51 protein-coding genes and 1 tRNA gene (1 of these 52 running past the window's edge) are annotated in these 56,726 nt (G+C 70.6%); 30 read left to right on the forward strand and 22 right to left on the reverse strand.

The window, feature by feature from the left end; translation table 11 throughout:
• Window positions 1–171: 171 nt before the first annotated feature.
• Complete coding sequence (locus MK786_RS13750) at window positions 172–801, forward strand: ClpP family protease (protein WP_241112804.1); 630 nt, start codon at window positions 172–174, stop codon at window positions 799–801.
• Window positions 798–1,403: a ClpP family protease gene (locus MK786_RS13755; RefSeq protein ID WP_241112805.1), complete on the forward strand. Its 606-nt coding sequence runs from the start codon at window positions 798–800 to the stop codon at window positions 1,401–1,403. Before MK786_RS13750 ends, MK786_RS13755 begins: the two co-directional genes overlap by 4 nt.
• Window positions 1,404–1,488: 85 nt before the next feature.
• Here the strand turns inward: MK786_RS13755 and MK786_RS13760 are convergent, their stop codons facing one another.
• Window positions 1,489–2,199 carry an MBL fold metallo-hydrolase gene (locus MK786_RS13760; RefSeq protein ID WP_241112806.1) on the reverse strand — a complete coding sequence of 237 codons (711 nt, stop codon included), beginning with the start codon at window positions 2,197–2,199 and terminating at the stop codon, window positions 1,489–1,491.
• 76 nt (window positions 2,200–2,275) lie between these two features.
• On the opposite strand from MK786_RS13760, the gene MK786_RS13765 reads away from it, so the two are divergent.
• Window positions 2,276–2,800: a TetR/AcrR family transcriptional regulator gene (locus MK786_RS13765; protein WP_241112807.1), complete on the forward strand. Its 525-nt coding sequence runs from the start codon at window positions 2,276–2,278 to the stop codon at window positions 2,798–2,800.
• Here the strand turns inward: MK786_RS13765 and ligD (MK786_RS13770) are convergent.
• The 3 genes from ligD (MK786_RS13770) to MK786_RS13780 form a co-directional block, all read right to left on the reverse strand.
• Window positions 2,797–4,041, reverse strand: a complete 1,245-nt coding sequence (ligD, locus tag MK786_RS13770; protein ID WP_241112808.1) for a non-homologous end-joining DNA ligase — start codon at window positions 4,039–4,041, stop codon at window positions 2,797–2,799. The genes MK786_RS13765 and ligD (MK786_RS13770) overlap by 4 nt on opposite strands.
• A gap of 63 nt (window positions 4,042–4,104) precedes the next feature.
• Complete coding sequence (locus MK786_RS13775; RefSeq protein WP_241112809.1) at window positions 4,105–4,455, reverse strand: helix-turn-helix domain-containing protein; 351 nt, start codon at window positions 4,453–4,455, stop codon at window positions 4,105–4,107.
• A gap of 243 nt (window positions 4,456–4,698) precedes the next feature.
• A complete protein-coding gene (locus MK786_RS13780) occupies window positions 4,699–5,607 on the reverse strand; it encodes a Bax inhibitor-1/YccA family protein (protein ID WP_241112872.1) in 909 nt (302 codons plus the stop codon).
• A 144-nt stretch (window positions 5,608–5,751) separates the two neighbouring features.
• Between MK786_RS13780 and MK786_RS13785 the strand changes: the two genes are divergently transcribed.
• The 4 genes from MK786_RS13785 to MK786_RS13800 all read left to right on the forward strand — a co-directional run bounded on the left by MK786_RS13785 (window position 5,752) and on the right by MK786_RS13800 (window position 9,463).
• Window positions 5,752–6,762: a glycerophosphodiester phosphodiesterase family protein gene (locus tag MK786_RS13785; RefSeq protein ID WP_241112810.1), complete on the forward strand. Its 1,011-nt coding sequence runs from the start codon at window positions 5,752–5,754 to the stop codon at window positions 6,760–6,762.
• Window positions 6,763–6,796: 34 nt separating this feature from the next.
• Window positions 6,797–7,813, forward strand: coding sequence for an ABC transporter ATP-binding protein (locus tag MK786_RS13790; RefSeq protein WP_241112811.1), 1,017 nt, complete (start codon window positions 6,797–6,799; stop codon window positions 7,811–7,813).
• Window positions 7,810–8,910 (forward strand): ABC transporter permease, encoded by a 1,101-nt coding sequence (locus tag MK786_RS13795; protein WP_241112812.1) that lies wholly within the window; start codon window positions 7,810–7,812, stop codon window positions 8,908–8,910. The genes MK786_RS13790 and MK786_RS13795 overlap by 4 nt, the downstream gene beginning before the upstream one ends.
• 205 nt (window positions 8,911–9,115) lie before the next feature.
• Window positions 9,116–9,463 carry a sugar ABC transporter ATPase gene (locus MK786_RS13800; protein ID WP_241112813.1) on the forward strand — a complete coding sequence of 116 codons (348 nt, stop codon included), beginning with the start codon at window positions 9,116–9,118 and terminating at the stop codon, window positions 9,461–9,463.
• Between the two features lie 5 nt (window positions 9,464–9,468).
• Here MK786_RS13800 and MK786_RS13805 read toward each other — a convergent pair whose 3' ends face one another.
• A complete protein-coding gene (locus tag MK786_RS13805) occupies window positions 9,469–10,770 on the reverse strand; it encodes a sensor domain-containing diguanylate cyclase (RefSeq protein ID WP_241112814.1) in 1,302 nt (433 codons plus the stop codon).
• A gap of 204 nt (window positions 10,771–10,974) precedes the next feature.
• On the opposite strand from MK786_RS13805, the gene MK786_RS13810 reads away from it, so the two are divergent.
• The 3 genes from MK786_RS13810 (at window position 10,975) to MK786_RS13820 (ending at window position 13,877) form a co-directional block, all read left to right on the forward strand.
• The gene (locus tag MK786_RS13810; RefSeq protein WP_241112815.1) at window positions 10,975–11,787 is read left to right on the forward strand and encodes an alpha/beta fold hydrolase; all 813 of its coding nucleotides are present in this window, start codon (window positions 10,975–10,977) and stop codon (window positions 11,785–11,787) included.
• Window positions 11,784–13,148, forward strand: a complete 1,365-nt coding sequence (locus MK786_RS13815; RefSeq protein WP_241112816.1) for a diguanylate cyclase — start codon at window positions 11,784–11,786, stop codon at window positions 13,146–13,148. Before MK786_RS13810 ends, MK786_RS13815 begins: the two co-directional genes overlap by 4 nt.
• 153 nt (window positions 13,149–13,301) lie before the next feature.
• Window positions 13,302–13,877 (forward strand): pyridoxamine 5'-phosphate oxidase family protein, encoded by a 576-nt coding sequence (locus MK786_RS13820; RefSeq protein WP_241112817.1) that lies wholly within the window; start codon window positions 13,302–13,304, stop codon window positions 13,875–13,877.
• Window positions 13,878–13,886: 9 nt separating this feature from the next.
• Here the strand turns inward: MK786_RS13820 and MK786_RS13825 are convergent, their stop codons facing one another.
• The gene (locus MK786_RS13825) at window positions 13,887–14,117 is read right to left on the reverse strand and encodes a DUF1232 domain-containing protein (RefSeq protein ID WP_241112818.1); all 231 of its coding nucleotides are present in this window, start codon (window positions 14,115–14,117) and stop codon (window positions 13,887–13,889) included.
• 86 nt (window positions 14,118–14,203) lie between these two features.
• Window positions 14,204–15,070 carry an O-acetyl-ADP-ribose deacetylase gene (locus tag MK786_RS13830; RefSeq protein WP_241112819.1) on the reverse strand — a complete coding sequence of 289 codons (867 nt, stop codon included), beginning with the start codon at window positions 15,068–15,070 and terminating at the stop codon, window positions 14,204–14,206.
• A gap of 106 nt (window positions 15,071–15,176) precedes the next feature.
• On the opposite strand from MK786_RS13830, the gene mmuM reads away from it, so the two are divergent.
• Entirely contained in the window at window positions 15,177–16,088 is a 912-nt protein-coding gene (mmuM, locus tag MK786_RS13835) for a homocysteine S-methyltransferase (protein ID WP_241112820.1), read from the forward strand.
• Window positions 16,089–16,141: 53 nt separating this feature from the next.
• Here mmuM and MK786_RS13840 read toward each other — a convergent pair.
• Window positions 16,142–16,217: transfer RNA gene (locus MK786_RS13840), tRNA-Met, on the reverse strand.
• Between the two features lie 101 nt (window positions 16,218–16,318).
• Window positions 16,319–16,795 (reverse strand): heme-degrading domain-containing protein, encoded by a 477-nt coding sequence (locus tag MK786_RS13845; RefSeq protein WP_241112821.1) that lies wholly within the window; start codon window positions 16,793–16,795, stop codon window positions 16,319–16,321.
• Between the two features lie 236 nt (window positions 16,796–17,031).
• Here MK786_RS13845 and MK786_RS13850 point away from each other — a divergent pair, with 236 nt between their 5' ends.
• Window positions 17,032–20,127, forward strand: a complete 3,096-nt coding sequence (locus MK786_RS13850; RefSeq protein ID WP_241112822.1) for a S8 family serine peptidase — start codon at window positions 17,032–17,034, stop codon at window positions 20,125–20,127.
• An 81-nt stretch (window positions 20,128–20,208) separates the two neighbouring features.
• On the opposite strand, the gene MK786_RS13855 is transcribed toward MK786_RS13850, so the two are convergent.
• Both MK786_RS13855 and MK786_RS13860 read right to left on the reverse strand, forming a co-directional pair.
• Entirely contained in the window at window positions 20,209–20,616 is a 408-nt protein-coding gene (locus MK786_RS13855) for a hypothetical protein (protein ID WP_241112823.1), read from the reverse strand.
• Window positions 20,617–20,827: 211 nt separating this feature from the next.
• Window positions 20,828–21,844 (reverse strand): YafY family protein, encoded by a 1,017-nt coding sequence (locus MK786_RS13860; RefSeq protein WP_241112824.1) that lies wholly within the window; start codon window positions 21,842–21,844, stop codon window positions 20,828–20,830.
• A gap of 62 nt (window positions 21,845–21,906) precedes the next feature.
• On the opposite strand from MK786_RS13860, the gene MK786_RS13865 reads away from it, so the two are divergent.
• Both MK786_RS13865 and MK786_RS13870 read left to right on the forward strand, forming a co-directional pair.
• Window positions 21,907–22,986: an ATP-binding cassette domain-containing protein gene (locus tag MK786_RS13865; protein ID WP_241112825.1), complete on the forward strand. Its 1,080-nt coding sequence runs from the start codon at window positions 21,907–21,909 to the stop codon at window positions 22,984–22,986.
• Window positions 22,983–23,774 (forward strand): ABC transporter permease, encoded by a 792-nt coding sequence (locus tag MK786_RS13870; RefSeq protein WP_241112826.1) that lies wholly within the window; start codon window positions 22,983–22,985, stop codon window positions 23,772–23,774. Before MK786_RS13865 ends, MK786_RS13870 begins: the two co-directional genes overlap by 4 nt.
• 108 nt (window positions 23,775–23,882) lie before the next feature.
• Here MK786_RS13870 and MK786_RS13875 read toward each other — a convergent pair whose 3' ends face one another.
• Complete coding sequence (locus tag MK786_RS13875) at window positions 23,883–25,274, reverse strand: diguanylate cyclase (protein ID WP_241112827.1); 1,392 nt, start codon at window positions 25,272–25,274, stop codon at window positions 23,883–23,885.
• 154 nt (window positions 25,275–25,428) lie between these two features.
• On the opposite strand from MK786_RS13875, the gene MK786_RS13880 reads away from it, so the two are divergent.
• Entirely contained in the window at window positions 25,429–25,869 is a 441-nt protein-coding gene (locus MK786_RS13880) for a helix-turn-helix domain-containing protein (protein WP_241112828.1), read from the forward strand.
• A 6-nt stretch (window positions 25,870–25,875) separates the two neighbouring features.
• Here the strand turns inward: MK786_RS13880 and MK786_RS13885 are convergent, their stop codons facing one another.
• Window positions 25,876–26,220 carry a hypothetical protein gene (locus MK786_RS13885; protein WP_241112829.1) on the reverse strand — a complete coding sequence of 115 codons (345 nt, stop codon included), beginning with the start codon at window positions 26,218–26,220 and terminating at the stop codon, window positions 25,876–25,878.
• Between the two features lie 177 nt (window positions 26,221–26,397).
• On the opposite strand from MK786_RS13885, the gene MK786_RS13890 reads away from it, so the two are divergent.
• Together MK786_RS13890 and MK786_RS13895 are read left to right on the forward strand one after the other, a co-directional pair.
• Entirely contained in the window at window positions 26,398–27,159 is a 762-nt protein-coding gene (locus MK786_RS13890; RefSeq protein WP_241112830.1) for an EAL domain-containing protein, read from the forward strand.
• Window positions 27,160–27,252: 93 nt separating this feature from the next.
• Window positions 27,253–30,309, forward strand: coding sequence for a hypothetical protein (locus MK786_RS13895; protein WP_241112831.1), 3,057 nt, complete (start codon window positions 27,253–27,255; stop codon window positions 30,307–30,309).
• A gap of 34 nt (window positions 30,310–30,343) precedes the next feature.
• Here the strand turns inward: MK786_RS13895 and MK786_RS13900 are convergent, their stop codons facing one another.
• On the reverse strand, window positions 30,344–31,051 hold the full coding sequence (locus tag MK786_RS13900; protein WP_241112832.1) for a DUF1684 domain-containing protein: 708 nt from the start codon (window positions 31,049–31,051) through the stop codon (window positions 30,344–30,346).
• Between the two features lie 89 nt (window positions 31,052–31,140).
• Between MK786_RS13900 and MK786_RS13905 the strand changes: the two genes are divergently transcribed.
• From MK786_RS13905 to MK786_RS13925, 5 genes are read left to right on the forward strand one after another with little or no spacing between them, the layout of a single operon-like run.
• Window positions 31,141–33,789: an ABC transporter substrate-binding protein gene (locus MK786_RS13905; RefSeq protein ID WP_241112833.1), complete on the forward strand. Its 2,649-nt coding sequence runs from the start codon at window positions 31,141–31,143 to the stop codon at window positions 33,787–33,789.
• Window positions 33,786–34,781, forward strand: a complete 996-nt coding sequence (locus tag MK786_RS13910; protein WP_241112834.1) for an ABC transporter permease — start codon at window positions 33,786–33,788, stop codon at window positions 34,779–34,781. Before MK786_RS13905 ends, MK786_RS13910 begins: the two co-directional genes overlap by 4 nt.
• Window positions 34,778–35,641 carry an ABC transporter permease gene (locus tag MK786_RS13915; RefSeq protein ID WP_241112835.1) on the forward strand — a complete coding sequence of 288 codons (864 nt, stop codon included), beginning with the start codon at window positions 34,778–34,780 and terminating at the stop codon, window positions 35,639–35,641. Before MK786_RS13910 ends, MK786_RS13915 begins: the two co-directional genes overlap by 4 nt.
• Complete coding sequence (locus MK786_RS13920) at window positions 35,638–37,212, forward strand: ABC transporter ATP-binding protein (protein ID WP_241112836.1); 1,575 nt, start codon at window positions 35,638–35,640, stop codon at window positions 37,210–37,212. Before MK786_RS13915 ends, MK786_RS13920 begins: the two co-directional genes overlap by 4 nt.
• Window position 37,213: 1 nt before the next feature.
• Window positions 37,214–38,281: a peptidase C39 family protein gene (locus MK786_RS13925; RefSeq protein WP_241112837.1), complete on the forward strand. Its 1,068-nt coding sequence runs from the start codon at window positions 37,214–37,216 to the stop codon at window positions 38,279–38,281.
• A gap of 68 nt (window positions 38,282–38,349) precedes the next feature.
• Here the strand turns inward: MK786_RS13925 and MK786_RS13930 are convergent, their stop codons facing one another.
• The 3 genes from MK786_RS13930 to MK786_RS13940 are packed head-to-tail and all read right to left on the reverse strand — an operon-like array spanning window position 38,350 to window position 40,783.
• Window positions 38,350–38,757: a YccF domain-containing protein gene (locus tag MK786_RS13930; protein ID WP_241112838.1), complete on the reverse strand. Its 408-nt coding sequence runs from the start codon at window positions 38,755–38,757 to the stop codon at window positions 38,350–38,352.
• Between the two features lie 43 nt (window positions 38,758–38,800).
• A complete protein-coding gene (locus MK786_RS13935; protein WP_241112839.1) occupies window positions 38,801–39,190 on the reverse strand; it encodes a hypothetical protein in 390 nt (129 codons plus the stop codon).
• 12 nt (window positions 39,191–39,202) lie between these two features.
• On the reverse strand, window positions 39,203–40,783 hold the full coding sequence (locus MK786_RS13940; RefSeq protein ID WP_241112840.1) for a PspC domain-containing protein: 1,581 nt from the start codon (window positions 40,781–40,783) through the stop codon (window positions 39,203–39,205).
• 115 nt (window positions 40,784–40,898) lie between these two features.
• On the opposite strand from MK786_RS13940, the gene MK786_RS13945 reads away from it, so the two are divergent.
• The 3 genes from MK786_RS13945 (at window position 40,899) to MK786_RS13955 (ending at window position 45,376) form a co-directional block, all read left to right on the forward strand.
• Entirely contained in the window at window positions 40,899–42,098 is a 1,200-nt protein-coding gene (locus tag MK786_RS13945) for an ATP-binding protein (protein WP_241112841.1), read from the forward strand.
• Complete coding sequence (locus tag MK786_RS13950) at window positions 42,091–42,765, forward strand: response regulator transcription factor (RefSeq protein WP_241112842.1); 675 nt, start codon at window positions 42,091–42,093, stop codon at window positions 42,763–42,765. The genes MK786_RS13945 and MK786_RS13950 overlap by 8 nt, the downstream gene beginning before the upstream one ends.
• Before the next feature lie 151 nt (window positions 42,766–42,916).
• On the forward strand, window positions 42,917–45,376 hold the full coding sequence (locus tag MK786_RS13955; protein ID WP_241112843.1) for an ATP-dependent helicase: 2,460 nt from the start codon (window positions 42,917–42,919) through the stop codon (window positions 45,374–45,376).
• Between the two features lie 76 nt (window positions 45,377–45,452).
• On the opposite strand, the gene MK786_RS13960 is transcribed toward MK786_RS13955, so the two are convergent.
• Complete coding sequence (locus MK786_RS13960; protein WP_241112844.1) at window positions 45,453–46,061, reverse strand: MerR family transcriptional regulator; 609 nt, start codon at window positions 46,059–46,061, stop codon at window positions 45,453–45,455.
• 68 nt (window positions 46,062–46,129) lie between these two features.
• On the opposite strand from MK786_RS13960, the gene MK786_RS13965 reads away from it, so the two are divergent.
• The 5 genes from MK786_RS13965 (at window position 46,130) to MK786_RS13985 (ending at window position 52,203) form a co-directional block, all read left to right on the forward strand.
• On the forward strand, window positions 46,130–46,546 hold the full coding sequence (locus MK786_RS13965) for a hypothetical protein (RefSeq protein ID WP_241112845.1): 417 nt from the start codon (window positions 46,130–46,132) through the stop codon (window positions 46,544–46,546).
• A gap of 203 nt (window positions 46,547–46,749) precedes the next feature.
• A complete protein-coding gene (locus MK786_RS13970) occupies window positions 46,750–48,900 on the forward strand; it encodes a carboxypeptidase regulatory-like domain-containing protein (protein ID WP_241112846.1) in 2,151 nt (716 codons plus the stop codon).
• Between the two features lie 65 nt (window positions 48,901–48,965).
• On the forward strand, window positions 48,966–50,015 hold the full coding sequence (locus MK786_RS13975) for an SseB family protein (protein WP_241112847.1): 1,050 nt from the start codon (window positions 48,966–48,968) through the stop codon (window positions 50,013–50,015).
• Between the two features lie 652 nt (window positions 50,016–50,667).
• Window positions 50,668–51,699, forward strand: coding sequence for a non-homologous end-joining DNA ligase (ligD, locus tag MK786_RS13980; RefSeq protein WP_241112848.1), 1,032 nt, complete (start codon window positions 50,668–50,670; stop codon window positions 51,697–51,699).
• Between the two features lie 15 nt (window positions 51,700–51,714).
• Window positions 51,715–52,203, forward strand: coding sequence for a nitroreductase family deazaflavin-dependent oxidoreductase (locus tag MK786_RS13985; RefSeq protein ID WP_241112849.1), 489 nt, complete (start codon window positions 51,715–51,717; stop codon window positions 52,201–52,203).
• Window positions 52,204–52,265: 62 nt separating this feature from the next.
• Here the strand turns inward: MK786_RS13985 and MK786_RS13990 are convergent, their stop codons facing one another.
• The 4 genes from MK786_RS13990 to MK786_RS14005 form a co-directional block, all read right to left on the reverse strand.
• Entirely contained in the window at window positions 52,266–53,312 is a 1,047-nt protein-coding gene (locus MK786_RS13990) for an ATP-dependent DNA ligase (protein ID WP_241112850.1), read from the reverse strand.
• Between the two features lie 287 nt (window positions 53,313–53,599).
• Window positions 53,600–54,754 (reverse strand): AI-2E family transporter, encoded by a 1,155-nt coding sequence (locus MK786_RS13995; protein WP_241112851.1) that lies wholly within the window; start codon window positions 54,752–54,754, stop codon window positions 53,600–53,602.
• A gap of 62 nt (window positions 54,755–54,816) precedes the next feature.
• Window positions 54,817–56,049 (reverse strand): acyl-CoA dehydrogenase family protein, encoded by a 1,233-nt coding sequence (locus MK786_RS14000; RefSeq protein WP_241112852.1) that lies wholly within the window; start codon window positions 56,047–56,049, stop codon window positions 54,817–54,819.
• 74 nt (window positions 56,050–56,123) lie between these two features.
• Window positions 56,124–56,726, reverse strand: partial view of an SUMF1/EgtB/PvdO family nonheme iron enzyme gene (locus MK786_RS14005; RefSeq protein ID WP_241112853.1) — the 3' portion only. Its footprint extends 144 nt past the window's final position; 603 of the gene's 747 nt are visible here — the last part of the coding sequence; its start codon lies beyond the right edge, outside the window; it ends in the stop codon at window positions 56,124–56,126.

A 56,726-nucleotide genomic window follows, 5' to 3' on the forward strand; every position in this document is an offset into this window, starting at 1 on the left:
CCCCCCCCCCCCCCCCCCCCCCCCCCCGCCGCCCCCCCCCCCCCCCCCCGCCCCCCCCGCCCCCCCCCCCCCCCCCCCTCTTCTCTGTCTCGATCGACGGATCCGCCGTGGGCGGAGCGGCTGACGGCGGAAACGGATGCCGCGGCCCGGCATCGCGCGCAGGCTGGGCGCATGGCAGAAGAAGGAAAGATCCCGATGTTCGGCGCCGAGGCGCGACGCGAGCTGTTCCACCAGCGCGTGCTCGTGCTCGACGGTGCCCTAGATGACGACAACGGCACCCTCCTCGCGACGCAGCTGCTGGCGCTGGCGGCCGAGGACGAGGCATCCGATATCTCCCTGTGGATCCACTCGCCCGGCGGATCCGTCCCCTCGATGCTCGCGATCCGCGACGTGATGCGGCTCATCCCCAACGATGTCGCGACGCTCGCCCTCGGGCTCGCGTGCAGCGCGGGGCAGTTCCTGCTGTCGGCGGGCACACCCGGCAAGCGCCGCGCGCTCCCGCACGCCCGGATCCTCATGCACCAGGGATCGTCGGGCATCGGCGGGTCGACGGTCGACGTCGAGGTGCAGGCCGGCGACCTGCGGCACACGCGCGACACGGTGCTCGGGCTCATCGCCGCCGACACCGGGCAGCCGCTCGAGCGCGTGTTCGACGACTCGCTGCACGACCGCTGGTACACCGCCGCCGAGGCGCTCGAGTACGGCTTCATCGACGGCGTAGTGGACGAGTTCGCGCAGATCGTGCCCCGGCGCCGACGCACCGCCGGCCTGGGCGTCGGTCCGGCGGAGGTGGCGGCATGAGCTCGTACACGATCCCGAACGTGGTGGCGCAGCATCCGCGTGGCGACCGTGTCATGGACGTCTACTCGCATCTGCTCGCTGAGCGGGTGGTCTACCTCGGCACGGGCATCGACGCCGGCGTGGCCAACGCGCTCATCGCGCAGCTGCTGCACCTCGACGCAGAGAGCCCGGAGCGTGACATCCAGCTCTACATCAACTGCGAGGGCGGCGATCCGGCGGCGATGCTCGCGGTGTACGACACGATGCAGCACGTTCGACCGGATGTCGCCACGACGGTCGTCGGCCAGGCGATCGGCGTCGGGGCGGTGATGCTCGCGGCCGGCGCCCCGGGCAAGCGCGCCGTGCTGCCGCACGCGCGGGTCGTGCTGCACCAGCCGGCTGGGCAGGGGCGGGGCGCCATCCCCGACCTCATCCTGCAGGCGGACGAGCTCGTGCGCGTGCGCGGTGAGGTCGAGGAGATCCTCGCCCGCCATACGGGCAAGGACCCGGCGCAGCTGCGGGCGGACACCGACCGCGACCGGGTGTTCACGTCGATGGATGCTGTCGCCTACGGCCTCGCGGATCGGGTGCTCGCCGAGCGTCGGGTGCTCGGCGAACGTTGACGCCGTGGTCGGGCCGGCGCCCGGCTATGCCGTGGTCGGGCCACCGCCCGCCCGCGCTCGGGCGGCGGAGTCACGGCCCGCGGACTCAGGCGGCGGCGCGGACCGCGGCGGCGACGTCGGCGGGCGAGCCCTGCCACGGCGTGCCGTGACCCGGCAGCACCCACGATGCGTCGACGTCGGCCAGTCGTTCGAGCGACCTGAGCGCGAGCGCAGGCTCGTCGGTGAAGGGCGCGGGCTGCATCCCGGCGCGACCGGTGAGCACGTGGCGCGTGGTCAGCGCGTCGCCCACGAACACGGCCTCGGCGATCGGCACGTGGATCGCAATGCTGCCGGGGGAGTGCCCGGGCAGCCCGATGACCCGCGGCGAGCCGGGGAGGTCGAGCACGTCGCCGTCGGCGACCTCGACCACCTGGGTGAGGTACTCGGTGCGGAAGCCCCGTTTGCGCAGGGCATACGCCGCGAACCCGAGCGTGGGGCCGATCCGCAGCGGACCCATCGGCGTCTTCGGCTTGTCGCCGCCCTGGGCGCGGTCGGCGTCGGCGGCGTGCACGTAGACCGGCACGCCGTGCTCGCGGCGCAGGCGCTCGGCGAAGCCGATGTGGTCGCTGTCGCCGTGGGTGAGCACGACGCCCCTGACGTCGTCGAGCGAGCGGGCGATCGATGACAGCTCGGCGGTCAGGTCGTCCCAGTGGCCGGGGAGTCCGGCGTCGATGATCGTGATGCCTTCGGGCGTCACGATGAGGTAGGCGGCGACGATGTCGTTGCCGATGCGGTGCAGGTGCGGGCCGATTCGCATGATGCCTCCGTGATCTTGTGTTGGCTATGATACATAGCTATCATGGCTCAAGTCAATAGCCATCGAGGAGGACCACATGCCCACGCCTGACCGCACGTCCCTCGCCGCGATCATCGACGCGGGCCGCGCACTGCTCGAAGTCGGCGGCCCGTCGACGGTCACGATGCAGGCCGTTGCCGAGCGCGTGGGGGTGCGTGCGCCCTCGCTGTACAAGAGGGTCCGCGATCGCGATGCGCTGCTGCGGCTCGTCGCCGAGGCGACCATCGACGACCTGGGCGGCCGGCTCGCGGCATCCGATGGATCACTCACCGCCCTCGCCCGCACCTACCGCGAATTCGCACACGACCGTCCGGAAGGATTCCGTCTGATGTACGCCGTGGAGGGGAACGCCGACGCGATGGCTCGGGCGAGCGAGCCGGTGCTGCGCGCTGCCCGCCAGGCCGCGGGCGAGCGCCGGGCGCTGGACGAGGCGCGGCTGCTGACTGCCTGGGTGACGGGGTTCGTCTCGATGGAGCTCGCCGGCGCCTTCCGGCTCGGGGGAGACATCGATCAGGCGTTCGAGTACGGGTTGCGGCGCCTCGCGGAGAGCGCGCCGCGCTAAGCGGACCCCTCGCGTCCGGGCCACACCTTGCCGGCCCACGGGTCATAGTCGGCGATCAGCTCCTCCTGCAAGGGGCGGTCGTCCTCGGGCACGTGCTGCAGGTTCACCCGCACCCGGTACCAGAGCGAGCTCGACCCGCGCATGCCGTCGACGAGCACGTCGGCCGGATGCAGGAGTGCGGTTGCGGCAGGATGCCTCGCCTTCCACTCCTCGAGCGCCTCGAGCGCCTCGGGCTTGGTCTTCGTGCGTGCCACCTCGACGAGGGGCATGGTCGACTGCCGCCGTCCCTCGCCGTCGCCCGCGCGCGGCGGCTTCTCGGCGGGGCCGAGAAGCTCGGCCAGCGCGAGGAGTCCGTCGAGCGTGCCGACGGCGTCGTCGATCCCGCGGTGGGGATCGCCGATCTCGGCGTAGCGTTCGAGAACACTTGCGACGGTGAACTCCTCGGGGCGCCGCACGGCGACCTCGTCCCAGTCCATCGGGGTCGAGACGCGCGCGTCGGGCAGCGGGCGGATCGAGTACGCGGATGCCACGGTGCGGTCTTTCGCGTTCTGGTTGAAGTCCACGAACACGCTCTCGCCGCGCTCCTCCTTCCACCAGCGGGCGGTCGCGAGACCCGGTGCCCGGTTCTCGACCTCGCGAGCAAGCGTCTCGGCGGCGAGGCGGAGCTGCTTGTAGTCCCAGCGCGGCGCGATGCGCACCAGGATGTGCAGGCCGCGCGACCCGCTGGTCTTCGGCCAGCCGACGAGGCCCACATCGTCGAGCACCTCGCGTGCGACCATGGCGACGTCGACGATCTGCGACCAGTCCACGCCGGGCATCGGGTCGAGGTCGATGCGCAGCTCGTCGGGGTGGTCGAGGTCTTCGGCGCGGATCGGATGCGGGTTGAGGTCGAGGCACCCCAGATTGACGACCCAGGCGAGGCCGGCGGCATCCCGGATCACCGCCTCCTCGGCCGAGGTGCCGCGCGCGTAGTGCAGCGTGGCGGTGTCGATGAAGTCGGGATGGTTCTCGGGCACGCGCTTCTGGAAGAAGGCCTCTTGATCGATGCCCTTCACGAACCGCTTGAGCACCATCGGCCGTCCGCCGGCCCCGCGCAGTGCACCGTCGGCGACGGCCAGGTAGTACTTCACGACGTCGAGCTTCGACAGCCCCGGCTCGGGGAAGACGACCTTGTCGGGGCTCGAGATGCGCACCTCGTGTCCGCCGATCTCGAGGAACTCCTCTTTGCGCGCTGGGCTCACCCGCCCAACGCTAGCCCGGGGTCCGGACGGCGGCCAGGGCTTGCGCGCCGCGCGCGCCGGGCGTCAGGCGGCGAGCGTGTAGGCGGCTCGCACGCCGACGGCGGTGCGCGCGGGCGCGTGGGAGCGGAGGTCGTCGACGACGGCGGCGGCGAGCTCGACCAGCGTGACCTCGAGCGCGCCGGCGACGGCGGCGATCATCTCGCTCGACGGCTCCTTCAGTCCGCGTTCGATCTCGGACAGGTACTGCGGCGAGACGCCGGCGCGCTCGGCGGTGTCGGCGAGGCGCTCGCCGCGGTCGTGCCGCAGGCGGCGCAGCTGCTCGCCGAGGGCGTCGCGCCAGAGGGGTTCCGGTTCGCGCGGAGCACGGGGTGGGGCGGGTGCGGGCGCCGTCGGCAGCGGGAAGATCTCGGCCATGTCGAAACGATAGGACCCGGATGCCGCGAGCCTCGACCCCTTCCGCTCAGAGCAGAACGGGACACGCCGGGGCCGACGCCCGGGTCGTGCACAGAATCGGATTCCGCGTCCGACACGCCGGGCAGCGGCCGGCCACCCACGGAGTGTCGCCACGATCTCCGATGTTGCGGCGGACGACGCCGCCCGAGACGCAGAACGGCCGCCCGGAGGACCGGGCGGCCGTTCGAGAACGCGGACCGTGGGCTAGTTGGAGCCGCGGACGATCGCGATGATGCGCAGGATCTCGATGTAGAGCCAGACGACGGTCACCATGATGCCGAAGCCGCCGAGCCAGCCGTACTTGCGGGGGGCGCCGTTGCGCACGCCGCGCTGGATCGAGTCGAAGTCGAGGACCAGCGAGTACGCCGCCATGATCACGACGAGCACACCGATGATGAGGCCGATCGGGATTCCCATGATCGTGTCGCTCAGCAGTCCGAACGGGTTCGAGTTGACGCCCGTCCACATCAGGACGAGGTTCAGCAGCGAGAAGACGAGGTAGCCGACCATGGCGATCATGAAGACCTTGGTCGCCTTCTTGGAGGCGCGGATCTTGCCGCTCGCGAAGAGGGCCAGGGTCACGCCGACGACCGACAGGGTGCCGAGCGTCGCCTGCAAGACGATGCCCTCCCAGATCATCTCGAAGTAGGCCGAGATACCGCCGACGAAGAGACCCTCGAACGCCGCGTAGGCGAAGATGAGCGCGGGGCGCACCTTCTTGCGCGACGTGAAGATCACGACGAGCGAGAGGATGAAGCCGCCGAACAGGCCGATGAGCCACGGCGTGAGCGTCGGCTGGCCGGTCGCGGCAACGGTGGACATCGTCCACACCCAGCCGACGACGGCGGTGACGAGCAGCACGCCGAACAGGCCGACGGTCTTCCAGATGGTGTCTTCGACCGTCATGCGGTCGGTCTCGAGAGCGCCGGCCGAAGGGGCCGTGTACATGCCTTCGAGCTGGGCCTGGGCCGCGGCATCCGTCCCTGCGTGCTGCGCGGTGGCGAACTGCGTCTGGCCGGCGGGGGGCGTCAGGCCGGGACGGCCCGGGTAGGTCTTGGCGGCCTTCGAATCCTGGAAGGCCGGATTGTTGAACGCGGGGTTGTCGAGGGCCACTGCTCTCACACTCCAAGTCACGGGGTCGAACAGCACGGTGCTGTTGATCAACGATATCGGACGCGGTGCATGCCAGGTGGGGCCTGCGGCTGTGAGTGGGCTATGAGCGGAGGCCGAGTCCCCGCGCGCGGGTAGCCTGAGACGATGGCGCGCCGCACCCCGCTCGTGATCGGGCATCGCGGCGCCCCCGGCTACCGGCCCGAGCACTCGCGCTCGTCGTACGACCTCGCGCTCGAGTTCGGCGTCGACGCCGTCGAACCCGACATCGTCGTCTCGGCCGACGGGGTGCTGGTGGTGCGTCACGAGAACGAGATCTCGGGCACGACCGATGTCGCCGACCGCATCGAGTTCAAGGACCGCCGCACGACGAAGACGGTCGACGGTGCCGAGCTGACCGGCTGGTTCGCCGAGGACTTCACGTGGGACGAGCTGTCGACTCTGCGCTGCCGTGAGCGGTTGCCGAAGCTGCGGACGACGAGCGCGAGCTTCGACGATGCCCAGCCCGTGCTGCGACTGCGCGACGTCCTCGACATCGTGCGGGCGGCGTCGCTGGCCCAGGGCCGCGAGATCGGCGTTGTGCTCGAGGTCAAGCACGCCACCTACTTCTCCTCCATCGGCTGGGACGTGGCCGAACTGATCGACGCCGAGCTGCGCGAGGCAGGCTGGGGGGCGGGGCAGCTTCCGCTCATCATCGAGTCCTTCGAGTCGACCGTGCTGTACGCGCTGCAGGAACGAGGCATCCCCGCCGCCTACGTCTATCTGCTCGAGGCGGCAGGGCGTCCGTTCGACCTGTTCGCCTCGCACGGCAAGGCGGCTCCGACGTACCGCGCCACCGCGAAGCCGGAGGGACTCGACGGTCTGGTCGGCCGCGTCGACGGCATCAGTGTCGACAAGCGCATGATCCTCGCGCCCGACAAGCTCGGCCGTCTCACCGGTCCGTCGCCGCTCGTGCGCGATGCGCACGAGCGCGGCCTGCGGGTCTTCACGTGGACCTGTCGGCCCGAGAACAACTTCCTCATCGGCCAGTTCCGCGGCCGCGGCGGTGCGGCGGCGTTCGGCGACTGGGAGTCGGAGTGGGGAGTGATCCGGGATGCCGGGGTCGACGGCGTCTTCGTCGACCATCCCGATCTCGGCGTGGCGTTCTTCGGTTCTTGAGGTTCCTCACGGCGCGTATGAGATTGTGAGTCTCATGACTTCCGCCGGCATCGTCGTCGAAGGAGTCCGACGCGCGTTCGGTGACATCCAGGCGGTGCGCAACGTGTCGCTCGCGGCGCACGCGGGCCGCGTGACCGGACTCGTCGGGCCCAACGGCTCGGGCAAGACGACCCTCCTCCTCATGCTCGCCTCGCTCCTCGCGCCGGACGCCGGCTCGATCCGCATCGACGGCGTCGACCCGGTCTCCGATCCGCACGCGGCACGCGCGCTGATCGGCTGGATGCCCGATGCGCTCGGCGCCTGGGACTCGCTCACATCGCGCGAGACGCTGGTCGTCACCGGCCGGCTGTTCGGGATGCCGAAGGCGGAGGCATCCGCTCGCGCAGCCGTCCTGCTCGAAGAAGTCGGTCTCACGGCGCTCGCCGACTCTCCGGCGAAGGTGCTCTCTCGGGGCCAGAAACAGCGTCTCGGGCTCGCCCGCGCTCTGGTGCACGAGCCGCGCGTGCTCCTGCTCGACGAGCCGGCGTCGGGGCTCGACCCGCAGGCGCGCATCGACCTGCGCGTGCTGCTGCGCCGGTTCGCGGCCGAGGGGCGCACGATCCTGGTGTCGAGCCACATCCTCTCGGAACTCGAGGAGGTCGTCGACGACGCCGTGTTCCTCGTCGCAGGCGAGACGGTTGACGCCGGGCGCGTCGAGGCAGCCGCTCGCCGCGCACGCCCGTGGCGGGTGCGGCTCGATGGGATCGAGGCATCCGACGCACGTCCTCAGGTCGCGGCCGCGCTGCGCCTGTCGCCGGAGTCGATCACGGTCGATCGGCGCGATGTCGTGGTCGAGATCTCGTCCGACGAGGACGCCGTCGCCGCGCTGCGCGAGCTCGTCGCGGCCGGGCTGGCCGTGGTGGAGTTCGCGGCCGCGCAGGGCCGCCTCGAGCGCACGTTCCTCGACCTCGGCAGGGGAGTGCCTCCACAGGATGTGGCGGCCCGGCCCGCACCGCCCTCACCGCCCGCCGCCGGTGGCGAGCCGACGAACGACGAGGGGGTGAAGGCATGAGCGGTCAGCGACTCGGAACCATCGTCCGCCTCGAGCTGACCCAGCGCACCCGCAGCATCGCCTGGTACGTCATGCTCGGCGTCTTCGGGTGCCTGCTGCTGATCGTCACGCTGCTGTCGTTCCTGGCGTTCGGCTCGCTGGAGGATCAGCAGGGCCAGGCCGTCTACTCGACGATCGTCTACATCACCCTGCTGCTCATCGTCCTCGTGTCTCCGACGCTGAGCGGCAATTCCATCAACGGGGATCGGGATGCCGCGACCCTCGCGCCGGTGCAGGTCACCCTCGCGACCACCGGCGAGATCCTGATCGGCAAGTTCCTGGCGGCGTGGGTGACGGGCCTCGCCTTCGTGGCCGTGTCGGTGCCCTTCCTCATCGCCGCGACTCTGGCCGGCGGCGCGAACGCGGCGACCATCGTGGTGTCGCTCGCCGTGCTCATCGTCGAGGTGGGCGTGGTCGCCGCGATCGGCGTCGGGCTCAGCGGCATCCTGGCCCGTCCGCTCTTCTCGGTCGCGACCACCTACCTCGTCGTGGCCGCGCTCGTGATCGGCTCGCTCATCGCATTCGGGCTGCTGGGCGCGACCCTGCGCACCGAGCAGGTGAACAACTACCGCGCGATCGACTGGGAGCAGTACCAGGGCGACGACTTCCCCTGCATGCCGGGAGAGGAGCCGTCCGCGGACTATCCGTGCAAGGACGAAGGCCCGCTCGCATGCGGCGAATGGGAGACGTACACGTACGAGGTTCCGCGCTTCGACCGGGTGTGGTGGATCCTCGCGGCGAACCCCTTCGTGATCCTCGCCGACGCCACCCCCACGACCTTCGACCGGAGCGGCTATCCCGTCGATCTCTTCGGGCAGATCAAGACCGGCGTGCGCGGCGCGCAGCAGGCGCCCGAGGCCGAGACGACCTACGACGAATGCCGTCCGCCCGCGAACGAGGAGAACAAGTCTCCTGAGGAGATCGTCGACGAGACCGCGCCGAGCTGGTTCGTCGGGCTCGGCCTGCAGGTGCTGCTCGCGGCCGGACTGCTCTGGTGGGCGTGGGCCCGCACCCGCACGCCGGCCCGCACGCTGCCGCCGGGGACCCGGATCGCCTGACCCCTCCGCGGTGCAACCAGTGGGTTGGGAGCGCCGTCTGGCCGCGATCAAGGAGATCGGGGAGGGGCTGCAGGCACCGCGGTTCGGCGTCGATACGTCACCGGCTCCGGCTCGTCAAGGCTCCTGCGGGCGAGCACTCGACCGGCGAGGATCGGACGGTGCACTCGCACGCGCCACCGCTGCCGCGGTGAACGGAAGGAGCATCATGAGCGACTCGAGTCCGGCCGACCACCTCGCCCCCGCCGGCGAAGACCAGCCCGCTGTCCAGCCGCTGCGCGACGGCGACACCTCGATCGAGACCGACCCGCAGCAGGACGCTGCTCAGGCCGAGTGGGATCGCACCACGGCGCTCGACGAGGGAGCCGCCCCGGAGGATCTGGACGGCGACACCGCGACCGGGGCCGATCCGGCGGTGATCGCCGACGAGCGCGGCGAGATCCCGGCGGAAGACCTCCCCGGCCGGAGCCTGCAGCCCGAGACGCAGGGGCTCGCGCCCGTCGATGCCGAGCTCGGCGACGAGGGGCAGGGGGACCTCGCCCCCGAGGACCTCTGACGATCTCAGTTCGCGATGACGACCCGGTCGCCGCCTGCGCTCTTGGCGCGGTACATCGCGACGTCCGCACGGCGCAGGAGTTCGGCGGGCGCCTCGCCCGCATGTTCGGCGATCGCCACACCGATGCTGGCCCGCAGGGCCGCCCGCGAAGAGCCTCCGTCGTGCTCGCCGCGCAGGACCGACAGCATGCGATCGGCGATCTCGGTCGCGACAGAGCTCTCGGTGACGTTGCAGAGCACCACGAACTCGTCCCCGCCGTAGCGCGCAACCAGGTCGTCGGCACGGACTGCGCTCGCCAGCCGCGCGCCGGCATCGCGCAGCATCCGGTCTCCCGCATGGTGGCCCAGCCGGTCGTTGACGCTCTTGAAGTCGTCGAGGTCGACGAACAGCGCCGCGCATCGGGTGGTGCGCATGATCTGCTCCATGTGCGCCTCGAGAAGGCGGCGGTTGGGCAGGCCGGTCACTTCGTCGTGCGTCGCCGCGTGCGCGAGCCGGGCCTGCAGCCGCAGAGTCGCGAGCGACTGGGCCGCCTGGCCGGCGAGCGCCTCCGCAAGCGTCGACGCCTCGTCGTCGAACACGCGATCGTGGTGGAACCAGCTGACGAACGCCCCGAAGTCGATCTCCTCATGATGCAGCGGTGCGGCGATGAACGCGCGCACACCGGCGGTGCGCATCGCCGGGCCGAGACCGGGGACGAGACGCTCGGCCTCGTGCTCACTCTGGACCTTGAGGATCCGTCGCGGTGCGCTCACCATCGCGATGAGAGTCTCGGCGTCGAGCCGGCCATCGAGTCCGTCGTAGCCGGCGGCCACCGCGCTGCTGCCGTCGGGCATGTGGAGGTACACGGTCGACTCCTCCGCCCGATAGGCGCGCGCCGTCGTGTCGGCGAGGATCTCGGCGAGCCGGGCCTCTGTCGTCGCAGTCGAAAACGCGATCGACGAGTCCATGACCAGCTCGAGTCGTGTGCGGGTTCGGTCGGCGAGGGCGTACTGGCGGCGCAGGTCGCGAAGGGCGCTGAATCGACTGGATGCTTCCGCCATGACCACGACGTCGTCGTCGGGCCGCCGGTGGCGCGTGGCCATGACGGCCTTGCTGGGATCCTGCGCGTGCACCATCACCCAGGGCCCGGCGTCGTCCAGCGACATGATGTCCTCGTGGGCATGGACGAGGAACTCGTCGATCATCCTGCCCGGCAGAGCGTCGAGCGGGGCTCCGGCCCAGTCCGCGAACCAGGCGTTGGCCTTGACGATCCTGCCGTTCCCCTCGAGGTGCACGATGCCGACCGGCAACAGCGTCTGATCGTCCAACCGTGTCTCCGTTCACTCGCCCCGGAGCAGTACCTGAACGATATCGTCCTCCGATGGTCAGACCATAACCAGTGTCCGGATTGCGCAGTCGAGCCGGAATCCGCACCTGTCCGAAGGCGGAACACGGGAAAGCGGCCCGCTGCGTCGCGGTGACGTACGATCGGGCTAAGTGCGGCTCCCCCCGTCGCACTCGATTGGAACGCCATGACCGCTGTGCGGACGACCGACGTTCTACGTCGCAACAACGTCACCCTCTCGGGTGACCCCGCGGGGCGGGTCATGGTGTTCGCGCACGGGTTCGGCTGCAGTCAGGCGACCTGGAACCTCGTCGCTCCGCACTTCGAGCGTGACTACCGCGTCGTGCTGCTGGATCACGTGGGCGCCGGCAACTCCGACTCTTCCGCCTACGACCGCGGCAAGTACGACTCGCTCGAGGGGTACGCGACCGACATCCTCGAGATCCTTGAAGAGCTCGATGCCACCGACGTCGTCTTCGTCGGTCACTCGGTGAGCGCGATGATCGGGGTCCTCGCCGCCAATCGGCGGCCCGACCGGTTCGGCGCGCTCGTGCTGATCGGTCCGTCGCCCCGATACACGAACGACGGGTCGTATCGCGGCGGGTTCGAACCGGCCGACATCAACGCACTGCTCGAATCGCTCGACGCCAACTACCTCGGCTGGTCGCGCGAGACGGCTCCCGTCATCATGGGGACACCCGATCGGCCCGAGCTGGGGGCGCGGCTGACCGACAGCTTCTGCAGCATCGACCCTGTGATCGCGCAGCACTTCGCACGCGTGACGTTCCTCTCCGACAACCGCGCCGATCTGGCGCTCGTCTCGTTGCCCACGCTCGTCCTGCAGTGCACCGCCGACGTGATCGCACCCGAGGGCGTCGGCGACTACGTCCACGCCGAGATCGCAGGCAGCCGACTGTCGGTGCTCACGGCCACCGGGCACGTTCCCATCCTCTCTGCTCCGGACGAGGTCGTCGCAGAGATGCGGGCGTACCTGTCATGAGCGCACAGGACTGGTTCGAGACAGCACCCTGCGGGCTGGTGGCGACGAGCCTCGACGGCGTGATCCTCGAAGCGAACCCGACGTTCCTGGGCTGGACCGGATACGACCTGGACGCCGTTGTGGGCCGGCCGTTCGCGTCTCTGCTCGATCCGGGCAGCCAGCTCTTCTACGAGACCCGCCACATGCAGGTGATGCACCTCCAGGGGAAGGTGCACGAGGTGGCTCTCACGCTCGTGACAGCAGATGGGTCAGCGATGCCCACCCTGATCAACTCGACCCGTGACGACCAGGCGGGAGTCATCCGGACGGCGGTCTTCAGCGCGGCAGAACGGCTGCGGTACGAGCGGGAGCTGCTCACCGCCCGGCGCGCGGCGGAGACGTCCGAGGAGCGCGTTCGCATCCTCCAGGACGTCTCGACCGCGTTCGGCGTCAGCGCGACCGACGAGGACGTCGCCGAATCGTTCGCCTCGGTCGCACGCCAGGCCTTCTCCGCACGCGAGACCGCCGTGCTGCTTCTCCAGGACGACGGCGAGCTCGAGCTCGTCGGCGGCACGAATCCTCTCGCCGGCAAAGTGTCACCGGTCCCCGAGCTGCGGTCGACACACGATGTGGCCGTGGTGACCGCCGGGCCCGAGGAGACGGAATTCCCGCAGGTCGCCGCAGCGCTGCGCGCCGAGCGGCTCGCCTCTCTCACTGTGACGCCGCTCGTCGCGGACGGTGTGCGGCTCGGCATCCTGGTCTGCTTCTTCGCCCGTCGCACCGAGTTCGACTCGTCCTTCTTCGACCTGCTCGACGCCCTCGGCCGGCAGGCGTCGCAGACCCTCACACGTGTGCGCCTGCAGCGCCGCCTGGCTTTCCTCGCACTGCACGACCAGCTCACGGGCGTGGCGAACCGGCAGCTGCTCGAGCTGACGCTCGACGACGCGATCCGGCACGCGACGGAACAGCACGAGGCGCTCGGCGTCATGTTCCTCGACGTCGACGACTTTAAGGGCATCAACGACGCGTTCGACCACGCCACCGGCGACCTCGTGCTCATCGAGCTGGCCACCCGCCTGCAGGCTGGGGTGCGTTCCGGTGATGTCGTCGGCCGCATCGGAGGCGACGAGTTCGTGGCGATCTGCGCCGGAGCCGACGACGCCGCCGCCGCGTCGATCGCGTCCCGCATCCTCGAGATCTGCAGTCAGCCGATCGTGGTTGCCGACGGCATCATCTCCGCCTCCGTGAGCATCGGCATCTCGCTCTACCGTCCGGGAGTGGATGAGGTGCCGACGCCCGAGCAGCTCCTCGTGCGCGCTGACGCCGCGATGTACGACTCCAAGAGGCAGGGCAAGAACCGGCACTCCTTCAACGGAGTCTGACTCGGAGGAGTGGATGCTCGCCCGTCGTTGTTGTGGCGGGTCAACGTCGAGCGCTGCTCGCCGGCATCCGCTCCCCGTTCTGCTCTCGTCGTCGAGCCGCTTCCACTCGCGCGGGTCACCGGGTAGACCAGAGGGGAAAGGACGGAGGAGCACATGGCTGACCGCGCGCGGACCAGAGGAATCGAGAAGCTCGAGACGGCGGAGTGCTGGAGGCTGCTCGAGACCACCTCGTTCGGCCGTCTGGCCGTCATCAACGCCGACGGCACGCCCGACATCTTCCCGGTGAACTACGTGCCGCACGAGGGCTCGATCTACGTGCGCACCGCGAGGGATGCGAAGCTGCTGCACATCGCCCAGCACCCCGCGGTGGCGTTCGAGGTGGACGATCACGACGAGCATGTGCGCTGGAGCGTGGTCGTGCGGGGCGACGCCGAGCGGGTCACGCGCGAAGACGAGATCCGCACGAGCGGCGTGATGAGCCTGGCCTCGTGGAGCCCCGCGCCGAAGTTCTTCGTGATCCGGATCGCAGGTCGCGCCGTCACCGGGCGACGATTCCCGAAGACCGACGGACGCGTCGATCACCCCAGGCCGTTCGAGTCGCATGCGGCGGTCGAGGAACCGGACGATCGCGGCGATGCGACCACCCACCCGGAGCCGATCCCGCACCACCACCCGGTCACGACGCGGCGCGCGCCGCACACGCCGCACACCCCGGCGGACCCGGGTTGATGATCGGGGCTACCGTGCGGGGAGCGCTGCCTGCCAGCGATGCTTCTCGCGCGTGAGGAGGACAGCGAAGATCGCCCAGATGCTGACGTCGTCGGCGATCCCCAGCGGGCCGAGCACGAGTTCGGGAATGAGGTCGAACGGCACGAAGGTGTACACCGTCGCGGCGAGCGCGGCGACCCACGTCGTCGGCGCGACGCGGTGCTCGCGCGTCTTGACTGCTCGCAGGAACTTCCACCACATGGGTCCAGTGTGCGCGCCGGGAGGTCGAGGACGGCTGGACGCCAGGAGATTTACAGGGATCCGTTGCCGCGCCGTGATGTGGCGGGTCAGGGGGATGGCGCGGTGGCGTCCTCGCCTTCGTCGGGCACGGTCGCCTCGTAGCGGTCGATGAGGATCCGGATGCCGGTGTTCTTCCACCACGACGGCAGCACCGCACCCGCCGACATGCCGTGGCCGGGGTCGAACTCGGCGACGTGGATCGGCGCGCCGGCGTTCCTGAGCGATGTGCCGAGGATGCCCGCGGCCGCTGCATGAATCGTGTCCCGGAGCTCCCACGAGTTGGGCGGGAGTGGCGTCGTCGCGAGCTCCGCGCGGAGCGCGCGCCACAGGTACGGGTCGCCCCGCAGCCCCCACTGGCTGGGAGAGCGATCGAAGAGCCGGCCGATCGTGTCGGGCTCGGTGGGTGGCGGGAAGCGTCGCAGCACCTGGGCGTGGACCCGGCGGTGGGTCTCGGCGGTGAACGAGACGAGCCGGACCTCCTCGACGCGCGACGGCGTTCGATGGATCGTGTCGACGGCCGCGTCGATCGCGTCGTTCAGCGGCCACGCGTAGATTCCGGCGCTGATCAGAGGGAAGGCGAGGCTCTCGGCGCCGAGCTCGTCGGCCACCTCGAGCGAACGTCGATAACAGGACTCCAGGAGTGTTCGGTCGCGCTCGCCGGCTGCATGATTCGGGCCGACCGTATGGATGACCCACGTGGCAGGCAGGGAGCCGGCGGTCGTCCATCCCGCGTCACCGGTGCTCAGACCGCCGGGGAAGCGCGCAATGCAGTCGTCGAGGATCGCGCGCCCACCGGCCCGGTGGATCGCCCCGTCCACGCCGCCCCCGCCGCGCATCTGACGATTCGCCGCGTTCACGACCGCGTCGACGCGCTGCTCGGTGATATCGCCGTGGACGGCGGTGACGGTGACCACGGTTCGAGTCTGCACCCGCCGGACGAGATCTGGTGGCCTCGTGCAGGACTCGGACCCGAAACTTCGGGATGCGAACCCGACGACACGGGCGGGGGATGATGGGCGGGTGACGACCTCGATGACTCCTGCGGTGGTCGTCCTCGATGGAGGGCTGTCCAACGCGCTCGCCGAACGCGGGCACGACCTCAGCGACGAACTCTGGACTGCCCGACTGCTGCGCGATGCGCCGGGCGAGATCGCAGCGGTGCATCGCGCGTACTTCGACGCGGGCGCGCAGGTCGCCACCACCGCCAGCTATCAGGCGAGCGTCGCGGGATTCGAACGCTGGGGGATGGCTCGCACCGCGGCGGAGGCCCTCATCCGGCGGAGCGTGACGATCGCCCGCGAGGTGCGCGACGACGTCGCCGAGTCAGCCGGTGATGGAGCGGTGCGGCTGGTCGCAGCATCCGTCGGTCCCTACGGCGCGGTGCTCGCCGACGGATCGGAGTACCGCGGACGGTACGGGGTGAGTCGCGCCGTGCTCCGCGACTTCCATGCCCCGCGGATCGAACTGCTCGCGAGCGCCCAGCCCGACCTGCTCGCCCTGGAGACGATCCCCGACCTCGACGAGGTGTCGGTTCTCCTCGAGCTGGTCGACGAGTTCGCGCTTCCCGCCTGGCTGTCGTGCACGATCTCAGGGGACCGGCTGCGGGACGGCCGTCCCGCAACTGATGCCTTCGCGCTCGCCGCCGGCCACCAGGCCCTTGTCGCCGTCGGCGTGAACTGCTGCGCACCCGGCGATGTGCTGCCGGCGGTACGGACGGCCACCACGGCGAGTGGCAAGCCGGGCATCGCCTACCCCAACTCAGGGGAGACCTGGGACGGCGAGGCACGGCGATGGGTCGGTGAGGCGGGGTTCGACCCGGCGCTTGCGGTGGCGTGGGCGGACGCCGGATCGATGTTCATCGGCGGATGCTGCCGGATCGGACCGTCGGCCATTGCAGAGATCGCCCGGGAGCTGCGCCGGCCGATCGAGTAGCGGGCGAGTGCCTAGCCGGAACCCGCACGGCGGCCATCCGACCGCAGTCCTGGTGGACGCGACGGCGGGAGTCGAACCCGCAGCGCATCCGGGTATGAGCCGGTGCCCGGGACCGCCCGGATCGCCGCGATGACCCAACGGTAGCGCGGGAGCCGGACCCCTTGGCCAAGCGTTAACCGTGGTTTCGCTTTGCGTCGGCATGTGACGAGGCCGCGGGCTGCGGCATCCGATCACAACTCCGCGAGATACGCGCGAAGCTGCTCGACGACGAAGGCGTGGTCGTCGGCCTGGGGGAGGCCCGAGACGCCGACCGTGCCCACGACGCCCACGCCGGCGATGGTCAACGGGAACACCCCGCCGTGCGCCGCGTAGAGCGCGGGATCGAGCCGGGCGTCGGCGTCGAAGTCCTTGCCGGCAGCACGGAACGACTGGCCGACCCCGTACGACGACCGGCCGTAGCGGCGGGCGACCCGGGTCTTGCGCTCAAGCCAGCCGTCGTTGTCGGCGCTCGATCCGGGCAGGGCGGTGTGGAAGACGCGGGCCTCGCCGAGGGTGATGCCGATGACGATCGGCAGGCTTGCGGTCTCGGCGGCGGCGCGCATCCGAGAGCCGAGGGCCCAAGCATCCGAGAGATCGAAGCGGGACAGGATCAGCTCACGCTCCTCGCCCTCGATCCGGTCGAGTGTGCTCTGCGCATCGTCGCTCATGCCGTCGAGCGTATCTCTCGATAAGGCACGTTCCACTGCGCAACAGGACAAGACAGGGGCCGCTGACGGCGGGTCGATTGTGCGGTCTGCTCAACCTGGGAATCCACCGTTGACTTGATGTGAATTGCCACATACCTTCGCCGAAGTGCCCCGCTTCCACCCCCAGAGCGAAACGGGACCATCCACACTCCACCCCCAGTACGGAGAAAGTAGGACCCCCCTTGTACCGACGTGTAATGGCGGTCGCCGCTGTCGTGGCGCTGTCACTCCCCACAACCGCGGCATTCGCCGCGGCAGACGACGATCCGTCGTCGCGGTTCGATGAAGCCCCCACCCGGGGCCCCGTGAGCGCCACCGTCGAGCCGCTCAGCGCGAACGCGAACGGCGACGTGACCGTCGTCGTCGAGCTCGCGGGCGACCCGGTCGCTGTGGTCGAGGCCGAGAAGGGCCGCGAGCTCAGCAAGTCCGAGCGCAGTGCGATCAAGAAGTCGCTCCAGAAGGTCCAGCAGCCCGTCGTGGGCGCTGTCGAGGCCGAAGGCGGCGCCGTCGAGGCCACGATGCAGTCTGCGTACAACGGCGTCCAGGCGACCATCCCGGCCGACGCGGTCGACGCGGTGGCAGCACTGCCCAACGTCGTCGGCATCCACGCCGCTCGTACGTACACGATCGACAACGCGGTCTCGGTCCCGTACCTCGGTGTGCCCCAGGTGTGGCAGAACACCGGCTACACGGGCGAGGGCATCAAGGTAGCCATCATCGACACCGGCATCGACTACACCCACGCCAACTTCGGCGGCCCGGGCACGGTCGAGGCGTACCAGGCGGCCAACGCGGCCGAGACCGAGGCGGCCGATCCGGCGCTGTTCGGTCCGAACGCGCCGCGCATCAAGGGCGGCTGGGACTTCGTCGGCGACGACTACAACGCCAACGAGGACGGCAGCGTCCCGAAGCCCGACGCCAACCCGCTCGACTGCAACGGTCACGGCAGCCACGTCGCCGGCACCACGGGCGGCAGCGGCGTCACCGCGGACGGCGCGACCTACACGGGCGCATACGACGAGTCCACCGCGTCGCAGCAGTGGAAGATCGGCCCCGGCGTCGCGCCCGAGGTCGACCTCTACGCCCTGCGCGTCTTCGGCTGCGACGGCTCGACCAACGTCACCACCGCCGCCATCGACTGGGCCGTCGCCAACGACATGGACGTCATCAACATGTCGCTCGGCTCGAGCTTCGGCCGTGCCGACGACCCCGAGGCCGTCGCTGCCGCCAACGCCATCGGCGCGGGCGTCGTCGTCGTCGCCTCGGCCGGCAACTCCGGACCGGCTCCGTACATCGCGGGCTCGCCCGGCAACGGCGAGGGCGTCATCTCGGTCGCCGCGGTGGACAGCACCGCGAGCTTCCCGGGTGCCACAGTCACGGTGAACGGCGTCGCCGTCTCGGCGATCAACGCCAACGGCGCCGACCTGGCGGGTCTGCCCGGCATGACGGTCGTGCGACTGGTCGACAACCCGGCCACGGCCGAGAACGAGGCGCTCGGCTGCTCGGTCGCGGCGTACACCAGCAACGGCGTCGCGCCGGGGCTCAACCAGCTCGCCGTCTCGGAGCGAGGCACGTGTGCCCGCGCGGCGCGGCCGATCTTCGCGGAGCAGGCCGGCGCGGCCGCCGCCCTCATGGTGAACAACACGAACGACTACCCGCCGTTCGAAGGCGTCATCACCGAGAACCCCGACAACGGCGACCCGTTCAACGTCACGATCCCGTTCCTCGGCGTCCGCATGTCCGACGGACCGAAGTTCGTGTCGGGTGCGGCGGCGACCATCGCCGCAGCCGACCTGGCGAACCCCTCGTTCCGCGGCTACGCGTCGTTCTCGTCGAACGGCCCGCGCAGCGGTGACAGCGGTGTGGCCGTGGATGTCGCGGCTCCGGGTGTCTCGATCGTCTCGACGGGCGTGGGCACGGGCAACGGCCCGGCCACGATCTCGGGCACGTCGATGGCTGCTCCGCACGTCGCGGGCGTCGCGGCGCTCGCCGTCCAGGCCCACCCGGGCTGGAAGGCCGGCGAGGTCTCCGCTGCAGTCGTGTCGTCGGCCGATCCCGAGAAGGTCGCGGGCCAGCAGATGACCCGCGGCGGGGTCGGACTCGTCGACGCCGCACAGGCCGTCGCGACGAAGGTCACGGCGACCGGCGACGCGTTCCGCACCGACAGCGGCTGGCTCCGTGAGACGGCGCTCAACTTCGGGTTCCAGGAGTCGTGGCTCGGGTTCGCGGGGCTGAAGACGATCACCATCACGAACCACGGCGACACGGCGGTCACCTACAAGGTGAGCTCCGCCCCGTCGGCGCAGTCCGAGAAGGCGACGCTCACGTTCAACCGCAGCTCGGTGAAGGTTCCCGCCAAGGGCAAGGCGACGGTCATCGTCGCTCTCACCGCGCGCGCTGACGCGGTCGGTTCGTCGACGGTGGACCCGTTCGCCCAGTACGAGTTCTCGGGCGACGTCGTCCTCACGTCGGACTCCTCGGCGCTGCGCGTGCCGTACCTGATGGTTCCGCGTGCCGACAGCCGCGTCGCGTCGAAGACCGGCGCCCTGTTCGGCAAGAAGGAGAAGGTGGCCGACGCCGGCAAGAAGGTGAAGCTGACCAACACGATCGGCGCCCAGACCGCCGGAGCCGACTTCTTCACGTGGGGTCTGAGCGACCCCAAGGACGTGTCGAAGAAGCTCAACGACACCGGCATGGATCTCGCGTCCGCGGGCGTGCAGTCGTTCCCGCAGTCCGACGGAGACCACGTGCTCGTGTTCGCGGTGAACACGCACTCGCGCTGGTCCAACGTGTCGAGCAACGAGTTCGACGTGGTGATCGACCGCAACGGCGACGGGAACCCCGAGGCGATCGTGTTCTCGGCCGACTCCGGTCTGGTGCGCACGGGCTCGGTCAGCGGGCGCTCCGAGGTGTTCATCAGCACGCCTCAGGGGCTGCTGGCTGCGGGCTTCTACGCGACGGCGCCGACCGACAGCAGCACGATCATGCTGCCGGTGTGGGCGAGCGATCTGGGGCTCACCGAAGCCGCCGGCTCGTTCGACTACACGGTCGCGAGCTACTCGATCACCGACACGGCCCTCTTCGACGAGATCGAGGGTGTCGCGAAGTACAACCCGTGGTCGCCGGCGCTCGAGAACGGCCAGTACGCCGAGGTGCCGCGCAACGGCACGGTCACGGTCGATGTCGCCGTCGACGGTGACGCGTACGCGACGCAGAAGCCGCTCGGTGTGATGGCGGTCGTGCTCGACAACAAGTCGGGTACGAGCGAGACGGTCCTCGTCAAGACGAAGTAGCCGTTCGCAGTCGCACGAGGGCGGCACTCCCGAAAGGGGGTGCCGCCCTCGTCGTCTGATTGAGCCGAGCGGATGCTGCGCTCAGGCCTCGCAGAGCACGGGTGCGTCGCCGCGGCCGAAGCGGTAGTCGTAACTCACCCCGTCGACCTCGACGAGGACGCGCATGCCGTCGACGACGGCCTGGGTGTACGACATGCCGGGTTTGGGGCAGCCGAGCGCGCCGTTCGGCCACGTCACAGACTCAGCGCTCACCAGCACCGGCTCGCCTGCCACCCCCCGCTCCGCGAGGTCGGCGACGATGGCATCCCACTGCGCCGGCGACACCGCGGCAGGGGTGCCGGACGGGCCGATCGGGCCGGGCGTGGTGGTCGCGAACGGCGGGCGGCTCGATGAGGGGGTGGTGGGGTCGGTCATGGGTCCTCCGGTGGCGCAGGCGGTGAGCAGGAGCAGGAGCACCGCTCCGGCGCCCGCGAGGATGGATCGGCGCATGTCACTCCTTCGGTCGTCGGCGCCAGCGTAGGTGCGCGTCCTGCGAACAGGCTGTGCCGGAAGCCGCCCCGAACATCGGGACCGCTCGCCCGTCACGAAATGCCGCCACGCGTGGCCCTCTGTGACAGGCGAGCAGGACGACGGCTGGCTCCCCTGTCACGAAATGCCGCCGCGGGCGGCGCGATGTGACAGGCGAGCAGCGACCGGCCCATCAGCCGTAGGGCGGCGTGTGCGGGCGTGACGCGCCCCGGGGCGGAGGCGGAGGCGCGTCGATCGCGCGCAGCATCCGCTCCAGCGACTCCCGCAGTTCGGATCGACCGGGCTCCTGCAGGTCGGTCGTGTACTCGACGCCCGTCGGGATCCACATCAGCCCGTACATCGTCTCGCGCCAGTCGGCACCGCCGACGGGCCACCGGGTCCTGGTGTCATCCTCGGCCTCGGCGCCCTGGCCCCATTGCCCGAAGTACTCGCGCATCACGTCGAGCGGCAGCTCCATGACGGCATCCGCTTCCACCTTCTGCCGCACCCACGACCGCGCGACGACGATGAATTCCTCGATCTGCTCGGGTGTGAGCGGCCGCGGCTCGAACAGCACGCGCGTGTGCTCGACCTCGGCCAGGCGATCGACGCGGAACGTGCGCCAGTCGTCCTTCTCGAGGTCCCAGCACAGCAGGTACCAGTGGCGGTCCGCCGGGGCGAGCGCGTGCGGCTCGACACGGCGCCGCGTGACCTCGCCCGACGCGGCCGTGTAGGTGAATCGCACCCGCTCGTGGTCGCGGGATGCGAGTGCGAGTTCGCCGAGCACGTCGCTCGACACCGCGGCGCCGGCGTTGAGTCCTGCAGGCTGCACCGTCTCGGCGAGTGCGTTCACCCGTCGCCGCAACGGTGCGGGCAGCACCTGCTCGAGCTTCGCGAGGGCGGTGATGGTCGTCTCGGGACCGGAGACGAGGCGCTGGGATGCCGCGACCCGCAGCCCGATCGCCATCGCGACCGCCTCTTCATCCGTGAGCAGCAGAGGAGGGACCGCGCTTCCCGCTTCGAGGCGGTAGCCGCCCGCGGCGCCCGGCGACGACTCGATGCGGTACCCCAGGTCGCGCAGGCGCTCGACGTCGCGGCGGACCGTGCGCTCGGTGACGCCGAGGCGCTCGGCGAGCTCGGAACCCGGCCAGTGGCGGTGGGTCTGGAGCAGGTTGAGCAGCGAGAGAGCTCGCGTGGTCGTGTCGGACATGTCCTCAACTTTGCCCTATGACGCGGACAGGATCCGTCCGCAATGGTTTCTACCCTTGCTGCATGACGAATGAACCGATCATCGAAGCGCGGGGCCTCACCAAGCGCTTCGCCGTCAAGAAGAAGACCGTCGAGGCGGTCACCGACCTCACTTTCCAGGTCGCGCGCGGCGAGCTCGTGGCGTTCCTGGGACCCAATGGCGCGGGCAAATCGACCAGCCTGCGCATGCTCACGACCCTCATCCCTCCGACCGACGGCACGGCGCGGGTCGTCGGCTTCGACATCCTGAAGCAGCCGGCCGATGTGCGGGCACGCATCGGCTACGTCGGTCAGCTGACCAGCGGCAGCTTCTCGCAGCGGGCCCACGACGAGCTGCTGAGTCAGGGTGCGTTCTACGGCATGTCGAAGCCGGCGAGCCGTGCCCGGGCCGACGAGCTGATCGAGTCCCTCGATCTCTCCGGGTTCGCGAACCGATCGGTGCAGCAGCTGTCGGGCGGGCAGAAGCGACGCCTCGACGTCGCACTCGGGCTGATGCACGCGCCGCCGCTCATCTTCCTCGATGAGCCGTCGACGGGCCTCGACCCGCAGAGCCGCGCCAACCTGTGGCAGCACATCCTCGACCTGCGCGTGAAGTACGGCACGACCGTGTTCCTCACCACGCACTACCTCGAGGAGGCCGACCGTTATGCCGAGCGTGTCATGGTCATGGACAAGGGGCGGGTCATCGCCGATGACACCGCTGCCGCGCTGAAGGCGAACCTGGCCGGTGACCTGCTGACGTTCGGCTTCGGCAGCGAAGCGGATGCGGCGGCCGCCGTCGGGGTCATCCAGCGGCTGACCGACCGTGAGGTGCGCCCCGAGGGCGCGGACGTGATCCTCACGGCGCCCGACGGCGACTCGCTGCTGCCGACCGCGGTGCGTGCGCTCGACACCGCGGGCATCAAGGTGCAGCGGGCGACCGGCGTTCCGCCGACGCTCGACGACGTGTTCCTCGCCCTGACCGGACGCACGCTGCGCGAGGCCGGCGAGGGTGATGCGGAGGAGACAGAGGAGAACACGGATGCCTCGGCCGAGGCATCCGGATCGAGTGCCGCCGCAGGCGGCGGATCGGAATCATCCGTCATGGAAGGAGTCCAGCGATGACCGCGACCGAGATCCGGCCCGACACGGCCGTGCGCGCGAACCCCGCCCGCGACACCTGGAACGTGCTGACCCGTGAGCTGAAGCCCGTTGTGCGCGACCCGTTCACGCTGATCTTCAGCCTGGTGCAGCCCCTTGTGTTCCTCGGGCTCTTCGCACCGCTGCTGATCGGCTCGTCGGGCGCGCCGGTGGGGGAGACCCTGCAGTGGTTCGTGCCCGGTGTGCTCGTGATGATCGTGCTGTTCGGCACGGGCGCGACGGGCTCGAACCTGCAGTACGAGATGATGACGGGCTCTCACGAGCGCACGCTCGTCGCCCCGCTCGCGCGGTCGTCGCTGCTGGTGGGCCGGGCGCTCAAGGAGATCGCTCCGATCGTGGTACAGGCGCTCATCATCGTGCTGATCGCGTGGCCGTTCGGCTTCACCATCAACGTCCCCGGGCTCGTCATCGGTCTCGCGCTGCTCGCTGTGTTCGGCGTCGGGCTCGGCTCGCTGTCGTACACGCTCGCGCTGAAGACCAAGGACCGCGAGTGGCTGTTCTGGGGCGTGCAGCAGACGCTGATCTTCCCGTTGCTGATCCTGTCGGGCATGCTGCTGCCGCTCGACGACGGCCCGGGGTGGATGAAGGCTGTCTCGACCGTCAACCCCGTGAACTGGGTGGTGCAGGCCGAGCGCGCGCTGTTCGCCGGCGACCTCGGGGCGGTCGAGGTGCTGTGGGGCTGGGTCGCCGCGCTGGTGCTCGCCGCGCTCGGCCTGTGGGCCGGCATCCGGGCGATGCGCAAGAGCAGCTGAACCCGGTCCCCGGACCATCCGCGGGCGCCGAGTTGCCAGTCCTGGAGAGAACGCGCGAGCGAAACCCACCCGGACTGGCAACTCGCCCGTGGATGCCGGGCGCCCGGCTCAGACCGGGAGTGCTGAGCCCCCAGGGGCCGACGTGAGATCCGTCTGTGCGACGGAGACACGATCGCCGCCGGCCATCTTCGCCTCGTACATCGCATGATCGGCCGCGCGGATGAGCTGGTCCATGACGGCGGCGCCGTCGTTGCCGACGGTGACCACGCCGATGCTCGCGGTGATGGTGAGCTCGGAGGGCAGTTCGCCGTACGGCTCGGCGATCGCGGCGCGGATGCGCTCGGCGAGGGCGACGGCATCGCCGGCCCCGTCCACCGCAGCGACGGCGATGAACTCGTCCCCGCCGAAGCGTCCGACGACGTCCGACTGTCGCGTGACGTCGCGCAGCCGTTGCCCGGTCTCACGGAGGAGAGCGTCTCCGGCGGCGTGCCCGAGGAGATCGTTCACCGCCTTGAAGCCGTCGAGGTCGATGAAGATGACGGTCAGCGCCGACTCCGCGTGGAAGAGCGTGCGCACGACGTCCTCCTCGATCAGACGCCGATTCGGAAGCCCGGTGACTTCGTCGTGCATCGCTGCGCGGCGCAGAGTGTCTTCCAGGCGGATCCGGGCGATCGCCTGGGCCGCTTGATTCGAGAGCGCGTCGGCCAGTGGGACGGCCTCTTCATCGAACTCGCGTGGATGGTCGAAGAAGCAGACCATGGAGCCGACCGCGTCACCGTGGGAATGCATCGGCGAGGCGATCGCGGCGTGCACTCCGCCGGCGTGGAAGACCTCGCTCATGCCGGGCACGTAGGAGTCCGCTTCGTCAGGCGAGCGTACGATCAGCACCTCGCCGCCGAGCATCGTGACGGTGCCGGTCGGACGAAGGCCTTCCGGCCAGTGAGCGGCGAGCGGATTCGTCCCGGCCGCCTGGAACACTCCGTCTGGTCCGCTGATGTGCACGCTGACGGCGCTCGCGGCGAACGCTCGCTGCGCCACGTCGACCAGCAGCTCGGCGGCATCGAGCTCCGATCTCACGTTGCCGAACCCGACCGCCGCGTTGAGCAGGATCTGCAGTCGATGCCGGCCGCGCTCGGTCTTCGCTTCCGCGCCCCGGAATCCGAGGTTGAACGCCGAGCGCGTCGAGACGTCGTAGATCGCGATCCGTTCCACGCCGGACTCGATCTTTCCGAGAGAGCCGACGACGACGGGGCGCACGACCCCTGACACACCGTGCAGAGTGGCATCGGTGGGACGCTGGCCGCCGGAGCCGGAGAACGGCATCCGCAGCGTGAGGACTGCTCCGAGGGGATGCCCGACGACCTCGTCGCGGTCGCAGTTGAGCCACTCCAGAACCTGGGAGTCAGCGTCCACGATCATCGAGTCCTGATCCACGGCGATCTGACCGCAAGTCGCGAGGCCGAGTGTGCCGCCGTTCACGAGAGCCTCCGGCTTCTGCACCGCGAGCGGTGCGTCGTGACGAGACGGCGGTGACGACGTCGCGTTGAGCAGGAGAGGGTCTCCCGCTCTTCCGATATTACGTCACGTTAGCTAAGATGGCTAATTATTAGATGGTGAAGTACTTGCTTTCCCCAGCGTGAGAGAGAATGGCCGCATGGTGAACGGGACACCGGAGTGGACCCTCGGGCTTGCGCTGCGTCAGTACCTCGATGCGCGCAATGCCGCGATGATCGCCGCTCGCGTCAGCCTCGGCATCAGCGACACCGATGCCCGGGCTTTGCTGTACATCGTCGCCAACCCCGGCACGCGCCCGACCGCGCTCCGCGAGTACCTCGGGATCACCTCAGCCGGAGTGACGACCTTGATCGACCGGCTGGTCGAGCGGGGCGTGGTGCGGCGCGATGTCGACCCCGACGACCGTCGCGTGAACCGCATCACGGTCACGATCGACATCGCCGCAGACCCCTGGTCGGTCCTCAACCGGTTCGACGACGACTTCGATGTGGCCGTCGGGGCTGCCGATCAGATCCTCGTCGGCCGATCGGCCGAGCTGCTGAAGTCTCTCACCGAGGCCACGGTGGGCGCGCGGCACTGACGCCGCTCAGGCGACGTCGGTGCCCTCGTACGCGCGCGACTTCTCCTCGAGGAAAGCGCACAGATCCGAGACCGCGGCGAGCTCGGCAGACAGCTCGAGCAGCCCCGCCGGATCGAGCACCAGGATCTCCTCGCGGGGTTCCATCGTCGCGACCCACGCGGACGCCTCCTGCGTAGCCGGCTGGATGAAGACGCCGGTCGGAGCATGACCGAGCCGCACGATCACCAGCCCGGTGTTCGCCCCGCCATCTCCGTCTTGAACGGTCACCCGCGCGGCATCCGCCAGTGGTCTGCCGAGCGAGCGGTACTCGGCGAGCCAAGACTCCAACGTCTCCTGATTCCGAAACGCCATCGCGATCCTCCCCGCCACAGCTGCGACGTGAAGATTATAGAGAAGGCGGCCTTCGGGCGCCGAGGGCCGCACGCCCGATCCGGAATGCGCACCGATGACGCGAGTGCGGAATCTACCCGATGCCCGCGCGAGGCGTGCGCGGTTGCAATCGCGGCCCAGAACAGGTGGTCTAGGGAGGTGCTCACCTCCGAAGACCTCGCCACCGACCTGGCGGCCGCGGTCGCCGGTCCCGAGATCTTCGCCGTCTACCAGCCTCAGGTCTCCCTCGAGACGGGGTCGATCGTGGCAGCTGAGGCGCTGTGCAGATGGGAGCACCCGAGTCACGGCGATATCGATCCCGAGACGGTGATCGAGGTCGCCGAGCGCAGCGGACTGATCCACGCGCTCGGGCGGAGGATGCTCGCCGAGGGTTTCCGTGCGCAGGCCGAATGGCACGAGACCGGTCGTCCATGGGCCGTCGCCGTGAACGTCTCGCCGCTGCAGCTCACCGACGGGTCATTCGCCATGCATGTCGCCGAAGAATGCCGGCGCCACGGGGTCCCGACCGGGTCGCTCATCGTCGAGCTCACCGCCGACGGGGCGGTCGACGACCCCGTCGTGCTCGCGCAGCTGCGCTCGCTCGGCGAGATCGGTGTGGAGGTCTCCCTTCCCGGCTACGGCGAGGGTTCGCTCCCGTCCGAGCTGCTTCCCCGCCTCCCGCTCACCGAGGTCAAGATCCCCGGTCGTCTCGTGCGGTCGGCAGGCGGCCCCGCGCTTGCCTCCCTGCGCGACGCGGTCGCGGTCGCGCACGATGCCGGGCTCCGTGTGGTGGCCGAGGGCGTCGAGACGCTGACCCACCTCGACATCGCGGTCGAGCTGGGCTGCGATCGCGCGCAGGGCTTCCTCATCCGGCCGCCGGACTCCGAGATCGCGTTCCCGGGCAGCGGTGCGCCGAACTGACCCGGGGTCCGCAGCGACCACCCCCCGAGGACGCTGTCTGCGGCTGCCCTCGACGGGTCAAAAGCACTGGTCCGGGCGAGGTAACTTAGTCCAATGACGACGGCGCGACGGCGAGGCATCCTCGCTGTCATCACCGCTCTCGTGCTGCTCGCCCTCGGAACCGGACTCGGCGCCGCCGTGGGCGATGCGCTGGGCATCCGCGCCGAACCGGCCGAGCAGATGGCCCCCGCTGCTCCCACGGCGCCCGAGATCGCCGAACCGGTTGCGCCTCCATCGCTCGGCGCCGTCAGTGCGCCGGATTCCCCCCGGGTCGAGGCGGCGGTGCGCGAGCTCCGCAGCGCGATCGGCGCCGCCTCGGAACGCCGAGGATCCGTGACGATCACCGTCGCCGTCATGCAGGAGGAGAGCGAGCCAGACGACGGCGAGGTCCCGGAGCCGGACGGATATCGTCTGACCGGGGACGCGTCCGCCCTTCGAATCGATGCCGATGCCGACGCGGGGGCTGCGAGAGCGCTGTATGAGCTCGCTGCCCGGGTACGCGCCGCTGCGCCGCTCAACGACCTGATCGGCGAGCACGCACCGTCGCGCTTGCCGTTCCGCATGGTCGACATGGGCGCCGTGGGCGTCGAGCCCGACCCGGCCGCCTGGGAGTCCGGCACCGACTACTCGCACGCGTCGAAGGCCTTCGCCCAGGTGCTGCTCCCCGAGCCCCCCTACATCGACGAGGCCGCGCTCGCCGAGGCGTTCGACGACTTCGACGTCTTCATCCGGCACTCGCTGGCCAACGGCTACAACGCCGTGGCCTTTCCCGGGTTCATCGAGTTCGTGGCGTTCGACGAGGTCGCCGACGGCGTCGTCTACACGCCGGGCGACGAGCACCGCGCGCAGGCGGTCGCGCTGCGCGACGCGTTCGGACCGTTCTGGCAGCACGCCGACGAGCTCGGCATGGACGTGTTCCTGCGCACGGACATGCTCACCCTCACGACGCCGCTCGAGGACTACCTCGTCGACACGTTCGGATCGCTCGACACCGAGAACCCCGCGCTGTGGGACGTCTACGCCGCCGGGCTCGACGAGCTCTACGCTGCCGAGCCGGCGCTCGACGGCATCCTCATCCGCATCGGCGAAGCCGGCGAGGTGTACGACGTCGGGGGCTGGGACTACTACTCGCAGCTCGCGGTGCGCACCCCCGAGGCCGTGCGGACGATGCTCGACACGCTCAGCGCGCAGGCCGAGGCATCCGATCGCGAAGTGATCTTCCGCACCTGGAGTGTCGGAGTCGGCGCGGTCGGCGACATGCACACCAACCCCGTCTCGTACGAGGAGGTGCTCGGCGGCATCGACTCTCCGGCGCTCATCGTCTCGACCAAGTACACGCTCGGCGACTTCTACAGCTGGCTGCCGCTCAACGACACGCTGGAGCAGGGCGCCCAGCGGCGGATCGTCGAGTTCCAGTCGCGGCGCGAGTTCGAGAACTTCGGCGCGTTCCCCAACGACCTCGGGCGCGAGTATCAGTACGCCCTGCAGACCCTGCTCGCTGCGAACGAGAACATCGAAGGCGTCTGGGTCTGGACGCAAGACGGCGGGCCGTGGCGCGCCGGCCCGATGACGCTCTACCTCAAGGCAGGGTTCTGGCAGCTGTACGAGCTCGACACCGTGGTTGCGTCCGCGCTCGCACGCGACACCGAGACCGACGTCGCCGATGTGACGGCCGGCTGGGCCCGGCAGTGGTTCTCGGACGACCCCGAGACCGTCGCCGCGATCGTCGAGGCGATGGACCTGTCGCGCGAGGCGATCGAGCAGGGCCTCTACATCGAGCAGTTCGCCGATCAGCGCGTGTTCGCGATCGGTCTCGAGCCGCCGCCCATGATGTGGATCTTCGAGTGGGACATCCTCACCGGCGACTCCGCGGTTCTCGACGTCCTCTACGCGATCGCCCGCGATGCGACCGGCGGCGACATCGATCAGGCGATCGCGGGGGGCGAGCAGGCCGTCGCGACGGTCGAGCGCATGCGCGAGGCGGTGGCGGAGACGGATGCCGCGACCTGGCGCGACCCCGCACTGCGCGACGCCTTCACCGGGACGCTCGACTACGAGGCCGACGTGCTCCGGCTGCTGGCGGCGTACCGCGCGATGATCCTGCACCAGGGGGAGTGGCACGACACGCTGTCGCCCGACGCCTACGCCGCGTGGGACGCGGATCGGGCCGAGTTCGAGGCGCTCGCCGCGGCGCACCTGGAGACGTACGAGGGCGACATCGACTACCCGGCGTACAACCTCACCGCCGCACAACTCGGTGTGGAGCGCGCGGAGCGCGACCTGCTGATGTCGTGGCTCGCTCGCATCCTGCTCGTGCTCGCGATCGCGTGGGTCGTGATCGGGATGCTCGCGGCCCGGACCAGCCTGGTTCGCCGGCCGGGCGCGGCGGCAGCCCGCGCGTCGTGGATCGCGTCGACGCGACCGTGGCGGGCGCGTGAATCGACGCTCGGCATGCTCGAGCTCGATCGCTGGCTGCTGCTGATCGTCCCGGCCGCGCTGCTCGTGGCGACGCGCGCGGTGCAGACGTCGTTCCTGTCGTGGACGCATCTCGCCGTCGTCTTCGCGGCATGGGCGGTGTTCGCGCTCGTCGTGCGGATCCTCGTCGGCCGGCGCTCGCCGTGGCCGGTCATCGCCGCGGTGGGCGGCGTGATCATGCTGCGGTGCATCGTGACGCTCGTCGCGCTGTCGTTCACCGGTCCGGGCGGGTACTGGTTCGCCTTCTGGACCGAGCCCGCCTTCCGCACCGCCTACATCGCGGTCGCATTCGCGCTCTTCGTGTGGGTCTTCGTCGCCGCGGGCTGGGCGCTGGCGGCGCAGGTGCGCGCGCGCCGGGCGATCGGCTACGTGCTCGCCGGCGTCGGCGCCGGCCTGGCCGTTCCCGCAGTCGTCATCGGGACGATCGGCCTGGAGCGCGCGCTCGCTCTGTGGAACGACGAGCTGGGCCTGCTGCCCTGGGGCCTTGCGCGCATCCTCGGCATCACGACGTACCTGGAGATCCCGCCCGAGACGCCGTGGATCGCGGCGGCGATCGGCGGTGCGCTCGCCCTGGTCGGGCTGCTGCTCGCGATGCCGTGGAAGCGGCGGGAGGACGAGGCGTCCGTCCCCTCCTGAGACGGCGCCACCGGATGCCGCAGGTCGCGCGTAGTCAGCGTACGAGGAGCTCGCCGCTCGTGATGGGGACCGCCCACCGGTTGCCCGGGGGCGGGAACGCGCAGGTGTAGTGGTCCGAGAACGCGCAGGGTGGCAGATATGCGCGGTTGAGATCGACCTCGACGCGCCCTGCGGCGTCAGGCGCCGCGAGGCGGAGGAAGCGGAACCGGTAGCTCTCGGTGCCGCTGGTCGCATCGGAGAAGGCGGCGAAGAGCGACCCGTCGTCCTCCTGCTCGACCGTCAGCTCGAGCTTCGCGCCGTCGAGCTCGAAGATCACCGCGCCCGCGTACACGATGTCGTCTCGTCGGCCGTCGACCGTGCTTCGCTCGGCCGCGCGGGGCGTCGCCCCGAACTCGCCGCGCACGCGGAATGCGGGATCGTAGGCAGCGCGCTCGATCGCCGAGATGCCGCGGCGCGATGCGGCGGCCGGATCCCACGCCCGCAACGCGATCGCTCCGTCACGGTCCACGGCACGCACCATGAGGTCGCCGAGATGTGTCGCCTCGCCCCGTTGCAGGCGGAGGTCGCCCGGTGTCTGGCGGCCGACGGCGGCGGTGCCGTCAGCCCGCCACCAGCCGGGAACGCCGTCGTACTCGCGCTCGACGTCGTCGAGCCAGAGGGTGGCAGTGAGCGCGGCGATGCCGTGCGGTGCCCAGACAGCGGCATCCCTCGTCGCGGTCCAGCGGTCGTGCGCGGCGTTCATGCGTCCCATCTTGGTGCTCGATGACGCCGAGTATCCAACCGATACATATTGTTACACCATCGAAATCTGAGTGTGAATAGCATCCTCCTATGGACAGCACCGATGCGCCGGAGATCGATGCACTGACGCGCGCCCTCGATGTCCACTCGCTGCGGATCCTGGTCGCGATCGACCAGGAGGGGTCCATCAGCGCAGCCGCCCGTGCGCTCGGCTTCACCCAGCCCACGATCACCCAGCACGTGCAGCGGCTCGAAGCGCGGCTCGGCGCCACCCTCGTCGCTCGCACCGCCCGAGCCGCCACCCTCACTCCCGTCGGAGCGCTGCTGGCGCAGCACGCACCGCGCATCGATGCCAGCCTCACAGCCGCGGCGACCGAGCTCGCACGCGTGCTCGGCAGGAGGGCGGGAGTGGTCCGCATCGCCGCGCCCGTCGAGTGCGTGGCACACGTCATCGCGCCGGCCTTCGCACGCTTGGCGGCAGAGATCCCGGGGATCGAGGTATCGGTCCACGAGACCGACGACACCACTGCGGCTCTGGACCTGGTGCGCGGTGGTCGGGCCGACGTCGCCGTCACGATCGATGTGGCCGCCGCCGGCAGCCGCCGCCGCCCGGCGCCGCGTCGTGCCGGCGCGCGCTCGACGTTCCTCTTCGCCGAGGAAGTCGTCGCCCTCACCGTCACCGACGTGGATGCGCCCGCCGGCCGTCTCGACCCCCGTGCACTGAGCGGCCTGCCCTGGATTCGCGGCCGCGGCACGTGCAGTGACGTCGTCGCGGAGGCGATCGGGCGCATCGAGCGCCCCGAGGACATCGTCACCGGCCGCCCCGACGCCGCGATCGCGCTGGCGGCCCACGGTGTCGGCACGGCGTTCGTCGCCGAGTCCGACCTCGCCGGCATCACCTTGCCGAACGGGCTTCGCGCCCTCGGCCTCTCGCCGTCGTTCACCCGCCGGACATCGGCGACGACCCTGCTCGAGGCCGCGGAGATCCCCGCCGTCGCCGCCGCCATCCGCACGCTCGCATCTCACCGACCCACCACGGCGGAAGTCGAGGCCACTCTCGACGCCCGTCGGCGCAGCGAGAGCCATCGCGCCAGATTCCGCACCGCCGCACCCCTACCCGAGGAGAACCCCGCCATGCCGTTCCCGTCCACCGCCCGCCTGGCGCAGGCCGCCACGGTCGCCGCAGCGAGCGCGCTGCTGCTGACCGCGTGCGCAAGCGCCACGCCCGAGAACACCACCGCCCCCGACTCCGGCGCCGAGATCGAGCACATCACGGTCGCGCTGCCCGGCTCCCTGTCGAGCCTCTACGTCGGTCAGGAGGCCGGCATCCTCAACTACTACATCGCCTCCATCGCGCAGGAGGGCCTCGTCTCCATCGACGCCCAGGGTCGGGTGCAGCCCGGCCTCGCCGAGTCCTGGGAGCAGACCGACGAGCTCACCTACGTGTACGAACTGCGCGACGATGCCTCCTTCCAGGACGGCACCCCGGTCACCGCCGACGACGTGGTGTTCAGCCTCGAGCAGGCGCGCGATGAGACCAGTTCGCCGGGCCTGGCGTACTACCTCACCAACGTCGACACGGTCGAGAAGACCGGCGACGCCGAGGTGACGATCACGCTGACGGAGCCCGATGCGGCGTTCGCGTCGAACATGAGCACCGGTGGCGCCGCCTTCGTCACCTCGAAGGCGTTCTGGGAGGAGCACGACGGAAAGGTCGGCACGCCCGACGCATTGCTGCTCGGATCGGGCCCCTACCAGGTGACCGAGTTCGCGCCCGACTCGCATGTGACCTTCGAGCGTGTCGACACGTGGTGGGGCGAGCTGCCGAAGGTCAAGGAGATCACGGTCAACTTCGTGCCCGACGAGTCCACGCGACTCCTCGCGGCACAGTCGGGTGACGTCGATGTGGCCTTCAACGTCCCGCTGGCGCAGTCGCAGCAGTGGGAGAACCTCGACACGATGCGCGTGGACTACGTCAACGATCTGTCGTACGTGGGCCTCTACTTCAACACCAACGTCGCGCCGTTCGACGACCCGAAGGTGCGGGAGGCGTTCGCCCACGCGGTCGACCGCGAGGCGTATGTCGACAAGCTCCTGCGTGGCCACGGCGAGGCCGCGACGGCCATCATGACGCCCGAATCGCTCGGTGCCGCCTACGAAGCCGAGGAAGCGCGCGACGTGCTCGCCGGCATCCCTCAGTGGGACTACGACCTGGATGCAGCGAAGGCCGCGCTCGCCGAGTCGTCGGTCCCCGACGGATTCGAGGCGGAGCTGCTGACCCCGAACACGGGCCCGCAGCTCGGCACGGCCGCCCAGGCCCTCGCGCAGAACCTGGAAGAGGTCGGGATCACGCTGAACGTCCGTGAGGTGCCGATCGAGGAGTGGCTCGCGAGCCTGGACGCCTCGTCCGACCACGGTGTCAACCTGATGTGGTACTTCTCGACGCTCGGCGACCCGGCCGAGGTGCCCAGCTACCTCCTGGGCGCCGGCAACCCCGCCGGCTACGACAACCCCGCCATCGTCGACCTGATCGCACAGGCCGGCGCGGCGTCCGATCCGGCAGCGCGCATCGATCTTCTCGTGCAGGCCGAGACGCTGCAGGCCGAGGACGCGATCAACGTCCCGCTGTGGTGGGGGCAGTCCGCCACGGCCTTCGCGAAGGACCTGGGCATGAACGACTACAGCTCGTTCGCGTTCATCTCCTCGTGGCCGACCCAGCTGTACCGGGCGGGTCAGTGACCCAGCCCCTCCCCGTCCGAGCGCGCGCATCGCGGTACCGGTCCGTCGGCCGGCTGCTCGTGGTGCGCGTGCTCGGCGTTCTCGCCGTGCTCCTGGTGCTGTCGGTCGTCATCTTCTCCCTGATGCACTTGGCTCCCGGCGACATCGTCAAGAACCTGCTCGGCAATCGCCCCACCTCGCCGGAGGCGGTCGCGGCGATCCGCGAGCAGTACAACCTCGACGACCCGGTGTGGCTGCAGTACCTCAAGTGGCTCGGCGCCTTCCTCGTCGGCGACCTGGGCCAGTCCATCCGCCTCCAGGTCCCCGTCGCGGACGCCATCGGCCAGCGCGTGGGCCTCACACTGACCCTCTGCGCACTGTCGTTCGTGATCGCCGTCGTCGTCGCCGTCCCGCTCGGCGTGCACAGCGCGGTGCGGGCGGGCGGGTGGGCCGACCGCACCGCCAACAGTCTCGCAGTGCTCGGGCTGAGCGCACCGACCTTCGCGGTCGGCCTGTTGCTGCTGTACGCGTTCGCGTACTACCTGCGGATCTTCCCCGTCTACGGCGCGGGATCCGGCGGCCTCGACACGCTCTGGCATCTCGTGCTCCCGGCGGTGACCCTGGCCCTGGGGCTCGGGGCGATCGTGGTGAAGCTCACGCGCACGGCGATGATCCGCGAGCTCGAGTCGGACTACGTCACCGCCGCCCGGGCCCGTGGGATCGCGGAGCCGCAGGTGCAGCGCATCGCGCTGCGCAACGCGGCCATCCCGATCGTGACCGGAGCGAGTCTCGTCCTCACCTTCCTCGTCGGCGGCACTGTGCTCGCCGAGACCACGTACGCGCTTCCCGGGCTCGGGACGCTGCTGCAGGACTCCGTCCTCTTCAAGGACATCGCCGTCGTGCAGTCGCTGACGCTGCTGGTCGCCGTGGTCATCGCGGTGATCGCCCTGCTGGCCGACCTCGCGTACCTGCTCCTCGATCCCCGCATCCGCCGAGGAGGGCTGCCCGCATGACCGCCGCGATCGATCTGCTCGCCGCGCCCACGCGCCGTCGTCGTCGTCGCGGCCCGTCCGTCACGGTGATCTTCGCGCTCGTCGTGCTCGCCGTCACGGCATTCGCCGTCGTGTTCGGCGGCATCCTCTACCCCGACGCCATGCGGCAGGACATCCTCTCCGGGCTTCTGCCCCCCGGAACCCCCGGGCACCTGCTGGGCACGGACGAACTCGGCCGCGACGTGTGGGCGATGACCGTCGCGGGCGCAGCATCCGCTCTCATCGGGCCCCTCTGCGTCGCGCTCGGCTCGATGGTCCTCGGGATCGTCCTGGGCACCCTCGCCGGCTACGAGCGTGGCTGGCTCGATGTGGTCATCAGCCGCTGGACAGATCTGCTCCTCGCCCTGCCGGTGCTGCTGGCCGCGATCGTCGTGTCGGGCGTCTTCGGCGGCGGGTACTGGGTCACGGTGGGGCTGCTGATCCTGCTGTTCTCGCCGTCCGACATCCGCATCGTCCGCGCTGGTGTGCTGGAGCAGTCCGCCCGGCCCTACATCGAGGCGGCACGGATGCTGTCGCTCTCGCGCTGGCGGGTCATGTTCCGACACCTCCTCCCCAACGTCTCGACCCTGGTGCTCACCAACGTCATGCTGAACGTCGCCTTCGCGATCGTCGCCTTCTCATCGCTGTCGTTCCTCGGCGTGGGCGTGCCGCCCGGCATCCCGGACTGGGGCCGTCAGCTCACCGACAACCGCGCGATCATGTTCGACAACCCGGCGGCCGTCGTCGTCCCGGCCGTGCTCATCATCCTCGTCGCCTCCGCGGTCAACCTCGTCGGCGATTGGGCAGGGCAGCGCCTCTCACAGGTGGGGAAGACGCTGTGAGCGGTGTCGAGATCACCGGGCTCACCGTCATCGGCCACGACGGCCCCATGGTGCAGCCGATCGATGCGGTCATCGAGGCCGGACGCACGCTCGCGCTGATCGGCGAGTCCGGCTCGGGCAAGACCCTCACCGCGAAGGCGCTCATCGGACTCCTGCCGCGCGGCTTCCGCGCCGAGGGCAGCGTGCGGATCGGCGAGCGGGAGCTCTCGCTCGAGTCGTCGCAGCCGGCGTGGCGGTCGGCGCGTGGCGGCACGGTGACGCTCCTGCTCCAGGACCCGTTCACCAGCCTCTCTCCGGTGCACCGCTGCGGCGACCAGATCGGGTGGACCCTGGATGCCGCGGCCGGCCGCCGCCTGCCCCGGGGCGAGCGCGACCGCCTCGTCGCCGATCGCCTGGAGGAGGTGAAGCTGCCGGCGCACGTCGCCCGCTCCTTCCCGCACCAGCTCTCGGGGGGCATGCGTCAGCGCGTCGCGATCGCGGCCGCGCTCGCCGCAGACCCGCAGCTGATCATCGCCGATGAGCCGACGACCGCCCTGGATGCCTCGAACCAGGCGGAGATCCTCGATCTACTGCGCAGCGTCCAGCGGGCGCGGAGCCTGTGCGTCATCCTCATCTCCCATGATCTCGGCATGGTGCGCGGGCGCACCGACGATGTGCTCGTGATGCGTCACGGCGCAGTGGTCGAGCGCGGCGCGACCGCGGACGTGCTCGCCGCGCCGCAGCATCCGTACACGCGCGCTCTCATCGAGGCCGACCCCACGATGACCGTCGCGCCGCCGCCCGTGGCCGCGGCGCCCGTCGACGAGGCCGGGCTGCTGCTGAGCGCGAGCGGCGTGGACAAGCACTTCGGCGAACGGCAGGTGCTCGACGGCGTCGCCCTCGACATCGCCCCGGGGCAGATCGCGGGCGTGGTGGGCGAGTCCGGTTCGGGCAAGTCGACGTTCGCCCGGTGCATCGCCGGCCTCGAATCCGAGGATGCCGGGTCGATCGTGTTCGACGGCGTGCCGCTCGCGCCGGGTAGGCGCTCCCGCACCCCGGAGCAGATGCAGATCGTCTTCCAGGATCCGTACTCCTCGTTGAACCCGATGATGTCGATCGGCGCGATCCTGCGCGAGGCGCTGGGCGTCGCGGGCAGGCCCGCGACCGAGGTCGCCGAGCTCCTGACGACGGTGGGGCTTCCCGCAGGCTTCGCTCGCAAGCGTCCTGCGGAGCTCTCCGGCGGACAGCGTCAGCGTGTCGCGATCGCCCGTGCGCTCGCGCCCCGTCCGCGTCTGCTCATCTGCGACGAGTCCGTGTCGGCGCTCGACGTGTCGGTGCAGGCGCAGATCCTCGCCCTGCTGACGCGCCTGCGCGACGAACTGGGCATCGCGATCCTGTTCATCTCCCACGACCTGGCCGTGGTCCGGATGCTGGCAGACACCGTGACCGTGCTCTGGAACGGCCGGGTCGTCGAGACCGGCCCGTGCGCCCAGGTGCTGACCGAGCCGCGTCACGAGTACACGGCCCTCCTCGTCGCCGCCGCACGACGCGAGAACACCCACCCCAACCTCGAATCCCCGAAGAAGGACTGACATGCCCGCTTCCCTCCGTGTCGACTCCTCGTCACCGGCATCCGTCGCCGATGAGCTCGAGGGGATGGGCCTGTCGGCCGAGCGACTCGACCCCTGGCGCCGCGCGCGCGAGGAGTATCGCCCGGCCGCGTGGGCCGCCCGTGGCGCCGACGATGCGCTGCTCGCCGCCGTCCTCACCCGCGGCCGCCCCGCAACCGCTGCCGTCAAGATCACGGACGTGTGGTGCACCGACGAGGCCGCCGCCGCGGGTCTGGTGGACGCGGTCGCCGAGCACGCGCTCGCGCACGGCGATGTGGCGGTCAAGTGGGAGGTCCACGCGGGAGGGGAGCTGCCGGCGTTCGCCGCAGACCTGGGCTTCGTGCCGATGCGTCGACCGTGGGCGGCGGTGGGCACCGAGAACGTCCGCGGATACGTGCGCTGGCTGGTCCCGGCAGCGCACGATGAGCCGGGCTACTACGCCCAGACCACGCTGTTCACGTGCGGGGCGGTCGCCGCGCTCATCGCCGCCGAGGGCAGCGCGGCGGGCGGGTTCGGCGCGGGTGCCGCTGACCGCGATGTGGAGCTCGGCTTCTGGCGCCGGGCGAGCAACTACCCGGCGTGCGAGCCGATCGGCCTGGCGGTCGCGCTGCACGACCACCTCGGCGATGCTCCCGTCGAGGTCGCGCTCGACTCCGAGGGGCCGGTCCTGATCGAGAACTTCACGGGCTTCGACCGCTCCTTCCGGGCCGAGCTGCAGGAGGACTCCCTCCGCCAGGCGCAGGAACGCGGCATCCCGGTCCGTCGCGACCGCGTCGACATCGATGAGGTCGTTCGCCGCGTCGACGCGGGCGAGCACGCGCTGCTGCTCATCGACGAGGAGCCCATGCACGGTGAGACCGGTCCGCACTGGGTCGTCGCCCACGCTCGCGTCGGCGACACGCTGGTCGTCGAGGATCCGTGGGTGGGCGTCGACGCGGGCGAGACCTGGGTCGACAGTCACGAACTGCCCATCCATCCGGACGATCTCGATCGTCTCGTGCGCTGGAGCGACGACGCCTACCGGGGCGTCATCTTCACTCGAGTCGACTGACGTCTGAGCCACCGGAGGCGGCAGGTCGCGGCAGCCGATCGTCCACTCTCGGTCGACCGCCGCCGGACTCAGCGGGAGGTGAGCGTGCGGTCGAAGGCGCCCTCGCGCGTCGAGACGATGTCTTTCCCGAGCGGCATGAGCGAGATCGGCACCATCTTGAAGTCGGCGATCGCCAGCGGGATGCCGATGATCGTGATGAGGAGCGCGATGCCCGATGCGATGTGCGCGAGTGCCAGCCACCACCCGGCGAAGATCACCCAGATCACGTTGCCGAGGAACGAGCCGACGCCGGCGCTCGGCTTCGCGACGATCGTGCGGCCGAAGGGCCACAGCGCGTAGTTCGCCGTGCGGAACGACGCGATCGCCCACGGGATCGTGATGATCGGGATGCACAGCAGGATGCCCGCGAGCACGTAGGCGAGGAAGAGCCAGAGGCCGGCGAGGATGAGCCAGATGATGTTCAGGACGGTGCGCACGGGTACATCCTGTCAACGCTCCCTGATCGAAAGCCCGGCGCGGTCATCGTTCGACGGTCACGCGGAGCTGGGCGCTGCGCAGCAGCGCGACGCCGCCCAGGATAAGCAGCAGCACGCCGCCGGCCAGGACGGTGATCCCGACCACCCATCCCGGCTGGAGATCCGCCGGCGACAGCGAGCGAAGCCACTCCCGGACGTCATCGAGACGGGATGCCTCGGCCAGCACCCACAGGGCGAATCCGGCGAGCGCGGCGAAGACCGCGCCCCAGACGATGCCCGCCCAGCGCACCCGCGGATCGGCGAGTGCTGCCGGCGATGCGGCGAGGGCCGCGGCATCCGTCGGCCCGGCTGTCGCGACGGAGGGCGGGGCGAGCGCGAGCGGCGGCGGAGTGAGTGGGGCGGGCGGGAGGGGTGCGGTGGGTTCGGTGTCCATGGTGGTGTCCGTTCAGGGCTGGGCGATGGAGACGGAAACCGTGCCGGACTGCTGGTCCAGGACGACGGTCTGCCGCGTGGGTGGCACGTCGGAGTCGGGGCGCGCCGTGTCGATGCGCTGGCGGATGCTCGTACGGCCGTCGGCGAGCTCCGCCCCCTCCCATTCGCCGCCCGTCATGTACTCGCCGGTCCGGTCGTCGACGGTGGACCACTCCACGCCGTCAGGGCTCGTGACCTGCAGGGTCAGGATGACCCCGGCGCCGACCCAGATATCGGTGGAGCCGCTGCGCTTGTCGACCCGGATGGTGTCGACTACTGTCCCGCCGTCGGTGCCGCCGACGTCGCCGATGTCGATGTGGAGGTGTCCCCAGACCTGGGTGAACTCCCGCGGGTCCCACGACCCGACGCTCGCGTCGCCGAACACGATGCCGCGCGTCACCGGCACGGCCGTCGTGCTCACGCCGGCGATCAGCAGCGCGACGGTGAGGAAGGCGAGGAAACCGCTGCGGCGGCGCATCGCCCCGGCGACGACCATCGCCAGCGCGACGACCAGTGCCGCCGCGAACAGTCCGACGGCGACCGCGACGAGCGGCTCGCCCGGCTCCGCTGCGCCGCGCCACAGCGCCGTCGCCGCGCCGACGACGAGCGCGGCGCCCATGACGAACACGACCGAGCCGAAACTCGTCCGCGGGTTCGATGCCCGGCGGAGGCGGCGCTGCTCCGCCGCCTCGGCGGTGAACGCGGCCATCGCGGCGGTGCGTTCGGCCCGTGCCTGCTCGCGCGCGGCGCGCTCGGCATCCTGCTGCTGGCGACGCCACGCCTGGTCGTGCTGCTTCCACGCTGCATGCTGCTCGCGCCACGCGGCGAGCTCGGCGTCCGTGGCGCCGGAGGGCACCGCCGGTTCGAGGGGAGGGGGCATCAGGGCAGATCCGGCGGCCGACGATGCTGAGTCGGCGCCCGCCGGATCCGCCGTCGCGCGGACGCCCGAATCGTCCTGCGCGGGTGCGCCGGCGTCGCCCGGGTCCGCGGAAGCCCTTCGCGGATCCATCCCGGGCGCGACGCCGGACGTGGAGGCGCGGTGCGAGGAGGACCGCGCGATGAGGTAGATGGCGCCGCCGATCACCGCGACCGTGACGAGGGTCCAGAACGCACCCCAGGGCGACCAGTCGAAGAAGGGACCGAAGGGCTGGGCAGCGGCGAAGAACCAGGGCACGACGGGGAAGATGCCGATGAGCAGCATGAGGCCGATGCCCACCATGGCCGGGTCGAAGCGGCGGTCGACCAGATCCCGCAGGTGGATCCTCCCCGACAGGTCGGGCAGAAGCGCCCACGCGAGCCCGTAGACGAGGAACATCGGCAGCCCGAACAGTGCCGCCACCACGAAGACCCCACGCACGATGACCGGGTCGATCCCGAGCCGGGCGGCAAGGCCCGCGCACACCCCGCCGATCCAGCCGTCGCCGCGGGCGAGCCCGAGGTCGGTGAGCCAGGCGAAGAAGCGGTCCCACGACGGAGCGCGGCCACCGGGAGGGGGCGGCGGCGGTCCGGGGTCGGCGAGGGGCGCAGCATCCGGCGCGGCAGTCGAATCGGTCATGCTTCGATCCTGCGGCTCCCTCACCGCCGCTCGCCATGGGGTGATCCCCTGAGTCGACCCTGATCTTCGCCACGGACGCGCGGCGCGCGAACCTTCGAGGTGGTTGGATTGCGGCATGTCCTCGTCCGCCGTTCCCGCCGTGCGCGAGCGCGTGCCTCTGCGTCGTCCTCGCGCGTGCGCGGTGTCGGGCACGTCGGAGGCGGTCGCCGCGCACCTCGGCTGGGGCACCACCGCGGTGCGCGCGATCTTCGTGCTGCTGACGCTGCTCTGGGGCGCCGGCGCGCTGCTGTACGCGTGGATCTGGGTGTTCACGCCGTGGCAGGAGGGTGATGCCGCGCCCACGCGACGCGTGCCCGTGGCGTGGCTCCTCGCTGCGGCCGCAGGCTTGGGACTGATCGCCACCACTGTGCAGCTCCTCGCCACGATCGCGGGGCAGCTGCCTCTGACCACGCAGCCGGGATGGTTCGTCTGGGTCGGGTTGACGACCGTGTGCGCGGTCGCCTCGGGGATGTGGGCGACGTTCGTCGACCGCGACGACCCTGCGCGCGGACCGCGCCACGAGCTGTCGGTGCGCCTTACGGTGACGGGCGTCCTGGCGGCGCTGATCGTCCTGCAGGTCAGCATCCTGCAGGAGGCCGGACTCGTCGCCTTCCTGTTCGCCGTCGCCATCATGGCCGGCATCGCCGCCGTCTACTCCTCGACACTGATCGCGAAGTGGCGCGAGCTGTCGGGCGAGCGCACCCGCCGGATTCGCGAAGAGCAGCGCGCCGAGATGGCTGCGCACCTGCACGACTCGGTGCTGCAGACGCTGGCCCTCATCCAGAATCGCGCCGGTCCCTCCAGCGAGGCGGCACGGCTCGCGCGGGCGCAGGAGCGCGAGCTGCGCTCCTGGCTGTATGACGGGGACAGTCCCGTCGACAGCGATCTGCCGACCGACCTCCGCGACTACGCGGGCGGTCTCGAGCTCGACTTCCCGGTGCGCATCGACGTGGTCTCCGCCGGCCTGTCCACCGAGCGTGCGAGCGGCGAGATCGCCGCAGCCGCTCGCGAGGCCATGCTCAACGCGGCGCGCCATGCCGGCGGCGATGTCTCGGTCTACATCGAGGGCACCGCGACAGGGGTCGACGTCTACGTCCGCGATCGCGGCCCCGGGTTCTCGCTCGACGACGTGCCCGGCGACCGACTCGGCGTACGCGAGTCGATCATCGGGCGGCTGCGCCGGGTCGGCGGCACGGCGACGGTGAAGCCCGGTGCGGGCGGCATCGGCACCGAGGTCCATCTGCACTTCGCGGGGGAGGAGGCCCGACGTGGGTGAGACGCTCCGCGTCGTGCTCGTCGACGACCACTCGATCTTCCGGTCCGGTCTGCGGGCCGACCTCGATCCGTCCGTGCAGATCGTCGGCGAGGCCGACGATGTCGCGGGTGCCGTCTCGGTGATCGCCGAACTGCAGCCCGACGTCGTGCTGCTCGACGTGCACCTGCCGGGCGCGGCGGATGCCGGCATTCCGGACGCCAGCGGCGGCGAAGCCGTGCTGCGCCGGTCATCGCCGCTGGCTCCGCGCACGCGGTTCCTCGCGTTGAGTGTGTCGGATGCCGCGGAGGACGTCGTGCGCGTCATCCGCGCCGGCGCCCGCGGCTACATCACGAAGGGATCGTCCGGGAAGGAGGTGAGCCGCGCCGTGCATGCGGTAGCCGGGGGCGACGCCGTCTTCTCGCCCCGGCTCGCGGGGTTCGTGCTCGACGCGTTCGGCGCGGTCGCCGGCGAGACAGCGACGGCGATCGACGAGCTCGACCGGCTGTCGGCCCGCGAGCAGGAGGTCATGCGCCTCATCGCCCGCGGGTACGCCTACAAGGAGGTGGCCGCGGAGCTGTTCATCTCGAACAAGACCGTCGAGACCCACGTCTCCGCCGTGCTGCGCAAGCTGCAGCTCTCGTCGCGGTACGAGCTGACCGCCTGGGCCTCGGAGCGCCGTCTGCTCTGAGTCTGATGCCCGCCGTACGGGAGCGCCGGGGCGCCGGTCGTGGCGGGTTCCGTGCGCGGCTGCCCGCCACGGCCGGCAACCCGACCTCGGGTGCGAGGCTGGGGGAGAAGCGGGGGCGGGTGTCGCCGTGCGCGCCTAGACTTGTCGGGCCATGACCGACGCCCCCTTTCCTCTCATCGTCGGCGGAGACCGCGGGCCTCAGCAGGCCGGCGCACGCCCCGACGAAGACCTTCTCGCCGGGCTCAACCCGCAGCAGCGCGAGGCCGTCACCTACCGCGGCCAGGCGCTGCTCATCGTCGCGGGCGCCGGCTCCGGCAAGACGAGCGTCCTGACGCGTCGCATCGCGTCGCTGCTGCGCGGACGCGAGGCGTGGCCGAGCCAGATCCTCGCGATCACGTTCACCAACAAGGCCGCAGGCGAGATGCGCGAGCGCGTCGAGCAGCTGGTGGGCGAGACCGCACGCGGCATGTGGATCTCGACGTTCCACTCCGCCTGCGTGCGCATCCTCCGCCGCGAGGCCGAGCAGTTCGGCTTCACGAAGGCGTTCACGATCTACGACTCGGGCGACTCGCGCGCTCTCATCAAGCGGCTCGTCAAGGAGCACGAGGCCGACGCGTTCGGACTCACCCCTGCGGCCACGCAGAGCAAGATCTCCAAGCTCAAGAACGAGTTGGCGGATGCCGAGTCCTACGCTCGATCGGCCAATATGAGTGATCCGGCCGAGCGGGTGTTCGTCGAGCTGTTCGCCGCCTACCAGCGGGAGCTGCAGCGGGCGAACGCGTTCGACTTCGACGACCTCATCGCGCAGACGGTGTTCCTCTTCCGCGCCTTCCCGCACGTCGCCGACGTGTACCGCCGCCGGTTCCGGCACATCCTGGTCGACGAGTATCAAGACACCAACCACGCCCAGTACGCGCTGATCCACGAACTGACGCGGCCGATCGGATCGGATGCCGGGCCCATCGCGTCCTCCGGCGGCATGATGATCTTCGAGCCCGACCCGGCCGACGACCCCGACAAGGCCGGCGCCTCGCTCACCGTGGTCGGCGACTCCGACCAGTCGATCTACGCGTTCCGCGGCGCCGACATCCGCAACATCAGCGAGTTCGAGCGCGACTACCCCGGCGCGAAGGTCGTGCTGCTCGAGCAGAACTACCGCTCGACCCAGAACATCCTGTCGGCGGCGAACGCTGTCATCAGCAACAACTTCGACCGCAAAGACAAGAAGCTCTGGACCGACGTCGGCGCCGGCGAGCAGATCGTCGGGTTCACCGGCTACTCGCAGCACGACGAGGCGCAATTCGTCGCCGACGAGATCGAGGTGCTGCGCAAGGCCGGCATCGACTACTCGCAGATGGCCGTCTTCTACCGCACGAACTCGCAGTCGCGTGCGCTGGAAGAGATCTTCATCCGCTCGGCCGTGCCCTACAAGATCATGGGCGGAACGAAGTTCTATGAGCGCGCCGAGATCAAGGACGCCCTGGCGTACCTCGTGGCGGTGTCGAATCCCGCCGACGAGATGGCTATGCGCCGCATCATCAACCGGCCGCGCCGGGGCATCGGCGACGTCACCATCGAGGCGATCTCGCGCTACGCGCAGGAGGAGCAGATCACCTTCCGCGACGCGCTCGCAAACTCGTCGGCGCTCGGCGTGGGGCCCAAGATCCAGGCGGCGATCGCGCATCTCGATGCCGTTCTGGCCGAGGCATCCGCCCTCATGCTCCCCGCGAGCGGCGAGCTGGCACCCCCGACCGCGGTCGCCGAGGGACTGCAGCTGCTGCTGAACAAGAGCGGCTACTACGATGCGCTGCGGGCGAGCAAGGACGCGCAGGACGAGGCGCGCATCGAGAACCTCGACGAGCTCGTCGCCGTGGCGCGCGAGTTCGCGCGCAACAACCCCGAGGGCACGGTGATCGACTTCCTCGCGGAGGTCGCGCTGGTCTCCGACGCGGATGATCTGGAGGATGCCTCGGGCTCGGTGTCGCTCATGACGCTGCACACTGCGAAGGGCCTCGAGTACGACGCGGTGTTCGTCACCGGTGTCGAGGAGGACCTGATCCCGCACCGGATCTCAGCGGGCGAGCCCGGCGGTCCCCAGGAGGAGCGCCGGCTGTTCTACGTCGGCATCACGCGCGCCCGTAAGCGGCTGTACGTGTCGCTCGCGATGACCCGCGCGCAGTTCGGCGAGGTGACGGTGGCGATGCCGAGCCGGTTCCTGCAGGAGATCCCGGCCGAGCTGCTCACCTGGCGCCAGTCGCCGGGCGACGTGAACTCGCGCGGCGGCACGCAGTCGCGCGCGCTCAACGCGCGGCGCGGATCTGGGTCGGGCTACGGCGGCTCGGGCAAGCGCTACGGCGACGACCTCGTGCCGCTCGCCAAGCGCGAGCCCTCCGGCAACCTCGAGCGCTTCGCGAACCGCATTCCGGCGAAGGTGCGCGACAACGGCGACATGCAGCTCGCCCCGGGCGACCGCATCCGTCACGACGACTTCGGCGAGGGCCGCGTCGACGCTGTCACCGGTGACGGCGCGAAGCGCGTCGCACATGTGCGGTTCGACAAGGTCGGTCCCAAGAAGCTGCTGATCAAGATCGCGCCGATCGAGAAGCTGTAGCGACGAACCGTCGATCGCCGGCTCGAGCGCCCACGGGCGCGCGAGCCGCGCGCCCGCCCGCCCGCGCGCCGCGCGCTCAAGGCTCGGTGCGGGTCGCGAGCAGGTGGTGGTGGGCGAGGCGCCGTAGCGCGAGCATCACCGGCTCATACAGCGCGGTGCCCAGCACGGCGTAGGGCACGGCCTCATCCAGGCTCATGGCGGACATGGGCGCGATCTCCTCTGCGGCGACCGAGCGCATGGCGCCGCCGTACCTCCGCAGCGTCTCGGCGTCGGCGGCGAGGCCGGCAGCCTCGAGCGCGCCGAGGGCCTCCTCCAGCTGGGCCACCGCGGTGAAGTCCGCGTCGTACGTGAAGCCGAGGTCGTCGATCGCCGCGCGGGCACGCGGATAGTTCACGCGGTCGGCGTCGACGTAGGGAGGCAGCGCACCCACGGCTCGCCCGAGGGTGGTCAGGGCGTCGAGGCCGGGCTCGTCGACGAGGGCGAGGATGTCGCGCACGCGGGCGAGGGGGAGGCCGCGCACGTCCGCCAGTGCTGCGATGAGCTTCAGCCGGGCGAGGTGGTCGTCGTCGTACTCGGCACGGGTGGCCGACGTCACGACGCCGCGAGGCAGCATCCCTTCGCGGATGTAGTACTTCACCGTCGCGACGGGCACCCCGCTGCGCTCCGCCAGTTCCGAGATCCTCACATCGCCCCCTTGTGATGGATACTATAGCTATCTAATATTGGACAGTCGAACTATCCAAGGAGGTCGGAGTGGACCCGATCATCACCGTCGTCACAGGCGCGACGATCCTCACAGTCATCGGAGTCATGTCTGGCGGCACCTTCCTGTTGCGCATCGCGACCGGCGGCCTGCCCTTCAACGGGCTGCAGAAGACGTTCTTCCGGGCGGGCCACGCGCACGCCGGCGTGCTCGTCATCCTGGGTCTGGTGTGCATCCTGCTGCTGTCGGCGTCAGGTGCCGCGCCCGGGTGGCAGTGGGCGGGGGTGGGGGTGCTCGCCGGAGCGATCCTCATTCCGGCGGGTTTCTTCCTCTCGGTCCTGGGTCGCGAGCCCGAGCGCCCCGGCCGGGCGATCGCACTGCTGTGGGTGGGCGTGGTGGTGCTGGCGGCATCGCTGCTCGTCGTCGGCGTCGCGGTGATCGTCGCGGGAGTGGCCGCTCTCGGCTGAGGGTTGGACGCCGGCCCGGGGGACAGCCCAGGTCGGCGTTTCTCGCGCCGCGCCCAGGCTCGGCGGGCCGCGAAGCTCTGGATCGGCCCAGCTTTCACCCAGCGGGCCCCAACTGCCCTCCGGGCGTGGTCAGCGCGGCCAGAATGGGATCGGCGTGGACGGCGGGGGCCGTGCAAGACCCACGCGATCCTCCGAGGAGCCGAATGTCTCTGCTTCCTGGCCGTGCTCCAGCGCGCGCGCTCAGCACACTTGTCGCCGCGGCATTGATCGTCGGTGGCGGGGTCACGGCGACCTCCGCGTCCGCTCTCGAGCTCCAGGCCGGTTCGATCAGCGGATCGGTGACGGATGCGGTGGGCGGCGCCCTGGCGGACGTCGCCGTCTCCGTCGTCCCCACCGATGGCTCCGCCGCCGTCGTCGCATCGACGGACTCGGCGGGCGCGTACACCGTCTCGGATCTGGCGCCGGGCGAGTACAAGGTCCACTTCGACGCTGCCGGGCCGACATTTCTCGACGAGTGGTGGGATGACGCGGCCAGCGAAGCCGAGGCATCCGTCATCACCGTCGTCGACGGCGGCGCCCACGAAGCGAGCGCGTCGCTCAGTGCAGGCCCCATGATCGCCGGCACGGTGCCGCAGATCATCGGCGCCGTCGCCGTCGGCTCGACCCTGTCGGCCGAGCCCGGCGCATGGACCGAGGGGGCCACCCTCTCCTACCAGTGGTTCGTGGATGGCCTTGCCGTCGCAGGCGCCACCGACCCGGCCTTCGCGCTCACTGCGGACACGCTCGGCAAGACCGTTCGCATCGACGTGACGGGCGCGATGGACGGCTTCGCTCCGACCACGCTGCCGTCGCAGGAGACGGCACGGGTCGCCCCAGGTGCGCTGGTGTACCAGGTGCCCAGCATCTCGGGAACGGCGGGCGTCGGCTTCACGCTGACCGCCGTGGCCGGAACCTGGACTGCGGGCACCGTGCTGTCGTACCAGTGGTTCGCCAACAGCACCGCGATCGTCGGGGCGACGAGCGCGAAGCTCGTCCTGACGAGCGCGCTCAAGGACAAGGCCATCAAGGTTGCCGTGACCGGATCGCTGCCCGGGTACGCCGACCTGCGAAAGGTGTCTGCAGCCACCCCGAAGGTCGCGACCGTCGCGACACCGAAGATCACCGGAACCGCCGCGACCGGCAACACGCTGACTGTGACGCCGGGCGCGTGGACCGCCTCCACGGGGTTCGCGTACCAGTGGTACGCCGACGATGCACCCATCACCGCGGCGACGAAGTCCACCTTCGTGCCGAAGGCCACCCACGTCGCCAAGCGCATCTCGGTCACCGTGACCGGCACGAAAGCCGGCTATGCGACCGTGACGAAGAAGGCGGCGGCGACGCCGAAGGTCACGGGCTTCTCCGTCCCGAAGATCACCGGCACAGCTGCGGTCGGGCTCGCCCTCACGGCCCACCGCGGCTCGTGGACGGCGGGGACCACGATCACCTACCAGTGGTACGCCGATGGCGCGGCGATCAGCGGCGCGACCGGCTACACGTTCCGCCCGACGTCGACCCAGCGGGACAAGCGCCTCACTGTGAAGGTCACCGGCAAGCAGTCCGGCTTCGCGACCGTGACGGCTGCCTCGGCCGCCACCGCGCGGGTCGCAACAGTGGCCACGCCGAGCATCTCCGGGGTGTACATGGTGGGCTCGACCCTGACCGCCAAGCCCAATACATGGACGACGGGCACGAGCTTCGCGTACCAGTGGTTCGCCGACGGTGCGCCGATCTCGGGCGCGACCCGCTCTACCCTCGCCCTCAGCAGCTACCAGAAGGACAAGCAGATCACCGTCATCGTCACCGGTCGGAAGTCGGGCTGGTCGACGGTCGCCCGCACCTCCTCGAAGACGGTGCGCATCGCCGTCACGAGCGCCCCCACGATCGGTGGCAGCCTGATCGCAGGGTCGACCCTCACCGCGCGGAACGGCACCTGGTCGGCTACGGGCTTCACGTACAAGTGGTACGTCGGCGGCGCGCTGGCGGCGAGCGGGTCGAGGTCGACATTCACCCTGTCGAAGGCGCACATCGCCAAGTCCGTCAAGGTGGTCGTGGTGGGGAGCCGGAGCGGGTACCAGACGCTTTCGCGCAGCAGTGCGACGACCGGCGCGGTGTCGTCCGGTAAGGCCCGCCCCGCGAGCAGGGACAACTGCCCGTCGGGATACCCGGTCAAGGGCAATCAGACGACCCGTCACACGAGCGACTGGATCTACCACGTCCCGGGCGGTCAGTACTACGCCGTGACCGACCCCGAGGAGTGCTTCGCCACCGAGGCGGCCGCGCGGGTATGGGGTTACCGCGCCTCGCTGCGCTGAGCGTGGGTGCGCCGGCCTGGGGACAGCCCAGGTCGGCGTTCTCCTGCCCGGGTTAGGCTCGGACCATGGCTCTGTTCTCGCGCCGCTCCAAAGACTCCTCCGAAACGCCGGCTGACGACGCCGCGCCCGAAGAGGCGGTCGACAGTGCGGTCGCCGGGGCGAGCATCGATGCCCCCGACGCGACGTCCGAGGCCGACGACGCGGCGGCCGCGGCATCCGTGTCCATCTCGGTGTCCTCCTACGGCGGACTCGGCGCTTCGGCGCCTCCGCCGGCCAAGCCCCAGCTGCAGCCCCGCAAGACCGGGCGCGCGGCCACCAAGGTCGCGCCCCGCGCGACCGAGACCGTCCCCGGGCTCCAGGACAACGTGCTCGTGCGGGAGGCGCTCGCCCGGCTCGCCGACGGGACGGCGCCGCAGGCGCTTCTCGACGTGGCGCGGCAGTGCCTGCAGGGGCACCTCTTCCTGCGCATCAAGGGCGACGCCCGCGCCCTGCTCGCCGAGGGCAAGGAACTCCCGCTCGCGATGGTGAAGGTGGGCGATCGCGCCTTCGCGCTGGCGTACTCGAGCGGCGCCGCGCTGCAGGCGAGCGTGCGCGCCGACGGTGACGCCGACACCTCGGCGCTCGGGCAGCCGGTGCTGTCGGTCATCAAGCATGTGCTCGCCGGACCCTACGAGGGTCTCGTCCTCGACCAGTCCTCGGCGCCCGCGCGGGTCGTGCTGCCGAAGGACCTGCTCAAGAAGCTCCTCGAGAAGGTCGACGAGAAGCTCGCGATCAAGACGCTCCTCGCAGCCGAACGCACCCCCGAGACGGCCGCCGCCGTGGCGCAGGCGCTCGCCGAGGCCCCGCTGTGGGTGGCCGTGGGCAAGCTCGACGACGGTCGTCCCGGCATCGCGGAGGGGCGTGCCGAGGACGGCTCCCGCTACCTCGAGGTGTACTCGCACCCGGTCGAGGTGGCCGTCATGGGCCGCGGCGACCAGGCCGCGCCCGTGACCGCCGCCCAGCTCGCAGCCGCGCTCGGCGACGAGGGACTCGCGGGAGTGATCGTCGACCCGGCCGGCCCCTGGATCCGCCTGTCGCGCGACGAGCTCGCACCGGTCTTCGCCACCGCAGCCTGACGCACCGGCACGCGCCGCGGCCCGGCACCGCCTGTCGTGGCGGCGGAGATCGCCGACGGCACGCCGGGTCGTGGCATCCGTCCCCGGCGTGTCGTGGACGGTCTCCGATGTTGCGCACGAAGGGGGTATTGGCGCGGCGTCCGGTCGGTGACGCCTGCGTCGCGCGGCCGCCCGGCACCGCGTGTCGTAGCGGCGGAGATCTTCGGCGCCGCGCCGGGTCGTGGCATCCGTCCCCGGCGTGTCGTGGACGGTCTCCGATGTTGCGCACGACGGGGGTGTTGGCGCGGCGTCCGGTCGGTGGCGCCTGCGTCGCACGCGCGGCCGGACGGCACCGCGTGTCGTAGCGGCGGAGATCTTCGGCGGCGCGCCGGGTCGTGGCATCCGTCCCCGGCGTGTCGCGGGATGATCTCCGATGTTGCGCACGACGGGGGTGTTGGCGCGGCGTCCGGTCGGTGGCGCCTGCGTCGCACGCGCGGCCGGACGGCACCGCGTGTCGTAGCGGCGGAGATCTTCGGCGGCGCGCCGGGGCGCGGCATCCGTCCCCGGCGTGTCGCGGATGATCTCCGATTCTGCGCACGAGGTTCTGCGGCCCGAGGGCGCCGGATCCCGAGGAGGGGTGCGGGATGTCGCGCCCCGCGCCTAGGGTCGAGGCATGGCGTCGGAGCGCATCACCCTGACCATTCCCGGGCCCGAGGGCGACCGCGAGGTGGGGCTGTCCAGCCCGAACCGCGTGATCTGGCCCGAGCTCGGCATCACCAAGCACGAGCTGGCCGAGTACCTGCTCGCGGTCGCGCAGCCGTTCCTCGCCGCGAACGGCGACCGGCCGGTCTCGCTCGAACGGTTCCCCGAGGGCGTCGGGGGCGAGAAGTTCTACTCGAAGAACCCGCCCAAGGGCGCACCCGCGTTCGTCGAGGCGCAGACCGTCACATACAACAGCGGGCGGCGGCATCCGCAGCTCATCCTGACCGAGATCGCGGCGGCTGTCTGGGCGGTGCAGATGAACACGATCGTCTTCCACCCGTGGGCGTCGCTGACGGCCAACACAGACAACCCCGTCGAGCTGCGGATCGACCTCGACCCTCAGCCGGGAACGGATTTCGCGGATGCCGCGGCCGTCGCTCCCGCGCTGCGCGAGGTGCTGATCGAGGCGGGGCTCACGCCGTTCCTCAAGACGAGCGGCAATCGCGGCATCCACGTCTTCTGTCCCATCGCGCCGGAGTGGGAATTCCTCGAAGTGCGGCACGCGGTGATCGCGGCCGGGCGCGAACTGGAGCGGCGCATGCCCGACAAGGTCACGATGAACTGGTGGAAGGAAGAGCGCGGCGAACGCATCTTCATCGACTTCAACCAGGCGAACCGCGACCGCACGATGGCGGGCGCCTACAGTCCGCGCGCCCTGCCCGCGGCGACGGTGTCCACGCCGGTGACGTGGGACGAACTGGAGGCGGGGGTCGACCCGTCGTCGTTCACGGTGCGCTCGGTGCCCGGGCGCCTGGCCGAGGTCGGCGACCCGTGGGCCGACCTGCTGGCGGAGCCGGGCCGCATCGACACGCTTCTCGCGTGGTGGCAGCGCGACCTCGACGACGGGCTCGGCGAGCTTCCGTTCCCGCCGGACTTCCCGAAGATGCCCGGGGAGCCGCCACGGGTGCAGCCCAGCCGCAAGAACCCCGGGAACTGGGACTGACGACGGGGCGCCGCGATGACGTCAGAACCGCGTGTGGTCGACCGCCTGATGGCCCGGCTGTTGCGCGTGCGCTGGCTCATGCGTCTGCCGATCCCGCTCTACCGTGCGAGTCTCGGGTGGATCTTCGGCGATCGGCTGGTGATGATCGAGCACCGCGGGCGCACGTCCGGTGAGCGTCGCTTCGTCGTGGTCGAGGTCATCGGGATGGAACGCAACGCTGTGCGGGTCGCGAGTGGCTTCGGCCGTAAGTCGCAGTGGTATCGCAACCTCGCGGCGAACGGCGTGGCCTTCCTCAGCGTCGGGCGGTACCGGCGGGTGCGGGCGCAGCCGCGTCTGCTCGACCCGGCGGCGTCGGCGACCGTGCTCGCGGCGTACGCCGCCGCGCATCCCGAAGCCTGGAGTCATCTGCGGGCGGCGATGGAGGCGCTGCAGGGCGGCGAGCCTGACATCCCCGTCGTGGAGTTCGGGCCGCCGAGCGGCGGGACGGGGATCGAGGCCGACTGAGGGTACGGCTTCCTCCGCCGGTCAGAGGCGGTTCGTCTCACCCCACTCGCTCGACGCGCGCGTCAGTCGAGGACGTCGCCGAGGTCGTAGGCCGACACGGACTCGAGCTGGTCGTACGTGCACGACTCGGGATCACGGTCCGGGCGCCAGCGCTCGAACTGCACGGTGTGACGGAAGCGCCAGCCCTCGAGCTGGTCGTAGCGCACCTCGAGGACCCGCTCGGGGCGCAGGTGCACGAACGACGAGTCGCGATCGGGCGCGGAGAAGCGCGACTTCTCGCCCTCGCCCTTCACGGCGGCGCCGCTCTCGTCGCGCTCGACGAGCGGAGCCAGCTCGTCGATCAGCTCGAGTCGGCGGGCGTTGCTCCAGGCGGCGACGCCGCCGACGGGGTAGAGCGTGCCGTCGTCGCCGTACAGTCCGACGAGCAGCGACCCCACGCCGGCACCCGACTTGTGGATGCGGTACCCCAGCGCGACGACGTCGGCCGTTCGCGCGTGCTTGATCTTGAACATCGTGCGCTTGTTGGGTGCGTAGGGCTGGGCGAGCGGCTTGGCCACGACCCCGTCGAGCCCGGCGCCCTCGAACTCGGCCAGCCAGTGCGCGGCGAGAGCGGGATCGTCGGTCGTGCGGGTCACGTGCACGGGGTGCGGCACACCGCCGAGCAGGTCGACGAGCTCGGCACGCCGCACCTCGAACGGCTCGGGCTGGAGATCCCGATCCCCGCGCGCGAGCAGGTCGAACGCGATGAACATCGCCGGCGTCGTCTCGGCCAGCATGTTCACGCGGGAAGCCGCGGGGTGGATGCGCTGGGTCAGCGACTCCCAGTCGAGCCGCTGCGTCCCGGGCTCGCCCTTGGGCACGACGATCTCGCCGTCGACGAGGCACGGCTCGGGGAGGAGGCGCGCGAAAGCCTCGACGAGTTCGGGGAAGTACCGCGTCAGCGGCTTCGCCCCGCGCGAGCCGATCTCGACGTTCTCGCCGTCCCACGACACCAGCGCGCGGAAGCCGTCCCATTTCGGTTCGAAGCTCAGCCCGCCCGGCGTCTTGGCAGGGTCGGGCACGGCGGGCACGGACTTCGCCAGCATCGGCGCGGGGATGTCGTACGGCATGAGCCCATCCTGCCGTGCACGTCGGACGCCGGACAGGCTCAGGTGCCGGATGCCGCGAACAGCGCCGCCGCCTCCGCTCGGTTCGACGCGCCGATCTTCGCACCGATCGCCGCAGTCGCAGAGCTCCGGCGAGTCGCCCGACGCCGGCACACCCACACGCCCGACGCCGGCACACCCACACGCTCGACGCCGGCACACCCACACGCTCGACGCCGACACACCCACACGCCGGACGCCGGCACGCCCGCACGCCGAGCCGGGTCCAAGACGCCGCCCGGAACTCCGGATCAGGCCTCGATCGGAAGCTTCGGCCGGGCCCAGCGGGCGGGGAGGCCGGGTCCGTCCCAGACCTGGATGACGCCCCACGCCGCCGCGGCGATGGGCACGGCGAGCACGGCGCCCACGATGCCGCCGAGCACCGCGCCGACGGTCAGCGCCACGAGGATGACGAATGCGTGCAGCTTCATCGACCGGCCCATGAGGAACGGCTGCAGGAAGTTCCCCTCGAGCTGGTTGACGAGCACCACCACGCCGACGACGAAGAGCGCATTGACCCACCCGTTGGCGACGAGCGCGACGAGGGCGGCCAGGATGCCCGCCACCGTCGCACCGACGATCGGGATGAACGCGAGGAGGAACACGAGCACCGCGAGCGGTATGGCGAGAGGAACCTGGAGGATCAGGAGGCCGATCAGGATGCCGATCGCATCGACCGCCGCGACCGTGGCGGTGCCGCGCACGTACGAGCCGAGCACCGTGGTGGTCTTATCGCCGATGCGGCGCGCGCGCACGTAGTTCTCGCCGCGGAACGGCCGCAGCAGGAACTCCCACATCTGTGGTCCGTCCTTCAGGAAGAAGAACAGGATCGTCACCATGAGCACGAGGCCGGTGACGAAGTTGGCGACCGCGCCGACGCCCGCGAGTGCGCCCGAGCCGAACTGCGCGCTGGTGACGAAGTCGGTGAGCGTCGCGACCCACTCGTCGACCTGCTCGGGCTGCAGGAAGTCGAACGGCAGTGTCTGCAGCCACGCGAGCAGGTCGTCGAAACCGGCTTGCGCCTGTGTGTAGAGCTCGTCCCACTGGTCGCGCACCGCCCACACGATGAGCCAGCCGAGGAGCCCGAGGATGATGACGATCGCGAGGAGCGTCAGGAGGGTGGCCAGAATCGACGGGAGACCGCGGCGCCGCATCCAGCTCATCACGGGGTTGAACGCGCATGCGAGGATGAGCGCGATCACCAGCGGGATCGTCACGAGCGTGAGCGACTGGATCACGAAGACGACCCCCGCGGCCACCGCCACGACGAGGATGATCTGCAGTGCGCGGATCGCGAGCTTGCCGAACCCGTCGGCCCACAGGCTCCACGGCGCGCGCGTAGCCCTCAGCTCGGCGTCGTGAGATTCCAGGCGCACGGTCTGCGGAGTGCTGCGGAAGAAGCCCATGCGCCGAGGCTAAGGGCGCCGGCCGCGCCGCTCGGGCGCCTTGCCGGGAGAGGCGGTGTTTGCTAGGCGAACGCGCTCATACCGGTGATGTCGCGCCCGATCAGCAGGGCCTGAACGCTCTCGGTGCCCTCGTAGGTGTGGATGGCCTCGATGTCGGTCATGTGCTGCATCACCCCGTTCTCGAGCAGGATCCCGTTGCCGCCGAGCAGGTCGCGCGCCGTCGCCGCGATCCGTCGCGCCGCACGCGTGTTGTGGTACTTCGCGAGGGAGGCCTGCGTCGGTCGCAGTCCGCCGGATGCCTCGAGGTCGGCGAGGTGCCGGCAGTACAGCTGCATCGCGGTCAGCTCCTCGAGCATCTGCGCGAGGCGTTCCTGGACCATCTGGAACTTCGCCAGCGGTTTGCCGAACTGCATCCGCTGCTGGGCATACGACAGCGCCGCCTCGTAGCAGGCGGTCGCGTGACCGAGCGCCGACCATGCGACGCCCGAGCGCGTGGAGTACAGCACGGTCGAGGCATCCTTGAAGCTCTTCGTGCCCGGCAGCGCCGCGTCGAGGGGGACGCGAACCCCGTCCAGAGTGATGAGGGCCTGATGGATGCCGCGCAGCGACGCCTTGCCGCCGATCACGGTGCCGGTGTACCCGGCGGTCTCCTGCTCCACGAGGAAGCAGCGGACGGCGCCGTGCTCGGACGCGTCGGGGTCGTCGACGCGCGCCCACACGAACGTGATGCCGCCGGATGCGCCGTTGCCGATCCACTTCTTGGCGCCGTCGATCACCCACTCGTCGCCGTCGCGGCGGGCGACGGTCTCGAGCGACACGGAGTCCGAGCCGTGGTCGGGCTCGGTGAGTGCGAAGGAGGCGGGAACCTCACCGCGTGCGACAGGCTTCAGCCAGCGATCCTGCTGCTCGGGGCTGCCGAACAGCGCGAGCGTGCGCAGCGCGAGGCCGCCCTGGACGGCGATCACGGTGCCGAGCGAGCCGTCCCCGCGCGACACCTCCATGTTGACCAGTCCGGCCGCCAGCGGCGAGAAGCGGGTGAGCTCCGGGTGCACGATGCCGTCGTTCAGGAGGTCGAGTTCCCCGAGGCGCATCGCGATGTCGAGGGGGTAGTCCGCGGCATCCCACGCGTCCTGCATACGGGTGCCGACCTCGTCGACGTAGGCCTGCGCGCGCTCCCACACCGCGCGGTCCTCGGCGGGGATGTCGGCGAACACCTGGTAGTAGTCGGTGCCGAGGCGCCGCGTGACGTCGTAGCCGGCGGCGCTCTGGCCGGGACGGGGCTGGAACTCGGTCACGACGGACTCCTCTTGGTGAAACTGAATGTCAAGTCACATAGTACTCAGTCTCACACCACATCCTCCTCAGTCCGTCAGCGCCGAGGCGTCCAGCCGGACGGGAGCGGGCCGTCGATCGCGGCTCGCTCGACATCGGCCGCCGCGGACCAGCCCTGCGCGGCATCCCGTCCGTCGAAGCCGCCCCGTGCGATGCGCATCCCTACGTCGTCGTGGTGCATGCGGGGTGCACCGCCGCGCCGCGTCGAGGCGCGCACGCTCCAGGCGTCGTCAGCGAACCCGCCGCCGCGGAACACGCGGTAGGCGTCGTAGCGGGCGGAATCGAGCAGATCCCAGCACCACTCCCACACGTTGCCGAGGGTGTCGAAGAGCCCGTTGAGGTTGGGGAGCTTGCCGCCGACGTCCTGAGGGGCGGTGACCCCGTCGACGCTGGTCCAGGCGACCTCGGCGAGTGGTCCGTAGTGGGCGCCCGTCGAGCCTGCGCGGCATGCGAACTCCCACTCCGCCTCGGTCGGCAGCCGGTAGCCGTCGGAGTCGACGTGCCACGTGACGTCCTCGCCGTCGAAGGAGTACGCCGGGTCGAGGCCCTCCCACTCCGACGCGGCGTTGCAGAAGCGGATGGCGCGCAGCCAGCTCACGTCGACCGCGGGACGGCGGGGATGACGAGCCAGGGCCTCTCC

Source organism: Microbacterium sp. CFH 31415, from assembly GCF_022538185.1.
Classification (GTDB): domain Bacteria; phylum Actinomycetota; class Actinomycetes; order Actinomycetales; family Microbacteriaceae; genus Microbacterium.

What these genes read in the sequence shown, in the direction of transcription:
- MK786_RS13750 (WP_241112804.1), top strand. Translation starts at nt 172, where the DNA reads ATGGCAGAAGAAGGAAAGATCCCGATGTTCGGCGCCGAGGCGCGACGC.
- MK786_RS13755 (WP_241112805.1), top strand. Translation starts at nt 798, where the DNA reads ATGAGCTCGTACACGATCCCGAACGTGGTGGCGCAGCATCCGCGTGGC.
- MK786_RS13760 (WP_241112806.1), bottom strand. Translation starts at nt 2,199, where the DNA reads ATGCGAATCGGCCCGCACCTGCACCGCATCGGCAACGACATCGTCGCC.
- MK786_RS13765 (WP_241112807.1), top strand. Translation starts at nt 2,276, where the DNA reads ATGCCCACGCCTGACCGCACGTCCCTCGCCGCGATCATCGACGCGGGC.
- MK786_RS13775 (WP_241112809.1), bottom strand. Translation starts at nt 4,455, where the DNA reads ATGGCCGAGATCTTCCCGCTGCCGACGGCGCCCGCACCCGCCCCACCC.
- MK786_RS13785 (WP_241112810.1), top strand. Translation starts at nt 5,752, where the DNA reads ATGGCGCGCCGCACCCCGCTCGTGATCGGGCATCGCGGCGCCCCCGGC.
- MK786_RS13790 (WP_241112811.1), top strand. Translation starts at nt 6,797, where the DNA reads ATGACTTCCGCCGGCATCGTCGTCGAAGGAGTCCGACGCGCGTTCGGT.
- MK786_RS13795 (WP_241112812.1), top strand. Translation starts at nt 7,810, where the DNA reads ATGAGCGGTCAGCGACTCGGAACCATCGTCCGCCTCGAGCTGACCCAG.
- MK786_RS13800 (WP_241112813.1), top strand. Translation starts at nt 9,116, where the DNA reads ATGAGCGACTCGAGTCCGGCCGACCACCTCGCCCCCGCCGGCGAAGAC.
- MK786_RS13810 (WP_241112815.1), top strand. Translation starts at nt 10,975, where the DNA reads ATGACCGCTGTGCGGACGACCGACGTTCTACGTCGCAACAACGTCACC.
- MK786_RS13815 (WP_241112816.1), top strand. Translation starts at nt 11,784, where the DNA reads ATGAGCGCACAGGACTGGTTCGAGACAGCACCCTGCGGGCTGGTGGCG.
- MK786_RS13820 (WP_241112817.1), top strand. Translation starts at nt 13,302, where the DNA reads ATGGCTGACCGCGCGCGGACCAGAGGAATCGAGAAGCTCGAGACGGCG.
- MK786_RS13825 (WP_241112818.1), bottom strand. Translation starts at nt 14,117, where the DNA reads ATGTGGTGGAAGTTCCTGCGAGCAGTCAAGACGCGCGAGCACCGCGTC.
- MK786_RS13845 (WP_241112821.1), bottom strand. Translation starts at nt 16,795, where the DNA reads ATGAGCGACGATGCGCAGAGCACACTCGACCGGATCGAGGGCGAGGAG.
- MK786_RS13850 (WP_241112822.1), top strand. Translation starts at nt 17,032, where the DNA reads ATGGCGGTCGCCGCTGTCGTGGCGCTGTCACTCCCCACAACCGCGGCA.
- MK786_RS13855 (WP_241112823.1), bottom strand. Translation starts at nt 20,616, where the DNA reads ATGCGCCGATCCATCCTCGCGGGCGCCGGAGCGGTGCTCCTGCTCCTG.
- MK786_RS13860 (WP_241112824.1), bottom strand. Translation starts at nt 21,844, where the DNA reads ATGTCCGACACGACCACGCGAGCTCTCTCGCTGCTCAACCTGCTCCAG.
- MK786_RS13865 (WP_241112825.1), top strand. Translation starts at nt 21,907, where the DNA reads ATGACGAATGAACCGATCATCGAAGCGCGGGGCCTCACCAAGCGCTTC.
- MK786_RS13870 (WP_241112826.1), top strand. Translation starts at nt 22,983, where the DNA reads ATGACCGCGACCGAGATCCGGCCCGACACGGCCGTGCGCGCGAACCCC.
- MK786_RS13880 (WP_241112828.1), top strand. Translation starts at nt 25,429, where the DNA reads ATGGTGAACGGGACACCGGAGTGGACCCTCGGGCTTGCGCTGCGTCAG.
- MK786_RS13885 (WP_241112829.1), bottom strand. Translation starts at nt 26,220, where the DNA reads ATGGCGTTTCGGAATCAGGAGACGTTGGAGTCTTGGCTCGCCGAGTAC.
- MK786_RS13895 (WP_241112831.1), top strand. Translation starts at nt 27,253, where the DNA reads ATGACGACGGCGCGACGGCGAGGCATCCTCGCTGTCATCACCGCTCTC.
- MK786_RS13900 (WP_241112832.1), bottom strand. Translation starts at nt 31,051, where the DNA reads ATGAACGCCGCGCACGACCGCTGGACCGCGACGAGGGATGCCGCTGTC.
- MK786_RS13905 (WP_241112833.1), top strand. Translation starts at nt 31,141, where the DNA reads ATGGACAGCACCGATGCGCCGGAGATCGATGCACTGACGCGCGCCCTC.
- MK786_RS13915 (WP_241112835.1), top strand. Translation starts at nt 34,778, where the DNA reads ATGACCGCCGCGATCGATCTGCTCGCCGCGCCCACGCGCCGTCGTCGT.
- MK786_RS13925 (WP_241112837.1), top strand. Translation starts at nt 37,214, where the DNA reads ATGCCCGCTTCCCTCCGTGTCGACTCCTCGTCACCGGCATCCGTCGCC.
- MK786_RS13935 (WP_241112839.1), bottom strand. Translation starts at nt 39,190, where the DNA reads ATGGACACCGAACCCACCGCACCCCTCCCGCCCGCCCCACTCACTCCG.
- MK786_RS13940 (WP_241112840.1), bottom strand. Translation starts at nt 40,783, where the DNA reads ATGACCGATTCGACTGCCGCGCCGGATGCTGCGCCCCTCGCCGACCCC.
- MK786_RS13945 (WP_241112841.1), top strand. Translation starts at nt 40,899, where the DNA reads ATGTCCTCGTCCGCCGTTCCCGCCGTGCGCGAGCGCGTGCCTCTGCGT.
- MK786_RS13955 (WP_241112843.1), top strand. Translation starts at nt 42,917, where the DNA reads ATGACCGACGCCCCCTTTCCTCTCATCGTCGGCGGAGACCGCGGGCCT.
- MK786_RS13970 (WP_241112846.1), top strand. Translation starts at nt 46,750, where the DNA reads ATGTCTCTGCTTCCTGGCCGTGCTCCAGCGCGCGCGCTCAGCACACTT.
- MK786_RS13975 (WP_241112847.1), top strand. Translation starts at nt 48,966, where the DNA reads ATGGCTCTGTTCTCGCGCCGCTCCAAAGACTCCTCCGAAACGCCGGCT.
- ligD (WP_241112848.1), top strand. Translation starts at nt 50,668, where the DNA reads ATGGCGTCGGAGCGCATCACCCTGACCATTCCCGGGCCCGAGGGCGAC.
- MK786_RS13985 (WP_241112849.1), top strand. Translation starts at nt 51,715, where the DNA reads ATGACGTCAGAACCGCGTGTGGTCGACCGCCTGATGGCCCGGCTGTTG.
- MK786_RS13990 (WP_241112850.1), bottom strand. Translation starts at nt 53,312, where the DNA reads ATGCCGTACGACATCCCCGCGCCGATGCTGGCGAAGTCCGTGCCCGCC.
- MK786_RS13995 (WP_241112851.1), bottom strand. Translation starts at nt 54,754, where the DNA reads ATGGGCTTCTTCCGCAGCACTCCGCAGACCGTGCGCCTGGAATCTCAC.